65 protein-coding genes (2 of these 65 running past the window's edge) are annotated in these 55,850 nt (G+C 52.3%); 7 read left to right on the top strand and 58 right to left on the bottom strand.

Going from position 1 to position 55,850, the window contains the following annotated elements; translation table 11 throughout:
• From ABLV30_RS13685 to traM, 40 genes are all read right to left on the bottom strand, one after another.
• Positions 1-167 carry the 5' portion of a DsbA family protein gene (locus ABLV30_RS13685; RefSeq protein WP_279843389.1) on the bottom strand. It extends 625 nt beyond the left edge of the window, so only the first 167 of its 792 coding nucleotides appear in the window; it begins with the start codon at positions 165-167; its stop codon lies beyond the left edge, outside the window.
• Between the two features lie 112 nt (positions 168-279).
• Positions 280-873: a fertility inhibition protein FinO gene (locus tag ABLV30_RS13680; RefSeq protein ID WP_126065539.1), complete on the bottom strand. Its 594-nt coding sequence runs from the start codon at positions 871-873 to the stop codon at positions 280-282.
• 154 nt (positions 874-1,027) lie between these two features.
• The gene (gene traX, locus ABLV30_RS13675) at positions 1,028-1,753 is read right to left on the bottom strand and encodes a type-F conjugative transfer system pilin acetylase TraX (protein ID WP_115655629.1); all 726 of its coding nucleotides are present in this window, start codon (positions 1,751-1,753) and stop codon (positions 1,028-1,030) included.
• 89 nt (positions 1,754-1,842) lie between these two features.
• Positions 1,843-7,101 carry a conjugative transfer relaxase/helicase TraI gene (gene traI, locus ABLV30_RS13670; protein ID WP_285925558.1) on the bottom strand — a complete coding sequence of 1,753 codons (5,259 nt, stop codon included), beginning with the start codon at positions 7,099-7,101 and terminating at the stop codon, positions 1,843-1,845.
• Entirely contained in the window at positions 7,101-9,413 is a 2,313-nt protein-coding gene (gene traD / locus ABLV30_RS13665) for a type IV conjugative transfer system coupling protein TraD (RefSeq protein WP_264868813.1), read from the bottom strand. The genes traI and traD overlap by 1 nt, the downstream gene beginning before the upstream one ends.
• Positions 9,414-9,541: 128 nt before the next feature.
• A complete protein-coding gene (locus tag ABLV30_RS13660; RefSeq protein WP_196565414.1) occupies positions 9,542-10,231 on the bottom strand; it encodes a hypothetical protein in 690 nt (229 codons plus the stop codon).
• A 191-nt stretch (positions 10,232-10,422) separates the two neighbouring features.
• Complete coding sequence (gene traT, locus ABLV30_RS13655) at positions 10,423-11,154, bottom strand: conjugal transfer complement resistance protein TraT (protein WP_032329926.1); 732 nt, start codon at positions 11,152-11,154, stop codon at positions 10,423-10,425.
• 221 nt (positions 11,155-11,375) lie between these two features.
• Positions 11,376-11,900, bottom strand: a complete 525-nt coding sequence (locus ABLV30_RS13650) for a hypothetical protein (RefSeq protein WP_117146741.1) — start codon at positions 11,898-11,900, stop codon at positions 11,376-11,378.
• Between the two features lie 10 nt (positions 11,901-11,910).
• Positions 11,911-14,754, bottom strand: coding sequence for a conjugal transfer mating-pair stabilization protein TraG (traG, locus tag ABLV30_RS13645; protein WP_196565415.1), 2,844 nt, complete (start codon positions 14,752-14,754; stop codon positions 11,911-11,913).
• Positions 14,754-16,133 carry a conjugal transfer pilus assembly protein TraH gene (gene traH / locus ABLV30_RS13640; protein WP_285925630.1) on the bottom strand — a complete coding sequence of 460 codons (1,380 nt, stop codon included), beginning with the start codon at positions 16,131-16,133 and terminating at the stop codon, positions 14,754-14,756. The genes traG and traH overlap by 1 nt, the downstream gene beginning before the upstream one ends.
• Positions 16,111-16,554, bottom strand: a complete 444-nt coding sequence (gene trbF, locus ABLV30_RS13635; RefSeq protein ID WP_032441890.1) for an F-type conjugal transfer protein TrbF — start codon at positions 16,552-16,554, stop codon at positions 16,111-16,113. The genes traH and trbF overlap by 23 nt, the downstream gene beginning before the upstream one ends.
• A gap of 45 nt (positions 16,555-16,599) precedes the next feature.
• The gene (trbB, locus tag ABLV30_RS13630; protein WP_196565416.1) at positions 16,600-17,157 is read right to left on the bottom strand and encodes a type-F conjugative transfer system pilin assembly thiol-disulfide isomerase TrbB; all 558 of its coding nucleotides are present in this window, start codon (positions 17,155-17,157) and stop codon (positions 16,600-16,602) included.
• On the bottom strand, positions 17,129-17,368 hold the full coding sequence (traQ, locus tag ABLV30_RS13625) for a type-F conjugative transfer system pilin chaperone TraQ (RefSeq protein ID WP_023316407.1): 240 nt from the start codon (positions 17,366-17,368) through the stop codon (positions 17,129-17,131). The genes trbB and traQ overlap by 29 nt, the downstream gene beginning before the upstream one ends.
• A gap of 10 nt (positions 17,369-17,378) precedes the next feature.
• Positions 17,379-18,131 (bottom strand): type-F conjugative transfer system pilin assembly protein TraF, encoded by a 753-nt coding sequence (gene traF / locus ABLV30_RS13620; protein ID WP_049119076.1) that lies wholly within the window; start codon positions 18,129-18,131, stop codon positions 17,379-17,381.
• Positions 18,132-18,151: 20 nt separating this feature from the next.
• On the bottom strand, positions 18,152-18,478 hold the full coding sequence (locus ABLV30_RS13615; RefSeq protein WP_064144773.1) for a hypothetical protein: 327 nt from the start codon (positions 18,476-18,478) through the stop codon (positions 18,152-18,154).
• Between the two features lie 10 nt (positions 18,479-18,488).
• Complete coding sequence (locus ABLV30_RS13610) at positions 18,489-18,716, bottom strand: conjugal transfer protein TrbE (protein WP_110236620.1); 228 nt, start codon at positions 18,714-18,716, stop codon at positions 18,489-18,491.
• Entirely contained in the window at positions 18,706-18,987 is a 282-nt protein-coding gene (locus tag ABLV30_RS13605) for a hypothetical protein (protein ID WP_117146729.1), read from the bottom strand. The genes ABLV30_RS13610 and ABLV30_RS13605 overlap by 11 nt, the downstream gene beginning before the upstream one ends.
• 32 nt (positions 18,988-19,019) lie before the next feature.
• Complete coding sequence (gene traN / locus ABLV30_RS13600; protein ID WP_196565417.1) at positions 19,020-20,972, bottom strand: type-F conjugative transfer system mating-pair stabilization protein TraN; 1,953 nt, start codon at positions 20,970-20,972, stop codon at positions 19,020-19,022.
• Positions 20,969-21,352, bottom strand: a complete 384-nt coding sequence (locus ABLV30_RS13595; RefSeq protein WP_196565418.1) for a hypothetical protein — start codon at positions 21,350-21,352, stop codon at positions 20,969-20,971. Before ABLV30_RS13595 ends, traN begins: the two co-directional genes overlap by 4 nt.
• Entirely contained in the window at positions 21,349-21,987 is a 639-nt protein-coding gene (gene trbC / locus ABLV30_RS13590; RefSeq protein WP_064169679.1) for a type-F conjugative transfer system pilin assembly protein TrbC, read from the bottom strand. The genes ABLV30_RS13595 and trbC overlap by 4 nt, the downstream gene beginning before the upstream one ends.
• Positions 21,988-21,999: 12 nt before the next feature.
• A complete protein-coding gene (gene traU, locus ABLV30_RS13585) occupies positions 22,000-22,959 on the bottom strand; it encodes a conjugal transfer pilus assembly protein TraU (RefSeq protein WP_168712236.1) in 960 nt (319 codons plus the stop codon).
• Between the two features lie 43 nt (positions 22,960-23,002).
• Positions 23,003-23,629 (bottom strand): type-F conjugative transfer system protein TraW, encoded by a 627-nt coding sequence (gene traW / locus ABLV30_RS13580; protein WP_064169680.1) that lies wholly within the window; start codon positions 23,627-23,629, stop codon positions 23,003-23,005.
• Positions 23,629-24,018 carry a type-F conjugative transfer system protein TrbI gene (gene trbI / locus ABLV30_RS13575; RefSeq protein WP_020326931.1) on the bottom strand — a complete coding sequence of 130 codons (390 nt, stop codon included), beginning with the start codon at positions 24,016-24,018 and terminating at the stop codon, positions 23,629-23,631. The genes traW and trbI overlap by 1 nt, the downstream gene beginning before the upstream one ends.
• Positions 24,018-26,657 carry a type IV secretion system protein TraC gene (gene traC / locus ABLV30_RS13570; protein WP_049155532.1) on the bottom strand — a complete coding sequence of 880 codons (2,640 nt, stop codon included), beginning with the start codon at positions 26,655-26,657 and terminating at the stop codon, positions 24,018-24,020. The genes trbI and traC overlap by 1 nt, the downstream gene beginning before the upstream one ends.
• 71 nt (positions 26,658-26,728) lie before the next feature.
• Positions 26,729-27,127, bottom strand: coding sequence for a hypothetical protein (locus tag ABLV30_RS13565; RefSeq protein ID WP_072158599.1), 399 nt, complete (start codon positions 27,125-27,127; stop codon positions 26,729-26,731).
• A gap of 7 nt (positions 27,128-27,134) precedes the next feature.
• Positions 27,135-27,425 (bottom strand): hypothetical protein, encoded by a 291-nt coding sequence (locus tag ABLV30_RS13560; RefSeq protein WP_285925584.1) that lies wholly within the window; start codon positions 27,423-27,425, stop codon positions 27,135-27,137.
• Positions 27,422-27,826, bottom strand: coding sequence for a hypothetical protein (locus ABLV30_RS13555; RefSeq protein WP_023292152.1), 405 nt, complete (start codon positions 27,824-27,826; stop codon positions 27,422-27,424). The genes ABLV30_RS13560 and ABLV30_RS13555 overlap by 4 nt, the downstream gene beginning before the upstream one ends.
• A 44-nt stretch (positions 27,827-27,870) precedes the next feature.
• Positions 27,871-28,209, bottom strand: coding sequence for a hypothetical protein (locus ABLV30_RS13550; RefSeq protein WP_268100514.1), 339 nt, complete (start codon positions 28,207-28,209; stop codon positions 27,871-27,873).
• A complete protein-coding gene (locus ABLV30_RS13545) occupies positions 28,210-28,428 on the bottom strand; it encodes a hypothetical protein (protein ID WP_004171484.1) in 219 nt (72 codons plus the stop codon).
• A 23-nt stretch (positions 28,429-28,451) separates the two neighbouring features.
• Positions 28,452-28,742, bottom strand: coding sequence for a hypothetical protein (locus tag ABLV30_RS13540; protein ID WP_064144762.1), 291 nt, complete (start codon positions 28,740-28,742; stop codon positions 28,452-28,454).
• 4 nt (positions 28,743-28,746) lie between these two features.
• Positions 28,747-29,157, bottom strand: coding sequence for a hypothetical protein (locus ABLV30_RS13535; RefSeq protein WP_064144761.1), 411 nt, complete (start codon positions 29,155-29,157; stop codon positions 28,747-28,749).
• A gap of 131 nt (positions 29,158-29,288) precedes the next feature.
• Positions 29,289-29,858, bottom strand: coding sequence for a type IV conjugative transfer system lipoprotein TraV (gene traV, locus ABLV30_RS13530; protein WP_114501461.1), 570 nt, complete (start codon positions 29,856-29,858; stop codon positions 29,289-29,291).
• Between the two features lie 200 nt (positions 29,859-30,058).
• Positions 30,059-31,483, bottom strand: a complete 1,425-nt coding sequence (gene traB / locus ABLV30_RS13525; protein WP_196565421.1) for an F-type conjugal transfer pilus assembly protein TraB — start codon at positions 31,481-31,483, stop codon at positions 30,059-30,061.
• Positions 31,483-32,223, bottom strand: a complete 741-nt coding sequence (traK, locus tag ABLV30_RS13520) for a type-F conjugative transfer system secretin TraK (protein WP_155005787.1) — start codon at positions 32,221-32,223, stop codon at positions 31,483-31,485. Before traK ends, traB begins: the two co-directional genes overlap by 1 nt.
• Positions 32,210-32,776 (bottom strand): type IV conjugative transfer system protein TraE, encoded by a 567-nt coding sequence (traE, locus tag ABLV30_RS13515; protein ID WP_020316627.1) that lies wholly within the window; start codon positions 32,774-32,776, stop codon positions 32,210-32,212. The genes traK and traE overlap by 14 nt, the downstream gene beginning before the upstream one ends.
• Before the next feature lie 19 nt (positions 32,777-32,795).
• The gene (gene traL, locus ABLV30_RS13510; RefSeq protein ID WP_004178059.1) at positions 32,796-33,101 is read right to left on the bottom strand and encodes a type IV conjugative transfer system protein TraL; all 306 of its coding nucleotides are present in this window, start codon (positions 33,099-33,101) and stop codon (positions 32,796-32,798) included.
• Between the two features lie 13 nt (positions 33,102-33,114).
• Entirely contained in the window at positions 33,115-33,483 is a 369-nt protein-coding gene (traA, locus tag ABLV30_RS13505; RefSeq protein WP_020316649.1) for a type IV conjugative transfer system pilin TraA, read from the bottom strand.
• 67 nt (positions 33,484-33,550) lie between these two features.
• On the bottom strand, positions 33,551-33,751 hold the full coding sequence (locus tag ABLV30_RS13500; RefSeq protein WP_048289787.1) for a TraY domain-containing protein: 201 nt from the start codon (positions 33,749-33,751) through the stop codon (positions 33,551-33,553).
• Between the two features lie 85 nt (positions 33,752-33,836).
• Complete coding sequence (locus tag ABLV30_RS13495) at positions 33,837-34,538, bottom strand: hypothetical protein (protein ID WP_224396655.1); 702 nt, start codon at positions 34,536-34,538, stop codon at positions 33,837-33,839.
• Positions 34,539-34,776: 238 nt separating this feature from the next.
• Positions 34,777-35,169: a conjugal transfer relaxosome DNA-binding protein TraM gene (gene traM, locus ABLV30_RS13490; protein WP_020805752.1), complete on the bottom strand. Its 393-nt coding sequence runs from the start codon at positions 35,167-35,169 to the stop codon at positions 34,777-34,779.
• A gap of 502 nt (positions 35,170-35,671) precedes the next feature.
• Here traM and ABLV30_RS13485 point away from each other — a divergent pair.
• On the top strand, positions 35,672-36,079 hold the full coding sequence (locus ABLV30_RS13485; protein WP_224396658.1) for a transglycosylase SLT domain-containing protein: 408 nt from the start codon (positions 35,672-35,674) through the stop codon (positions 36,077-36,079).
• A gap of 37 nt (positions 36,080-36,116) precedes the next feature.
• Here ABLV30_RS13485 and ABLV30_RS13480 read toward each other — a convergent pair whose 3' ends face one another.
• The 14 genes from ABLV30_RS13480 to ABLV30_RS13415 all read right to left on the bottom strand — a co-directional run bounded on the left by ABLV30_RS13480 (position 36,117) and on the right by ABLV30_RS13415 (position 44,433).
• A complete protein-coding gene (locus tag ABLV30_RS13480) occupies positions 36,117-36,647 on the bottom strand; it encodes an antirestriction protein (protein ID WP_082226180.1) in 531 nt (176 codons plus the stop codon).
• Between the two features lie 624 nt (positions 36,648-37,271).
• Complete coding sequence (locus ABLV30_RS13475) at positions 37,272-38,105, bottom strand: N-6 DNA methylase (protein WP_135708110.1); 834 nt, start codon at positions 38,103-38,105, stop codon at positions 37,272-37,274.
• 46 nt (positions 38,106-38,151) lie between these two features.
• Complete coding sequence (locus tag ABLV30_RS13470) at positions 38,152-38,382, bottom strand: hypothetical protein (protein ID WP_065905248.1); 231 nt, start codon at positions 38,380-38,382, stop codon at positions 38,152-38,154.
• Between the two features lie 88 nt (positions 38,383-38,470).
• The gene (locus ABLV30_RS13465) at positions 38,471-38,818 is read right to left on the bottom strand and encodes a hypothetical protein (protein WP_023292162.1); all 348 of its coding nucleotides are present in this window, start codon (positions 38,816-38,818) and stop codon (positions 38,471-38,473) included.
• Between the two features lie 65 nt (positions 38,819-38,883).
• Positions 38,884-39,264, bottom strand: a complete 381-nt coding sequence (locus tag ABLV30_RS13460) for a hypothetical protein (protein ID WP_065905249.1) — start codon at positions 39,262-39,264, stop codon at positions 38,884-38,886.
• 814 nt (positions 39,265-40,078) lie between these two features.
• On the bottom strand, positions 40,079-40,495 hold the full coding sequence (locus ABLV30_RS13455; protein WP_049010942.1) for a helix-turn-helix domain-containing protein: 417 nt from the start codon (positions 40,493-40,495) through the stop codon (positions 40,079-40,081).
• Positions 40,492-40,803, bottom strand: a complete 312-nt coding sequence (locus ABLV30_RS13450; RefSeq protein ID WP_065905253.1) for a type II toxin-antitoxin system HigB family toxin — start codon at positions 40,801-40,803, stop codon at positions 40,492-40,494. Before ABLV30_RS13450 ends, ABLV30_RS13455 begins: the two co-directional genes overlap by 4 nt.
• A gap of 106 nt (positions 40,804-40,909) precedes the next feature.
• Positions 40,910-41,134, bottom strand: coding sequence for a hypothetical protein (locus ABLV30_RS13445; protein ID WP_049157091.1), 225 nt, complete (start codon positions 41,132-41,134; stop codon positions 40,910-40,912).
• Positions 41,135-41,144: 10 nt separating this feature from the next.
• Positions 41,145-41,357: a hypothetical protein gene (locus ABLV30_RS13440; RefSeq protein ID WP_065905255.1), complete on the bottom strand. Its 213-nt coding sequence runs from the start codon at positions 41,355-41,357 to the stop codon at positions 41,145-41,147.
• A gap of 60 nt (positions 41,358-41,417) precedes the next feature.
• On the bottom strand, positions 41,418-41,747 hold the full coding sequence (locus ABLV30_RS13435) for a hypothetical protein (protein ID WP_074439645.1): 330 nt from the start codon (positions 41,745-41,747) through the stop codon (positions 41,418-41,420).
• 663 nt (positions 41,748-42,410) lie between these two features.
• Positions 42,411-42,731, bottom strand: coding sequence for a hypothetical protein (locus ABLV30_RS13430; protein ID WP_032426243.1), 321 nt, complete (start codon positions 42,729-42,731; stop codon positions 42,411-42,413).
• Positions 42,732-42,765: 34 nt separating this feature from the next.
• On the bottom strand, positions 42,766-43,020 hold the full coding sequence (locus tag ABLV30_RS13425) for a DNA polymerase III subunit theta (protein ID WP_004206775.1): 255 nt from the start codon (positions 43,018-43,020) through the stop codon (positions 42,766-42,768).
• Positions 43,021-43,256: 236 nt separating this feature from the next.
• Entirely contained in the window at positions 43,257-43,682 is a 426-nt protein-coding gene (locus tag ABLV30_RS13420; RefSeq protein ID WP_004206777.1) for an antirestriction protein, read from the bottom strand.
• A 520-nt stretch (positions 43,683-44,202) separates the two neighbouring features.
• Positions 44,203-44,433, bottom strand: a complete 231-nt coding sequence (locus ABLV30_RS13415; protein ID WP_004206779.1) for a hypothetical protein — start codon at positions 44,431-44,433, stop codon at positions 44,203-44,205.
• 214 nt (positions 44,434-44,647) lie between these two features.
• Between ABLV30_RS13415 and umuD the strand changes: the two genes are divergently transcribed.
• From umuD to ABLV30_RS13395, 4 genes are all read left to right on the top strand, one after another.
• Positions 44,648-45,073, top strand: coding sequence for a translesion error-prone DNA polymerase V autoproteolytic subunit (gene umuD / locus ABLV30_RS13410; protein WP_009309980.1), 426 nt, complete (start codon positions 44,648-44,650; stop codon positions 45,071-45,073).
• Complete coding sequence (locus tag ABLV30_RS13405) at positions 45,073-46,344, top strand: Y-family DNA polymerase (protein WP_004206782.1); 1,272 nt, start codon at positions 45,073-45,075, stop codon at positions 46,342-46,344. Before umuD ends, ABLV30_RS13405 begins: the two co-directional genes overlap by 1 nt.
• Before the next feature lie 78 nt (positions 46,345-46,422).
• A complete protein-coding gene (locus ABLV30_RS13400; protein ID WP_004206783.1) occupies positions 46,423-46,674 on the top strand; it encodes a plasmid stabilization protein in 252 nt (83 codons plus the stop codon).
• A 53-nt stretch (positions 46,675-46,727) separates the two neighbouring features.
• Positions 46,728-47,033 carry a hypothetical protein gene (locus ABLV30_RS13395; protein ID WP_016156495.1) on the top strand — a complete coding sequence of 102 codons (306 nt, stop codon included), beginning with the start codon at positions 46,728-46,730 and terminating at the stop codon, positions 47,031-47,033.
• A 1,153-nt stretch (positions 47,034-48,186) separates the two neighbouring features.
• On the opposite strand, the gene ABLV30_RS13390 is transcribed toward ABLV30_RS13395, so the two are convergent.
• The gene (locus tag ABLV30_RS13390) at positions 48,187-49,158 is read right to left on the bottom strand and encodes a ParB/RepB/Spo0J family plasmid partition protein (RefSeq protein WP_004206785.1); all 972 of its coding nucleotides are present in this window, start codon (positions 49,156-49,158) and stop codon (positions 48,187-48,189) included.
• A complete protein-coding gene (gene sopA / locus ABLV30_RS13385) occupies positions 49,158-50,324 on the bottom strand; it encodes a plasmid-partitioning protein SopA (protein ID WP_000523812.1) in 1,167 nt (388 codons plus the stop codon). The genes ABLV30_RS13390 and sopA overlap by 1 nt, the downstream gene beginning before the upstream one ends.
• 750 nt (positions 50,325-51,074) lie before the next feature.
• Here sopA and ABLV30_RS13380 point away from each other — a divergent pair.
• Entirely contained in the window at positions 51,075-52,085 is a 1,011-nt protein-coding gene (locus ABLV30_RS13380; protein ID WP_000200070.1) for a RepB family plasmid replication initiator protein, read from the top strand.
• A gap of 697 nt (positions 52,086-52,782) precedes the next feature.
• Here the strand turns inward: ABLV30_RS13380 and ABLV30_RS13375 are convergent.
• A complete protein-coding gene (locus ABLV30_RS13375) occupies positions 52,783-53,523 on the bottom strand; it encodes a tyrosine-type recombinase/integrase (protein WP_022064517.1) in 741 nt (246 codons plus the stop codon).
• Positions 53,524-54,666: 1,143 nt separating this feature from the next.
• On the opposite strand from ABLV30_RS13375, the gene ABLV30_RS13370 reads away from it, so the two are divergent.
• Entirely contained in the window at positions 54,667-55,614 is a 948-nt protein-coding gene (locus tag ABLV30_RS13370) for a sensor domain-containing diguanylate cyclase (RefSeq protein ID WP_196565403.1), read from the top strand.
• Between the two features lie 26 nt (positions 55,615-55,640).
• Here the strand turns inward: ABLV30_RS13370 and ABLV30_RS13365 are convergent, their stop codons facing one another.
• Positions 55,641-55,850, bottom strand: the end of a protein-coding gene (locus tag ABLV30_RS13365; RefSeq protein WP_196565404.1) for an EAL domain-containing protein. The gene runs 1,674 nt beyond the window's last position; 210 of the gene's 1,884 nt are visible here — the last part of the coding sequence; the start codon falls outside the window, past its right edge; its stop codon occupies positions 55,641-55,643.

Below are 55,850 nucleotides of genomic sequence, written 5' to 3'. Positions count from 1 at the left end.
AGTATTTCAGGATGAGCACGCAGATAATTCGCCGCGATTTCTCCAATTCTTTTTTCCTGGGTGACGGAAAACGTTTTTTCCGGCGCATTATGCTGAGCAAAACAGGTATTAAAAGCGACAACCGAAATAAACTGGAGCAGAAAATACAATCCGAATTTGAATTTCATTTTTATTCCTTTAACAAGTTAAGTATGGATAAAATAAGATCGACCGCTAAAGCCGTTAAGTCTTTAGCGGAGAGGTTGTAGAACGATGAATATTATTGTGGCAGGAAATGAATTAAACGGTCTGACTCATCTTCCGTTCAGCGCGTAACAGCTCTCTCATCATGCGCTCACTCGCGTAGTGCGCTTCATCAGCAGTGACCGTAGCCACCACATTCCCCTGCAGATCATAGCGGGAGGCACCTTCCCGCATCCGGGACAGATACCCCGCCGACCGCGTCAGACTCTTCAGGCACTTAATCACCTGTTTATGCGACAGCGGCAGGTCGCGGTTCACAATGTCGGCAAACAACTGTTCGCGCATGCCCGTTGCCAGCAGACGGGGTGAGTTTCCGTCGAACAGCTGTGGCCAGAATGCCTTGAGGGTCATAATGGCCTGTTCCGGCGGCAGCAGGCGAAGATAACGCACCGGAGGGGGCGTCTTTACCGCTTTAACCGGCACCGGCGCAGCGTTGCGCGTGGCGGCTTCGGCCGCTTGTTTAACCTTCTCAAGTTTCGCTTTCTTTGCCTTCCAGGCCGGCGGGGACGAGACCACCACGACCTTCTTTCGGCGCACCACACCAGGAGCAGGGGTCGCCTCTGCGGAGGTCGTACTGTTCTCCGCCGGTTTTCTTTTCAGGCTCAGTACAGGGCGTTTTTCTTCACTCATAAGGGGCCATATCAATAAAAGCTACAGGTCTGAGGTATACGATACGCTAACGGTATCATCGTTTCACCTCACAATGCAGTGGACACAACGATGATGTCCCCTTTGTCACGCTTACGGGCAATGTGCCCTCCCCCGGACCTGTGTCCGGTTTTTTTTACATCGAGATGACAATACCCAGTACCGCCAGGTGCACCGCATAGAACATCACGAAGAACTGCCGTGGCCAGAAGCGTTTTACACGTTCTCCGGCAGATGAGCACACCATCAGCGTCAGCAGCGCAATCGCCAGCCCGGCCACTGATTCACTCACGTCATTCATATTCATCAGCAACACCATGAGGGCCCACAGCACCCCGTATCCCAGCCGTTCCGGTGTATGCTGTGCGCGACAAAGCAGCCAGCTGGCGGTGAGCATGCCCACTCCGGCCATGCCATAGCTGCCGGTTGACAGGGGTATCCAGGCGACCAGCAGTCCAGCCGCCGGGAGGGTGTAATACCAGGACGGCTGGCTGACCCACCGCAGGACCTGGCCCGTGACGGCAAAGGCAAACAGAATATTCCCGGTATACCACGGGTACCCGATGAGCATAAACGACACCTGGGCGACCAGCGCCCAGACCCACAGGCTGTTCAGCTGCGACTGGCGTATTTCCGCGTGCCGGGCCAGATTCATTCCCCATGCCAGACCGAACAGCGGAAAACAACCGCGTCCCAGAAGCCGCATTATCTCGTTATTGTGTGCCAGCAGTAACCCGGCATGGTCGGTGACCATCAGGACCAGGGCCACCGTTTTAATCATATCCGTCTGACCCGGTGTCCAGGTCAGTAATGCCTGCAGCCAGCGGTCAGCGGCTCTGAAACCCATTGTGTGTGCTGTCATCTCTGTATCCTTCTCTCTTTTTACCGCGCCCCGGCAGGGTTCCCGGTGTTAACCGGAGGCCCTGCCGGGGCAGACAAGCCGCAGGCGCGTCAGTCGCCCCCGAGGGTTTTCTCGCGGTTCAGGTCACGAACCATGTCCCGCTCCACAGCCTGCAGACGCTCACGCTGCAGACTTTCTGAAGCTACCTGCTGAATCGCCGCCTCCTGGCGCCGGAACTGAGGATCATCCGGTAGCGTCGCTTTCTCCGTGCCCGGCCGGTCACGCTCCAGTCCGCGGATGACGTCCCCGATAACCTCTTTCACCCGGTCCACCGGCTCGCCGGCTTTACGCGCCTCACCGGCCACTTCCCGGGCAGTCTGTTCCGCCTGTTTTTCCATTTCCCGGCGCTGCTGCTCTTCTGCCGCCCGCTGCGCCAGAACCTCTGGCGGGAGGATAATGTCAGCCCCGGCCTGCGGTACCGGAGCCACCGGCGCCGGATCAGCCCATATCCGCCCGCCGGTCATGGCCCCGGGATTCCAGGGGCGGTCATCACCGGCCAGCCGCACCACCACCCCGGTATCGGGATTATCGCGGGCCATTCTGACCCCCTCTCCCATATTCCCGGCCAGCAGGCTTTCACCATTGCGGCTGTTCTGCAGCGCCACGAACCGGGCGGCGTCATTGCCCATAATCCGTCCCTCTCCGCCGATGGCCTCCAGCCGTCCGTCCCGATCGGTCAGCGGGCTGAGCCAGATACCGGCGGCTTTCCCGTTTTTATCAAATGCCGGCAGCGCCACATGCGGCTGAGGGTACTTTTTCCCCGGAGAAATGAATTTTCCCGGAGAACTTCCATGTGCCAGACCGGACTGCTGCAGGGCTGCCCGGCCCGCGGCGGTTTCATCCAGTGGCCTTGCCCGCCCGAACAGCAGATCGGCGGTTTTCACCGCCCGGTCGTTACGGGGTTCAAGAATATCGTGCGCCGTCGCTTTCTCAGGTGAATGCTGGATGGCCTTTATCCAGCCCTCACGGTTGTCGGTGTAGACCTGAACATGCTGTTTCATGCGGGATAACGCCACATAGGCAGACTCAAAGCTGGCCATCTGTTCCCGGCCACCGGCCACCCCTTCCAGCGCGATGGCATACGGTTCGCTGGCCCCCTGGGCGCCGTGGGCGGTGATAGCGTAGGCGAGGTCGATATGCTGCTGTGCCTGCTCCGCCTTCGGAGTCAGCGTGCGGGTGAGTTTGCCATCAGACAGCGTGACACTGTCACCCGAAACAGACTGCACCTCCCAGATACTGTTGGCCACATAGCCGCGCTCCGGGTCACTTTTGCTGAAGCGCATTCGGTCCCCCTGAGACACGGTGATCTTTTCCTGACGATAGAGCGTGACGCCTTCTGCCGATGCCTCCCGGGGTGAGATATATCGCTCCTTTCCTTCACTGTCTGTCAGGGTGATCAGCTGATTATCCTTATCCACTTTGCTGATACGGTGGTATACGTTATCAACCAGCGCCACCGCCTCCTTGTGAGCCGTCCAGGTCGACAGTTTGCGCAGTTCACCGTCACGGATGTTACTCGTGACCAGCACCGGCAGGGTGATTTCCTCTTTGCCGGTTTCCCCGTTCTCCCGCCGTGCGTCATGGATCAGACTGTTCAGCGCCCGCCGGTCCTTATTCAGATGGGTGATCACCAGCGTCTGCGACTGTGCCTCCGGGGTCCGTCCGGTATAGTCCTTCACCAGCGCCTCGTAGAGCGTCGCGGGCTGACCTTCCGGCAGGTTTTTCCCCTCGCTCAGCGCCTTTTCTATCGCCTTTTCCTGCTTTGGCGTGAATTCCACCACAGAACTGCCCGGCGCCCAGGCGCCTTCTTTTCTCGGCACCTGCTCCGGCGTGACCTGCTCGATGGTGGTCAGGGCGCGGTGCACATCCCGCTCAATCAGGCTGTAGACCGCCGGTCGCAGCTCAGGCACCTGGCGCACAATCTCTTTCATGATGGCAACGTCGGCGGCGCTGCGCTGCTGCGTCAGCCTGAACGGCTGGCCCGACGCGATGGGCGGCAGCTGGTCGGTATCCCCGCTGGGCACCGCCCGTCCACCGCCGGCGGCGATGAGGGAGTGGGCTTTTGCCATATCGGCCAGCCCCACCATCGAGCTCTCGTCGAGCAGGAACAGGGTGTTGCTGAAATCGGGTGTCTGCCCATTGCGCTGCAGCAGCTGCGTGTCGTGGAGGAACGACGCCGTCGTGCGCGCATCCACGCCGGCACTCTGCATTTCCCCGACCGCGCGATGCGTCGGTGCCAGACCGATGACGCGCGGGCGGGTCTCTTCCGGCAGCAGACTGATGACACTCATGACTGCCCGGAACTGGGTGGTTTTCCCCACCCCGGCATACCCCTGAACCACCGTGAACCGGTCCGTGCTCTCCAGAATCATCCGGGTCGCCGCCCGCTGTCCGGCGGTCAGGTCCGTCATCAGACTGTCCGGCACGCGGTCCATCAGGGGGGCCACCGCGTCTTTACCTTCCAGCACCCGGGTCAGGATGCTTTTTTCGGCGTCCCAGGCCTGACGGGATATCAGCAGGTCATTGCCACGCCCGGGCGCCACCGGTACATTCAGCAACTGCCCCGACCTGATTTGTGCCTGGATGGTCGTTTCGATGTCCGCCATCGAAACCTTCCCGCCCCCGGTTTCCATTGCCGTCGCCAGCAGCTGGGGCCGGGAGAAGGTCAGGTCCTGGCTCTCAAGCAGCGGGATGGCCAGGTGAATGGCCTGTTCTGCCGGGGTATGCAGCCCGGCCTTCTGCTGCGCAATGGCCGCATCCAGGTCCGTCTCGCCGGATCGGGCCTTCAGCTGCTCTGAGACCACGCTGAACGCGGTATGCCGCGACAGCTTCTCCGTCGTGCGCGCCGCATCCTGCGCCGAGTACAGCCGGAGGTGACTTCCGCTCTGCGCCAGCTGGTTGAGGGTGGCGTTATCCAGCTCACGCTGCGTCACCGACGCAAAGACCGTTGCCGTCTCGCTAACCGACCTGCCGGGACTTTCCACCCAGCCGTGGCCGACTTTAATACCGTCAAACACGCCCGCCCCCACGGCCAGGGTCTGCGTGGTTTTCTGCCCCGGCCGCTGTACCGTCAGCTGCCCGTCCTCCACTTTCATCACTGTGACGCTCTCCCCGCCCTTAAGGCGTGTGTCCGGTATATTGCCGAGCACCGCCAGACGTTCCCCCTCTGCCACCGGCAGTGTCTCTGCCCGGAACAGCGTCCACTGGCTGTCGACCGCGGAAACCTTCAGATCCAGACGGACCCCGTCCCGGTCTTTCAGGGTCAGCATATTGCTGCTCGCGGTCACCCGGTCAATGACAAAGCGATCGTGCGTCCGGGTCTCCGGATCCCAGCGTTCCATCACCATCCCCTCCCGGTAATAATCCCGCACGCCCCGGCTTTTGCTGTCCAGCCACACCGGCGTCAGGGCTGTAATGGTCGTGTCTTTCTCACCCAGCCCCCCCTCCTGTCTGAGGGAGTCTCGGATGAGGCCGTTGAGTACGCTCTGTTCACGCGTCCCGCTGATTTGGGCCACGCTTTCCTGCCCTTCACGCACGCTGAAGGCAAACTCCTGTGCCAGCCGGCTGTAGCGTGCTCCTTTATCCGGTTCACTGATGATGTCGGCTGTGGTCTGATGGCCCCCCTGCCAGCGATACGTATTCACGCCGCTGTCCTTCAGCACCGTCAGCGCACTGCCGGTCCCGCTGCGCTTCCCGCTGTCGGAGAGCAGGACCTGCACGTTATGGCGCATCGCGCCATCGAGCAGGGAAATCGTTTCCTTCAGGCTCAGCTTCTCCGCCTGATCCACGATGAGTGTTCCGCCCGGAATAAACGCCGTCCCGTCCTGCAGGGCGGATTTACCGGTCACCGTTTCCCCGGCCAGACGCACATCACCGGCGAGAAAATCACGTGAGCGGTTATCGGCCGCCAGGATATGGACGTCACGCCCCTGCTCCCGGGCCATCAGGGTTAACTCGGCCACCCGCTCCCGCTGGCCGGTTGCACCGCCCTGACCGGAAACGATACCCATGACCGGGCGATCCTGCGCCAGCACGCTGACGGCATCGCTGAAAGGGACCTGGCGCACCACAGACGCATCGGGCGTGACGGAGACATGATTCTGGCGCTGCACCTCCTGACTCAGGGCTTTGACGGCGAGTTCATCGAGAACGTGGATGTTTGAGGTGAACAGCCCTTTCTCGCGATCGAGAGGGATAAGCTGCTCCCGTTCAATGGCGGCATCGATGCCCTTTCTCGCCAGCTCAAATACACCGTCCTTCGCCTCCAGCTGGCCGACCGTGCGTGCCAGCAGGTCGGCATACGTGAACTGCACCTTGCGGTCGCTGAGACCGGCAATCGCTTTCGTCACCACATCCGTGATATCCGGACCGTCAGTGTTCACCGGCGCGGCAGGTGCACGGGCCAGCTCTGCGGCTCGCGCATCGGCGGCCTCACGGTACCCCCGGATGTCAAACCCGGTCTCCTTCAGCGTGTTCATCCACTCCACCATCTTCTCTGCCGGATCGATGGCTTCTTTCGACTTGCGGGTATCGAGCGCGGCCACATCCCGGGACTTCAGGGAGGCATCGGGTCCTGCAGCCTCCCGGAGCTCCTGACTGCGCGTGGAAAACCACTCAACCGGCACGCCCTCCATCTCCCACATGCCATTCTTACCCGCATCCACTGTCTTGTAACCCATAGACTCAACATCGGCCCTGAGAGAGTTCTGGTATATCTTTCCCAAAGCGATGCGGTTAGCCAGTATGTTTTCGGAAAACCCGGTTTTACCGACGGTATCGCTGGCCAGCGTCTGCCATTTATCGCCGTTCTGTGTCGCATTGATAACCACGCTGTGCGTGTGTATCTGTGGGTCCTGAGCGCGCGATGTATCGTGGTTAAAGCGGGCAATAATCAGATTCCCGGTCAGGACCGTTTCAGAAACGCCATCTCTCTTTACCCGTGTGGAGGCAAGGGACTCCACCTGGTTAAGAGCCACTGTCACCGCGCGATTATGAGCATCGATAAGACGCTTATCGCCGCCCAACATAGCCAGCATCGATACACTTTTGGGGGCCGAGAAGGTCAGATCGTAACCGGGCCGGTGTTTATTCACGCCATCCTGTATCCAGGTCAGGTCGCTGCCATCAGGTAGTTTTCCCTGCAGAAGCTCCGTGAAGACCTGCTTGTCCACCTTTCCTTCAAGACCAAGCGCTTCCGCGCCTTTACCCTGCCAGCGCTCGTCCATACTCCCGATAACGTAGTAATTATCCTTGTCCGTATAGTAATTACCGGCACTGCCAGCTGATTTAACCTGGCTGAAACTAAGCATCAGAAGTTCCCCCCAATCTCGACATCATCCTGCTCATCGTGGCGGTGGCTGTGGTTGATATTGACTTCCTCACGCCGCTGCATATCCCGCTGTGTCTGCTCATCTGCCAGCCAGGCGTCATACGCCTGCATATCCTCGATGACACCGTCCTCGTTCATGCCGGCCGGCAGCATGTCCGGCCCCTGCTCTGCGGACTGCTGCGCCAGCTCCTGTTCTGTCCCGCCTGCAGCTGCAGCAGGGGTAACGGCAGAGGATGCTGTTGAGGCAGCAGCGGCCGCTGCGGCTGCTTTTGGTTTGATCAACGGTACGGTCGTGACCCGCAGGACGGGAGGCTCCGTTGCTCTGACGGAAGGTTTCGCTGCCGGACTCTTTGTTGTCGGCGGCGCTTTTACCGGTGCCGGAGATACTGTCATGTCTGCTGGCGCAGGCTGACTGATCGGCTCAGGTTGTTCACCGGCGTGACTGTCTGTATCAGCGGGCCCGGATGCCGGCGCATCCGGCATAAAAAGCGTCCTGGCAAGACTGCCTTCAGCTTCACGCGCTTCAAGCAGCGCACTGAGGCGGGCGTCAACACGCGTATCGAGTCGGCGCTGAATAAATCCCTCTGCAATTTTCGGACGCGGCTTGTATTTGAGGGCCAGCTTCACGGCCGGATACGGTCCGGGCAGCGTGACGTAACAGGACAGGTCCGGCAGCGTCTGAATATCGGAGTAACTGACCAGGGTTTCCCGCTCTTTTTCTTTCCCGGTCGATACACCATCACGCACCGGGTCAGCACCGTAAGAGTACTGCTCGCTGGCTTTGAGGATTTCCTTCTCGCCAATTTCACCGGCAGCAAACTCCGCGATCTCCCTGCTGGGTGAACGGAAGAAGGCCCGGGTATTCATTACGTCAAAGAGCGTGGCGGCAGGCTTAACGCCATAGATATCTTCCAGCTGGGCATAGGACTGAATACCGAAAACATAACAACCACCAAATTTACGCGCCTCAGGGAGGATTTCGACCAGGTCAGGCAGCTTGTGCAGCGTGGGGAGCTCGTCGGCGAATATCCACACGCGCCGGTTACGGTTCTCCCCCATCGCCAGCAGGCCGCGGATGGCAATTGACAGCCACATCGAGATAACCGGCTTCAGGGAAGCATGGGTGTCAGCGTTGGAGGAGATAAACAGCCAGCCATTGGGTCTGTCCTCACGGACACCGCGCATCCAGTCCCGAATAGTGAACGGCTCCCCGTTCTTCTCGATGCCCTGCAGGTAGCGAATAGCCTTGACGTAGTTGGTCAGCACGGCACGAATGGAGATGGCCGTTTTCTCAATTTTCTCTTCAACCAGGTTCGCTGCCGGCGTGTTCTGCAGATAAGCGCGCAGCTTGTCGATTTTAATGGACAGCATGGTATCGACCAGCTTCTCGTAGCTGCGATCGTCGTCTTCGCGCATCAGATACGCGCCTTCGGCAAAGATAGTGCGACCGGAGCCCTGCCAGAACGGGTCTTCTTTGGTGCCCATCGGGATAAGGGTGTTGGAGATGTTGTCGAAGTCCGGCAGCGTCAGGCACTCTTTCCACAAATCCCAGGCAGCGCAGCGCGAATCCAGCGGGTTGAGGATTTTATCCAGTGACGGGTCGTAATAGCTTTTGACGAACTCACAGGAGCGATCGTAAATGATGGCCATATCGCCACGTGCACGCACGTAGTTCAGTAGCCGGCGGATCACTTCTGATTTACCGGAACCTACGGTACCGTGGAGGCAAAAGTTCTGGATTTCGGAGTTTTTAAGAATAGGCAGATCGCCAATTTTAATATCGGAGGCCATACCATCACGCTTCATCTGACGGGCCACTTCTTTGGGCTTATCGGAAAGCTGGCGCCCGCCGGTATTCTCATCCTCACTCTGCTGTTTCCCCTGGCGGCCCAGCACCCAGCTGGCGATGAAGAACGTCACGATACAGATAACAAGAGAAACCACGGCAGCAAAGACGAAACTGGTCCACAGCTGCTCTCCGCACCAGATAGTATATTTATCGGCCAGTATTTGTTCTGAGGTATATTCCAGCGACTGGCCGTAATACTGAATGGTGTATACCGGCTGGGAACGAATAATATCGCGCATCGGACCCAGCGTCGTACACCACCAGTATACGCAGCCGTTCACAAAGGTTTGCCAGCTGAGCCGGTACATCAGCATCAGCCCGCACAGCACCCAGAATAAAATAAACAGCACGTAGAAAATAATATTGGCAATCTGACCAAACATGCGAAAGCGCATATTGGCGATCTGACCGCCCTGCGTCATATCTTTGGCATTGAAACTCATGGCACTAATCCGTCAGTAAAGTATTAGGGTCGGAAGGACAAATTAATCAGCGGAAATACACCGGCACAGAAAACAGGATTACAGTCATGCCCGGATCCATAGATGACCAGGCCGGATACTTATTGCTATTAAGAGGTTATGCAGAAGGAATAGCCCTCTGAGCCAGGGCAGTGCCCGCCTTTAATATACGACTTCGCCACTTGCCGTCCGGCCTCATCGACCAGGGCATGCAGTGTGGATGGCAATGTTTCAGCCGTGTACTGCAGGCAGACGCAGTAGCATTTCACCGGAGGTTTAATCATATCCGGACGTTCAAACCAGCCGGTCGACGGGAAAATCCGTGTGCCGAAGAGCCTGTCAGAAGGAAACTGAGTCTGCACGGACCAGGCAAACACGTCGTCAGCGCTGTCGCGGCGATTGACGCCGGGGATATACAGATTTTCAGCTTCGCGGACAACACGGGAGGCAAGAGAGGACAAGGCGGAGTCATCCGTGCTGGCCGGGCCTTCCACACATATGGAAAGATGGAAGTATTCCGGTTTGCTCTGTGCTTCTGGCTTTGTATCGGGAATAACTGACGCCGTGTCTCGCTTACGTCCCGTGGAAGACGTCATTAATTTTCGGAAAAAGACACCTGCGATGAAAACAAGTAGAAGAATAACTAACGGGCTGCAGATATACATGATGTGGTCACTGAAGAGAGAACAGACCTCGCAATGTGACAGGGAATAACTTTCCCCCACTGCAGGATGTGGGTAAATATCGCCAGGCATCAGTTCATGTGTATTAAGAGACCTGACAGGCTCAGATATTGTCATAAATAACCTCTGTTCAAATAAAGACGAAAGACTCCGCCGAAGGCGGCAACGCCTCACAGATGCACAAATAAATTGCGCAACTGTTCACCGTTTAGATGTGGAATTAACTGATTATTTGACGAATGAATTCTGACACGCCAGAAAGGTGATGCCAGTCTGGCCCGGAGTACCCGGGCCGTGGAATAGAACGCTTACAGAATATTAGCGATCGATTTTGCCAGCTGGTCTTCAAGAACAGGCTGGGCTTCAGGGAACTTGAGGTTAACTTTATTAGCGTTAGAGACGATGCGAGTCTGGTATTTATGTTGATTACCCGTTTCAGTACTTGTCTGCACTTTTGCGCCGGATGTTCCCTGACGTAATACGGCCACGTTATCAGTCTGAACCTGTGTTTTGGTTCTTTCCGCGATCTGAACATCGGTGATCATGGTGTAGTTCACATCTTCCACCATCGCGTCAGCCGCCATTCCGACCAGACCGGCTGCAAGCCCTACTCCCAGGGTTGCTCCCGCGGAACTGGAGTTGTAAGCGGTGATCCCCGCCCCAAGAGCGGCGCCAGTCACAGCGCCCTCATAACCCCGGCTTAACCAGCCCTGAGACTCACGAAGGTCCATTTTATCGGCCTTGAGCACATTAGCCTGGATCCAGTAGCCCGCCGTATCCGGGTTACTGACGACCTGATATCCCTTTGAAGTGACGGCGCTGGCAATTTTTGCCTGCAGGCCACTCATATCCTTATCGGAGGTATTTTTGATTTGCAGATAAACCGTCTTATTATTTGAAGGTTCCAGCCAGATTGTTTCGCTCATCTGGGTTTTTACTTCCAGATTTCTCTTTTTAATAGCGGTTCCCATTGCACTACATCCAGATAACACCAGCGCAGAGCTGACGACCATCACAGCCATGACTTTATTAAGCTTCATCCTGAATCCTTGTGACATAATCAATACGAGTGAATACACATTCTCTTATAATGTCGGAATGCGCATTCACTATATACGAATTTTAAGCGAGATGTAAAAACCAATTAAAACCTAGACAGCCAATAATAACAAAAAGAAACTTTTAGCCTGTTAATAAACCACCATGATTGATAGGTTGCATCTGCGTGATTACCCCCCTAACTTTTCTGCGCGGAAAGAGTTCACCGTTCATGATTTCTAACCGATTCAATAACAGACGTCAGGGTCGCCAACTGATAACGACTAAGGTCAATATTCATAACCATAAGTGTTAATAAAAGACTGAAGCCGGTAATAACAATAAAAACAACCGCATTAATTCCGTTATATGCAGAAAAAAACGCCAGACATGGGAATATAGTAAAAATAACTGCTCCATAAACTCTGCATTTCTTTGCTAAAAAACCAAAGAACAACGACTTTTTCCTGAAAGACTCAGGCAAAGAAAGGAAGAGTGAGCGGGTATTCGCGGTTGCAATGATAGAAAAAATGCCCACAACTGCCGCAAAAACCATTGATGAAATTCTATCAAGACCCGTAGAAAAATCACTTATCCCATATGAAAAATATGATGAAAGTAAAAACCCAAACATAAAAGTCAAGCCAGGCCAGATACAACTCCAGAATGAGGGGATCGTTAAATCCTTCTCAGTCAGAACTAGTTTTAACTCGTCAATTTCACCTTGTATTATTTGATGGGTTAACATTCTTTCCTCCCTATCCCTTTGGTTTCTCGTTTTCTAATTTTGTTGCCTTATCCAGTAGTTCTTTGGTGGAATCCGCGCCAGGCAGTCTGGTTTGATGCTCTTTCTTATCATTATAAGAATTTTTGAAATCATTTCCTTTTGTTTTGTGGTCATTTTCCAGTTCAGCATTCTCTTTTTTCACTTCAACGCCTTGCTGTTGTATGTTTTCACGGGTTTCCTGATGCTGTTGTTTATTCTCTGCAATCATCCCATCCACTTTCTGACCCACATTATCCTTAATACCCGCATCTTGCGTCATGGCATCGATACGACCAGAATTTTGTCCGTAGTCAGCCATTACCGAACCATTGTCACCACCACCTGACACCCCAGCCATATTCTGTCCGATGCTTTCACGCCCCTGTTGATACGCGGCATCAACCCTGGGTTCAACCTGCTCTTTGACGAATTCACGCGCCAGTGCTTCACGCTGCGCCGCAATTTCAGGAGAACTGGTATTGGTCAGAATGGCCTCGGCATCCTGTGGAGCACGATGCTGAACAAAGTTCGCAAACTGTTGAGTCAGGTTTTCGTTCATCTGGCCAGTCATGCTCTCTGTGCGTGACGCCATCTCACTGTATTCATGGCTGCGTGTCCGGCTGGTTGTATACTGGTCATAGCTGTTTTTGGCACTGGAGAGTGACGCGGCAAACTGGTCAACACGCGAGCTGGCATTATTATCGGTAATATTGCCCGAAGCGGTGGTTTTGCGGCTGGTAAAGTAATCCGAAGCTTCTTTAAAGTCTTTCGCCGCCTGGCTGCTGGTATCGTGCCTACTGTCATGAGACTCCCTTCCTGATTCGTTTGTCGAGTCAGTAGAGCCACTTGATGCATTCACTCCAGCACTAATTTTTGCCCCCCCTTCAGCAGTGAGTCCTGTAGCCCATTTACCCAGTTTCCCGACCAATTGGTCACCACTACTCCATTTAGCATTACCATACATCTCACCTGATACCGTTCCCTTCCTAGACTCATCCATCAATTGCTGGAAAGACTCCTCATTACTGATGTTGTTGGCTTTCGCATTAGCAACAACCGCATTCCACATCTTGCTTCTGGCCATTGAATCCTGCGAAGACTCGGTAGTATCGGCCCCGGTCGTTGTTGATGCACTGTTCCCTTTATTGGTGCCAAATTGCTGCAGACTATTCCAGGCACTTGTCACGCTGCTGTTATAGCCATGCAGCGCGCTTTCGGCCTGGACATCAGCCTCACGGGCCATCTGTTGCTGCGCACTGGCTATCTGACGACCGACGTTGATATCCACCGGCAGTTTTGACATTGCACCACCACTGTCCCAGACCATCGAGCCATCCCGCGTCTGCGTGCTCATGCCTCCATTCGCCAGCTGCCGCGACATCTGTCCGAAACTGGTTGTGCTGTTGGTACCCCAGCTGTAGCCGCTGACGTTCTCCATCTGCATGTTGGCGAAAGAGTAATTGCCATCCACCACACCGGAAGCCGCCTGCGATGTTGCCCCAAGCCCGGAAGAAGAAAAATGGCTGTAGGCACTGGAGAAGGCGGCTCCCATGCTCTTCACGATCCCCCACGACAAAGGCGGTATCATCACGGCAATATAGCCCGCGGTGGTCGCAATATCCGAGTTTTTGAGCTGAACCTGCGACAACTCAGAGAGAACGACCGGGACGCCATTTTGCTTCGCATAGTAGGCCATTGCGCTGTTCAGGATGGCGAACAGTAATGGCCACGTCTGCAGCCAGATAAGCGCAAACACATACCCCTTTAGCACCTGCAGCGTCATCATATTAAACATGGCGGCCATCACCATGATCGGGAACATCCCAATCATTATCCCCATGATAACGGTCTGCATCAGCGGAAGTGTGCGAAGCGCCTGGTGCCCCATTGTGGCCTGTGCCAGCCGCTGCTTTTCAAGGGATGATGTGTTAGCGATATTGACCAGACTGGCGGTATCGCCGCTGCGGGCCGCATAACTCTGGATCCCGCTGCGCAGGGCGTTCATCGTGACGTTCTGGCGGATAATCTGCCCGGCGCTCTGTCCCGAGCTGTAGAAGTAACTGTAGCTGTCGCCAATCATCTGGCTGAACAGCAGATCGGGATTAGGTTTGCCGCCAAACAGCTGACGAACATAGTAGTTCCAGGTTTTACCGCCTGTCTGGGTATCCAGCGCGAGAGCCGATTTCAGATCCCGTGAGGCCTCCTCGCATGTCTGGAACTGGTTGTTTTTATCAAACACGCCACGCAGTGGACTCGGGTTTGCAAAAATCAGGGTATACGGATCAGGTGAATTCAGTAATTCCTCAAAAGTGTACTTATGATTGAGAAAAATATCGCCCATCACACAGTTTTGTACGTAATCGGAAAACAGCGTCGTAATCTGAGGATTTTGTGACAAAAAATCCGTACTTTTCGCGACCAGATTACTGCCAAATAACATCCCCGTTTTACTGTACGTGACGCTGTCCGGCAGCGCGAAAACCATCTCATAACTCTGGATAAGCGCGTTGCCTACCCGTGTTGTCAGCGACGCCGGAATGGCCAGACCAATAGGTACATTATCGACTTCATAGACCTGCGCAACGTTACTGTAATCGATGATCTGCACAGGGGTGCGAATGACAACCAGCATAGAGACCAGGGTGAGGGAAAAGACCCAGCCCAAAAGGTCCATCACGTTGTGTTTTTTTACCCAGTTCCCCGCCACAATGAGTACCGAGATAGCGATACACATCTTTTCTATGGTCGACCATGTACCGGTCCCCATAAACGCCGCAATCGCGTTCAGGTTGCCCCGTAACCAGTCACCGCCTGCAATGGCATATATCTCAAGCATTACTGATTCCCCCCAAAATGATAGTTATTCTGGTAGCGGGTCATCATGCGGGCAGAGACCTGCTGGCGCATGTAACTCATTTGTCTGTCCACCACGAGCAAGGCGTCCTGCTGGACCTGAACACGGGACTGGAAAGCGGCAATCTGGACACTCGCCTGATTGAGGTTTTCCATGATCATATCCATTGTCGACTGGGGATAATTACCGGTTGAGATCATCGCCCGGGCCTGCTGGATAAGTTCCTGAATGTACTGCAGCAGGATGTCGTAGCCGATATAGTCCGTCAGCTGGTAAATAAGTGAGTTAGACACCCCGAGCATCTGCGGATCGACCAGGTATTTGAATACCGGAATGGTGGTGCTGGAGATAAACCCTTTTTCCTGATCCGTCAGCTTTTCATCAGCCACCGCTTTATTCTGGATACTGCTTAACAAAGCGGAAATCTGGCTTTTCAGCGCCTTACTGGAGGTGATGGTCACGGTGGCATCAGCAACGACCTTAAGACACTTATCCGAATCATTGCAGTGATAGATTTTAGCCGTGCCGCCCTCCATCATGGCTTTAATCAGATCCTGGTCAGTGGTGCGTGCCGGCAGCGGGGTGATCTCACTGTTCTCACCAAAAATCAGCGTCCCGGTCAGGGTCATCACAAACTCTTTCAGCTCCTTATTGCCGTCAAAGAGCCGGTTTTTGGACAGGGCATCCCACATAATGTTGATATTCTTCATTACACGCTCCTTGTCCTTATCGCTGGCTTTATCCTGCACTTTGTCCATCTGCCCCCCCACCGAACAGCCCTGACGGGAAGCCGCCCAGTCCGCAAAAATGTTGCTCTCACCGGCGATGTCCTGGCAGACCTTTTGCTGCGCCACCTGGTTGCGGGGGAACAGACCGCCCACAATGCCCTGAGCGGCCTGGCAGGAGCTGAGGTTCATGCTGTTGATGTCGCTGGCCATCTTCTGCAGGAAGTCTTTGGCAGTTTTGATCTCCGGAACCGTGGTCTGCAGGGCAAGGTCAAAGAAGTAGCCCGCGGCGTTGGACATAATTTGTTTGCCGAAGCGCTGCAGCTGCTCGCTGTTGATAAATGAGAACGACCCCAGGTACGCATCGATGCCGCCGCAGCCGGCGTTAATATCCGGCAGGGTCATGCTGACCAGCTGGATCGTTTTCACCTGCGTTCTGGCATACAGCGAACCGCCGGAGGCGTAACCCGCCGCCTGTCCCTGCCAGACCTGCGGCTGGCTGGTATTGGACGCAAAGCCAAGCTTATTGAAGAATTGGTTCATGTCGCCATTCACGTCGGCGGCGGCACTAAATGACAGGCCAAGCACGGCACCGCAGAAGAGTGACAGAAGTTTAATTCGCATCCTGTCCTCCATTACGCACAGCATTATTTTTAACTCTGTTATTTCTCAGAATAAAAAGGATTTTCAGGTGATGACTGAAAAAATTGAGGATTGCTAATGTCACTCCGGCAACAAAGAACCCCATCCCGACAGCCATCAGCGCATAAGGGATGGCGTACATCATAATATTCCACAGGTCTTTTACTCGCAGGTCACCGCTGGCTATCCAGTCAGCCACGCAGAGATTAAATAAAAATCTCATTATCCATAACAGCAGGGCACCTGCAGTCAGAAACACAATGAATAATTCCAGATAGATTTCCAGACGCCTTTCCCGGTGGACAAATTCCGGCTTCAGTTGTTCTATTTTTTCTGCTGCTGTCTGCCCGGGTGCTTTTAAACTGGCTGGAAATAAAAACGCATACAGTCCCGTCGAACGTATATATTTGTTCATGGCTATTTTCCTTAATCACTTGCTAAGACCGGATATAACAGAGACTCAGTGCATCATCTGAAATACCGTATCCACTCTGGCCATAAAGCCCTGTGCATCCGTGGCGCCCTGCAGGATCGGGTACGCTGCCAGCGTGTTCACGTTGACCAGAAACGTGGTCGGGGTGGCCACCGGGATATTGGGGAAAAAGGTCTGCATCACGTCAGGAGGTGCCGGCAGCGCTTCAGGAAACGCGTCATCACCCTGTCCGTCAATGGTGTAAGAGAACACGGAGAAGCCATACTGTCCGGCCAGCTGCTTCAGCACCGGGTCAAATTTATGACAGTAGGGACAGTGTCCCTGCATGAACAGCACCACTTTCCAGTCGCGCAGATCCACCTGCTTTCCGTTGCTGAGCCGTAACCAGCGTGGCTGAGATGCCCCGCTCACCGCCTGGGGAGTGTCGCTCTGCGGGGAAGCCGTTTCAGTACCGGAGATTCCCCGCGGATCCCAGAGCGACTTCACCTCATCGAGCGTTCCCGCCTGTCCCAGTCCGGCCAGTGCAAGGGAAAGAGACAGCACCGCCAGCGGCGTCTTAGCGATGTTCTTCAGGCTGCTTTTCACAGGCTTTCTCCTCTTTTTCGGCTTCAGCAATGAGGGCGTTAAGAATGCGGTATCCCCCGAACACCACCATTCCCAGCCCGAAGATTTCCCCGGCCTGGACGGCCAGCTCAGGCTGCTTTCTGACAAGCCGGGCTATCAGGTGGAAAAACACGCCCACGGCCAGCACCCACATCCCGGTGATATCTAAATCCGGAAAACGAATCTTTCGCATGACACACTCCTTAGAAATTCGGTTTAAAGTCGCTGGAGACATAGAGGAACTGTTTCGCCAGGTCGTCCTGACTGATAAAGCCGTAACTGAGAGGCTTCACCTGGCCACTTTTCGGGTTAACCAGCATCATCGCGGGGAAGAACTTCACGCCAAGCTGCTCTGCCTGGCCCTGGTCCGTCCGGCTGTCGGGCAGCATGGGGTTAATCACGCCGTCAACCGACACCGGTATCACGCTCAGGCCATAGGTTTCGCGAAAATTTTTAATCACCTGGACCAGCTGGCCATCGATCGCTTCCCGGCCCCGGTAGAAGAACATCACGCCGTAGTGCTGTGCGAGGGTGGAGATAGCCTGACGTTGTTCGGCATAATCGGCGGCGAGCTGGTTTTTTACCGTGCCGTTGTAGTGGCTGTACTGCAGGTTGTAATCGAGTTCCGGGTTTTCCAGCATCGCTTTCTTCGCACTCATCGAGAACAAACCTGCCTGCTGCGTCCAGTAGTTCTGCAGCCGGAAGTACTTCACGAAGTTTTCCGACGATGGATACAGAATGGCTTCGTACAGCGACCGTTTGGTGGCCGCCTGGAGTGTGGCGAGTTTCTCCAGAATATCCATTTGCGGCGGTGGTGCCGCTGGTGCGGCTGGCCTTTCCTCATCACGGGGCTTCAGTTTCTCGTTGTACCACTGCCAGCCCGCATCTTTGGCGAAAGCCGGCATCAGGGCGCAGCAAAGGCACCCAGCCAGCATGGCGGCATGTATTGTTCGCATGGCAAATACCCTTTTATGAATTATTGCGACTGGCGTGACAGATGCTGATAGACACTGTATTTATCGAGCTGGCGCTGTACCTTTCCTGCATCATCACGGGCTTCAAAGCGGTAACCGCTGCAGTACAGAGGCAGATGATTTATCTGAAGGTCCACCCGCTCCCCGTCCCTGACCACCCACGCGGTCTGAGAAACAGTGTCGCACTGGATCCCCCAGGCCCGGTTAGTGGTCATAAATGCGTTAACCTGCCTGTCCCGCCACAGGCTGTACGACATAATGCTCACCAGAAAAACAACAAACACGCTGACAAACAGCACCACCATTCCATACGATTTTCTCTCTTCCATCCCTGCTCCTTTATTTTCCCTTCTGTAAAAGTCTGGTCAGCGCCGAAAAAAACAGATAATTCATAAGCCCGACACCGCCCGTGCAGAGAATAAAGACCACACTCTCGACATAATCACTCCCCGATGTCCCTTTGACGGCATCCCAGGAGAAATAAATCACCGGAAAAATAATGATTATTGTCAGCGTTAATCTCAGGACAAAATCAATGGCAGGCTGTTTGTGAAAATTAACTTTCATTCTTTTCACTCCCGTTATGAGTATTCTGTTTTACACCGTCAGCCTTGTGCAGCCCGATAACGTAGAAAATGAGTGATGCCGCCCCCATCCCCATCGACTCAGACCAGCCCCGGGCAGACAGTCCTGCAAACGCAACGGCAACAGCCGCCTGGCACGCCACGGCCCCCAGGAATATCAGGAGCAGTCTGCGGCCTGACATGAACAGGGCGATACTGGCCGGAATGAAAAGAAAGAGCACAAGCAAAACAACGACCATCAAGGACGTAGCCATTTAGTCACCTTTGATATGTTTTTAATGGAGAGTTACTTTGCTGAAGACTGCGTGAGAAGTTCTTTAATACGCGCTTTTGTTTTTTCGGTCAGTTCGCTTTTATCCGGGATTTTCTGGTTATTTATTAAATCCTCCATGAAGTTTGTGAAATCCAGCTCGTTAAAATCAATCCCCTGGAGTTCCGCAACGGTAATGCCCCGGCAATCCGGGCTGCTGGCGCCGCCAAATCCGATATGCAGCTGACCGTTTCTTCCCTGCTGCTGAACGATCTGCGCCAGTTTTGAGTCGAACTGGCAATAGCTCCTTTTTTTCTCCAGGCAAATACCCAGAACCTTTTTAGAGCAGAATTCCCCGATACTGACCGTCAGCTTGTCTTTTTTCGCTTTGGCCAGCGCCTTTTCCTCGCTGCTGCAGCGTGCCAGCCCCACATCCTGACCCCAGCCGCCGTCTTTGCAGCAGTTACTGAAGCCGGCCGCAAATTTCTTACAGAACTTCGCTTTTCCGGTGAAGGCCCGGACATCCACCCCGTTCAGTGCCGCGACGTCCTTCCCCGCAGCAGCCAGTGCCGCCAGCTCAGACACCGCCTGCCCAAAGTCGTTGCTCTTCCCGGACGTGGCTTTGTCACATTCACCATCGAGGCAGAAGACATCACCGCCGCATATCATTTGCTTGCCACTCGTCCTGGTTTCGCAGGAATACGTTGCATATTCATGCAGGCACGTGCCTTCCTCGCTGGAGAAGGCGCACTGGCGGGATGACAGGGTACAGGCCGTATTTTTCATCAGGCTTTCACAGGAGCCGTTGTCCGCCGGCTGCGTGAGCCAGGTATCCTTATATTTCCAGCAGGCTTCCGTAAACGAGTAATTCCTGCCTCCGAGGGTGATGGTTCGCGTTCCTCCCGGGCTGATACATTCCTCGCCCGTTTTTTTTCCTTCATCCTTACTGAACGGACAGCTTTCCACCCAGACGACTTCAGGTGCGTAGACGGTTTCGGTTTCTTCCATCACCAGGGTGACCGTGACCTGTACGGGTTTCTGGCTGGCCGATGATACGGTTCGTGATATTTTGCTTACAGCAAAGTTCTGCCCTGCAGTGACCGCTTTGTCCACACCAAACGACTGATGAATCTTCCCCTGCCCGTCATAGGTATATTTCGTACAATGAGTGTTCTGGCCGCCTGAACATATCGATTCTGATCGTGGCCAGCTGATCACATCAATGGGTAACGTTCGTTCAAAGAGGGTCAGGCTTTCACTGACTGCACTCTTGCAGCTATCCCGCACCTTCCCTTCGGCGTCGCATTCTTCAATCCAGGGGATGACCAGAGGCTCACCATCCACCGAGGCATTCAGCAGACGACCGTTGGTCGGGATCGTCAGGTTGCCACTCCATTGCCGGGTACTCCGGGCATAATTCAGCGTCACCACCTGCTGATAGGTTCGGTTAACTTTCTGCGTGGTGGCGTTATCCTTCAGGGTCGCTTCCCGTGTGCAAAAATTTTCCACCTGCAGATCACGTTCGCAGGTATGGTTTGTGAACTCGCTGCGGTTCACAACCTGGGCGGTACAGGACTGTCCGGTATCGCCGACAATGCTGTCGGCACGGGATTCTGTATCCCTGGCGGCCTGAATAAACGGCGCATCCTGAGATATCTGATCCGGTGGCCGGTTCGTGAACGACTCCGTAATCGTTTTGCCGGTATCCCCCTGGCTGAACTCCAGGGCTGAATCGCTTTTCAGGGAGCTGTCTCCGCTGGCTGTGACGCCGCCGTAGTATTTTGTCTGATCCGGGTTGTCGGTATACCCCGGCAGGTTTTGCTCACCACTGAAATTTTTTAGTGAGTTCAGACCATTGCCCTGCACCTGTTTCGCAAAATCCGAACCGGCTGTATAGTCACTTCCACTGTCAGCGCAGGCGGGGGATGCCAGCCAGATGAAGGCGCTCAGGACAAAAAGCGCGGTCAGCACGAAAATAACCGTCTTCATTTCCACCCTCCCGCATCCTTCACCATTCCCGGTAACGCCATCAGGTCCCGCCGGAGAGTGTTCCGGCGCCAGCGGCTCATGTTGTTATGTGGCTTCGTCGGATTTAGCCGGAAGCAGAGGGAATACACTGAATCAAAACTGCCGGTGATTTCCCATCCCCAGTTCAGCTCAGGCTCTCCTGATTCAGCATCTGCGCGCAGACGCCGGCAAAGCCGTGAGGCCTGGGTAACAGACGAGGTGAAAGCAACATAGGGCATCACGATATCGACGGGGTAGCCGTGCCCATGACAGGATGCATACGTCCTGTACGCGTAAGCATTCATACAAGCCACCAGGTACCGGATATCGTTGTCGATATAATGGTACGGCTTCTCTTTCATGGCTGGCTCCCGGCGGCATTCGAGGGCGCATCAAGCATCTGCCGGGCCACCAGTGCGCAGTCACCGGTTTGTGCCACTTTCTCCAGCGCCTGTTTGACGTGAATGTTACCGCGTACCACGTCATACCCGGCCTGACACCGTACCACCAGAGACGGCACACTCCGGATGCCGTACTGCGTGTACAGTGTCGGGTCGATCTGCACTCCGTCGGTCACGCCATCCTTCACCAGCTGCAGTACCGCGTCAGTGGTGGTCCTCATGTCGTTATTGACGAGCCCACGCAGTGTCGCCGGAATACCGTACTGCCGGGTTTCGTGCAGCATCCGCTTCAGCCCCTCTTCAGGTATCGAGAAGGAGACAAAGTACAGCGCTCCTTCTGCCGGCTTTTCCTGATTCGCCGCTTTCTGCTGGCTGACCAGATTATCGATAAACTGGCGGTCAGATTTGGGCAGAGGATTGCGGCTGATTTGCGCCTCAAGCTCCTGCTGCAACTGTTTATCCGGATGCTGGCGCAGCTGTTCGCTGAGGTTCTCCTGCTGCTTCAGCCATTCCCTGTCTGTAACCGAGGAAGTTTCAGCCAACACTGATCGTCCGTTCAGCAAAAGCATGACCATAAACAGATTCATTAATTTCATGAGAGACTCCTGTCAGAGAAAGACACAATTGCGTTTACGCCACATCAGATAGCCGTAGTTCTTGCGGGTGTTGGGTGGATTTTTGCCGGCCTCCCAGCGCATCACGCTGCGTCCAAGCGGATGGCACTGACCACTGTCCGGGTACATGTTCACCATCTGATAGCGCCAGCGTTCTTTCGGGATGATCGGGGAGGGATATTCGTAACAAACCGCCTTGTCCTTCCCGATGCTCTCCATAATTTGTCCCTGCCGGTGGAGCTTGAAGGCCATACGCTCACTGACCAGTACCGACGACTGCAGCGGGCTGGACTCATTACTGACCTGGCCGTTAAACGGGTAAAGTGAGCCGTGACTTCCACCACACCAGAAGAGCACATCCAGCGGCATATGGAATGCACTGGCCAGCGCATCCGCTGCGCAGGCGCCCTGCGCGATGGGGTTGGCAAACAGGATGGCTTCCGGATTCAGGATGGTGGTGAGGCTGCTGTCCACCCAGGTCGGGTCAATCTCGGACAGATAGGCAATATCCATGTCGCCGCCTTCCAGACAGCCTGCGGAGGTGATGATGTTCAGCCAATAGGTTAGCGGGTACTTGTACCAGTGAACGTGATAGAAGGCGCCGTTCACCTGCTTGTCATCCTTTCTCGCGGTCCCCATGCCGGTCTTGCCGAGATTGATACTGAAGCCCCCCAGATTGACCATACAGCCTGGCGAACGGCTGACGTCCGTCATGGCCATCGGCTCCCAGTACCCGATGGCCAGGCCGGGGCGAACAAAAAGCGGTGGCGGCGCCGGACACAGCTGCAGGGGACTGCCGGGATTGCTGGTATCAGGCAGGTCGCCTTTACCAACCTGCACGCTGCCGAGCGACAGAGGGAAGATGCAGCGCCAGCACACATCGGTGATCGGGTTAACAAACCGGCCCTCACAGGAGGGGTCAGCAGCCGCACTGAGGCTGTACCCCCACAACATCAGGGCACTCAGGAAAAGCGTCAGGGTTTTCACAGAAACATCCTTATTTTACAGGGAAGGTCTCAATATTCAGCCGTTCACCGGAGGGCGCCGGCGTGATCCGCGCCGGGACCGCCGTCAGGCCAAATCGCTTGCTCAGTACGCCGTTCTGGTCGAAATAGATCCGGCTGTCCAGCGCTGCGGAGGTGTCCGGGATACTGCCACGCACCAGGATAATTTTGCTCATCAGGGTTTCCGACACCTGACGCTTCATCCAGGCCAGCTGGTCGGCATCGTCACCATTGATGAAGTACAGGGTCTGGACAAACGGTACGGTTTTAAGCGGGTTCACCACATCGCCCTTGCGGGCAAACACCCGCCCCTCATTGTCCTTCAGGTCTTCGGTCAGGCGGATGCTGGGATCAAACCAGCGCTGCTCGTATTTCTCCGCACGCTTAATGCCTTCCACCGGCGCCGGACGCTGACTGTTCTCGATAACCCGCTGCTTAAACGCATCCATCGTCTGGTCCCACTGGCCAGAGGATTGCAGCGACTGCAGACGCTGCGTGATGAGCTGCAGCATGTCCTGCTCCCGGACGGGCCATAAATCCCCCCAGGTACCGAGATCAGCCGCCTGAGTCAGCGGCGATAGCAGACAGGCGGCGAGCAGACAGCCTTTCAGTCGTAACATTACTGTTCTCCTTTCATCCGGCGGGCAATGTCGTGCTGGATGTTGCGGGTCACATCGGGCGCGCCCTGAACCACGGCAGGTGAAACCAGAATGACCACATGATGCTGCTGCTGATACTCCGCCAGACTCTTCTCCAGCGCGTCGTTAAACCGATCAGAGAGCGCTTTTGACTGCGCCTCTGTCAGCTGCTTCTGACTGACACTGTCCATAAAGCTGTCGAGCGTCTTCTTCATATCAAAAGCCACCACCCGCGGCGTGGAGTACTCCAGAACCACGCGCGAGAGAAACGCGCTGGTTGCCAGGGCGAAAAGCACGAGAGCAACGATGACCGATATACGGCGAAAGGGATGAGAGGTCGTACTGACTGGCTGTTCGGTGTTGTTTTTCATCACTGTTTATCCTCCATGTCATTCACCGGTATTCGGGATTCAAGCTCAGCCATTTCTTCTTTAAAGTTGTGGCACGCCAGTCCGTACACCGCATCGTGGATATCGACCCCCTCCTGCCGGCGCGCTTTCATGTACTCAAAATCCGGGCCTTTTGAGGAGTACATCGCCCGGCTGAGCGGGTCGACGAACAGGCGGTGCCAGGAGCAGTTCGCTTCCACCTGCAGCATAAAAGAGGAGAACCACTGCTCTTTGGCCGAGCCGAAGCCGTTAATCATGTCTTTCTCCAGCTTGCTGAACTGATCCGGGTACAGCTGGTTATACTTGGCAAACTCTTTGGCTGACTGCTTCAGAATGGCCTTGTACGATGAGTTCCCCCATGCAGCGCGTGCAGCGCTCGATGCGGTCGGGGAGTCGAAGTCCACGATATTTTGCGTGATGGTGATATAGGCCCCTGTGTGCCGGCGCGCCGTCCGGTAGCCCTTCTCGATAAAGGTCCCGACCTTCTCGTTTTTGAAGTCCAGCAGTCGCCAGCCTTCATCGATAACGTTAAGTTTTTTCAGACTGCGGGGAGACTGGTACATCCGGTTCTCGATATAGATGATGAGCGAGAACATCACCGCGACCAGCAGGGACTGGCGCGACTCCAGCCCGCCCAGTTCAAGAACCACCATCCGGGCATCGTCGTGCAGGGACGGCTCATCGGAGTTGAAGTATTCCCCGTACAGCCCGTTCACGGTGTACTGGTCGAGCAGGATGATCATGTCATCAAGACGGCTGCGCACTCCCGGGGAGTCGGCGTATTCCTCACTGTCTTTCTCGCTCTGGAGGAAGGCCACCACATCATCAATACGCGCCTTGTTGCGCTTACTCAGCCAGGCCGCCCGGACCGCCTGCAGAAGCAGACCTTCATGGACTTCATCCAGGTTGCCGTTCGGACTGGCCATCACCGACATCTGGTCGCGGATACGCTCGGCGGACAGGTCAAAGTTAGCGTCGTCGAGAATATTGGCGAACGGATTAAACTTCAGCGAGTCGCCGTCGAGATACACGCCACCCATGTTTTCACACAGGGACTTGTAGCCGTCGCCCATGTCGAACACCCAGGCAAACCCGCCGGAGTCGAGCACGCTGCGAATGAGGGGCTGAATCAGACCGGTTTTGCCCGCCCCGGAGGTGCCGCAGACCGCCATGTTGAAATTGGTATTGTTCATTCCCTCGTAGAACAGGTCGATGAACGCCAGCTGGTTACGGTAGGTGGGGGCCAGGAGTCCCGCCGGCGCCAGCGGACTGTCAGCGACGATCGGCAGTAGGTTAGCCACCTGGAACGTCTCCGCCCGCTTCACCACGCCTGCTGCCTGCAGCTCTTTGAACAGGCCTTCGCCGCATTTGAACGGCATCATGGCCAGAAAATTACGCAGGTGATGGTAGCGGGCCGGGATAAGCTGGAAGCCACCCTTACGGTAACTGTTGAGCACCTGCTGCTCGGTAGCGAGAGAGGCCTCTGCGTTATCGGCGGTATACGTGGTGATGTTAAAGAAGTAGGACACCAGAGAGGTCTGGTTGGTCGCCAGTCGCTGGCGGATATCGCCCCACTCCTGCATTTCCTTTATCACGTTCGGAAAGTACTTCGCGTAGGAGGTTTTGCTTTTCTTCTCCACGTCCATGAATTTCAGGTTGGCTTCGTTCTGGGTCTTCACCTGGTCCTCCACCATCAGCGTCAGCGTGATGACAAAGGGGCAGGAGATGGAGAGCTCCGGGTTCAGCAGGTTGGCGTAGTTGTCCGCAGCGGTCCAGAGGAAGGCGATTTCCGGGTCACACTCCAGGTGGTAGTTCGTCACCCGGGTCACGCACTCTTTCCCGTCCCGCCCCAGGCGGCCAATTTTCAGATGACCGGCAGTGACCTGCATATCAAAGCTGTCATCCACGCACTGGTAGTTCAGATCCTGATACGGGTCCAGCTTGTACGGCACCCGGTACATCTCATGCGGATCCGGGTTAATCAGCTCCCGCATCAGTTCGACCATCCCGGCCGCATCGAGGATACGCGTCGGGATGTAAGCCCCGCCGAGCGATGCCCGTAACACTTTAATCTGATTCTCCAGCTCCACAATTTGCGTGGTGGAGTTCTTCTTCCGGGGCACGCAGCAGGAGATGTACACGCGGTAGTTACGCAGCGTCAGGGGCAAATCCAGATTGTCCGGCAGGGGAAATTGTGTTTCCGCCGCCCGGAGATAGTAGGCGCGGGTGATGGCGTTAAACTTTTTAGCCTGTTTACCGCTCCAGCGGAATTCACGCAGACCGTAGTCGATGTCATTGCCGACCAGTTTGCTGGAGACCAGATGAAAACTGACCGGGACGCCCCGGGGAAGTTTGCTGCGCAGTAAATGCTCCAGTGTGGCGACGATACTTTTATCCGCACCGGGTAAAGGACGCGCCTCAAACATAAAACCGACGGTTTTGTTATTAATAAACAGACCGGTCGCGGAATCATAATCCTTATAGGGCAGAATACGGCTGAACTGGGGGAAATTCATGCTGCCCAGCGTGTCATTGGCTTTCGCGGATTCGTCGGGCAGCTTCAGTGCTGATACCAGTGAATTCACAGCCTGGGTGACAGTATCGATGATGTTATTACTCATGCGGGCGTTCCTTTAAGAGCATTTCAAAATAACAAGGGTAATAAATGGCAAGAAGAATATTCACAGCCGCACTAGAAACTCCTTCTTATAATGGAAAGCACTGGAATAAAAAACAATAAACACATGGAGGCAATAATCTGACCCATAAAGATCGCATCCAACAACATCGCCCCTTGCCACAAACAAATAAGCAGAGTGATAAATAACAAAACCACATGAAAGAAAACAATCAGGAACAGAAGGTTCGCTGAGAACTCCCCATCACTAATTTCCACCTCCAGGCAGAAAAAATAAAAGACACACAGACTACAGATAATATAGAGGCCTTCATGTCGAATACCCTGAAGGAAATCAGGAGAAAACTCTCCTGCCAGTCCATTGTAAGTCAGCCTGGCTCCCAGATAGATGAGCCAGTAGACTGGAGGGATAAACAAAAACCCATACTTTCTAAAAAACAGCATCATATCCATCCCCTGATTATTTGCTCATAGCGTTCAGTGCGTTAAGTTGTTTATGTTTCTCGTTACATTTAGCGGCAATTTTCTTCGCATCGCGAAGGGTTAATGGTCCCGGGCTATTACGGAGTGCCGTTCGAAAATCCTCACCGACACAGGGTATTTCATGAGAAATCATTAATAACTGTTCTTCAGTCGCTGTACCGTTATCTCTGTAATCATCGTAAACAAGATACAGCAGACCACCCAAAAAAAAGAGTGGAAAGGCCCAGTTAACAATGTTTTTAACCGCGCTCGCGACGTTTACTTTCATTTTTTATTCGCCTGGTATAATTCCCACTGATGGATATACGCATAATACCGCTCACCTGGCACATTAATGATGATGCCATCACAGTCCAGTTTATTAACAGGGCTGGTAAAAGCGCCTGTCGGTATGTTTACTTCAAGTGTCTTGCAGTCGTTTTTCCAGTGTCTACCTGCTTCAAGTTCATCCATCGAAAATGAGTGAATGGAGATAACGAACATCCCGCAAAACCCAACCACCGCTATAAGCGCACAGTATATGAATGTATCGCCTCTGTTAACTCGAAGATTGAATTTTTCAGGGATGGCAACCATTGCCAGCGCACCGACCACACCAATAACAAAAAGAATCAGGCATATACCGTTAAGCCATGCAACGTTATGTCCAAGTATATAGTACGCTTTCACTTTCTTATTCCTTATGCTGCATACTTTCAAATAACGTGAGATTGTTAATACTGACCATCGGTCTTACTATTCACCTGCCCCATCCGATCAAAGGAATAAATCAAGACATAAAACATATAAAAGATCACTGTGGCTGTAAAAAATCCCGTTATTACTGACAGCGTCAAATCAGGAGAACCGACCCACATGTTTTTATCCATGAATACCATGAAAGAAAATAAAGCACTGAGACCTGTAAGCCCAAACAACATTAAAATATAGGCAAGCGCATCTTTTATAAAAACACCCATAATTACATAGCCGTAACCACAGATAATGATTGCCATTGCAAAAAACAGTCGTACATAACCATCACTATCAAAACTTAACAGAGACTCAGCCATTTACCCACCCTCACTCAATGTTTCCATCACGCTGTTCAAAGGCTCGCGTGTTTTAATTTCAATGCACTCTCCTGTATTACTTCCGTAACCTCTGCCTCCACGTGCTTCGAGTACCCGTAGCATTTTTATGCAGACATCTGTATTAGGCATGGGAGTAATATCCCAGATTCCACCACCACTACTCGGCGTCATCAGCACCAGAAAAATAAAGGCATGCATACTTTATTGCCTCTGTTTATATATTAACGAATGAATATTTCTTTCATTGCCTCTGCGAGAGTTGTTTGCTTATCGCCACTTATCGCTCTGTCATAATCAGCCTTGCTGACATTTTCAATAACATCACCACACTGAAGTCGATTTTGCGCAGGAGAGAAAAACCCTTTATCAATATTGGTCTCAAGCAACCGGCAGTCATTTTTCCAGTGATGAGAAAGAGCTTCGGGCACTGTATTACTGTCAGTAGAAAACAGCAGGACATAACCTGCCAATAAAAATACCAGCATCATCGTCCATTTGAATAATTCATCCATAACGTTACTTACCTTCCGTACTGAGTTTATTAATCTCTGCCTTATCCCTGTATCTCACATCCATATACCGTGTTACGCCATCCGGGCAAGACCAGGCATCTTTTGCTTTAGCCAGAAACCCTGCCTGCTGCGCTTCAAATGCGGAGATTCTGCAGTTTTTCAGCGTATAGATGACATCCTGTTTTCTGGTTTGAATCTGTTTGTATGTTGACTCAGGCTCAAGAAAGCCAAAAACTGCTGTAATCGCGACGACAATACACATTTTCAGAATGATTGACTTACCCCACCAGGACACAAACAACCTCTGCAAAAAGAAAGACATTACTACGGCAGAACCAACAATCAGCATCAACATAAAAATATATGACGAATCTTCGCGTAAAAGCAGCCATAGATATTTCATTGAGTCAGTCATTTTTCAAATCCTTTCATTCTTCGTTATCGACGTTCATTTCACACGCTACCGCCCATCCCTTTCAACGCAGAGGGCACTCGTTTTAATTCAGAAATGAGAACTTCCTGCAGCGCCAGTAATGGCGCTGTGAATCAATTAAGGCGAGGTTGTCCCCACGCCGATGGTGTCACGACAAAAAGAACCGTTGCTGGCTGGTGATATACATCATCTGAGTCCACATACGGCGCTATCCACAATGACGTTGTCTCCTCCCCTTTTCTTAATGGCCGGGGATAGTTACCAGGAGCCGTCCCCGGTGATGTAAAAGTTGATACACTCACCGGCCGAACAGCTGGCGCTACAGCCACGGGCCGATATACCGGCGTACTGACTATTCTGTTATTCGTCAGCAATCCTGACGTTACTGTATTAGTCGGTGCCGTTGTCGTTGCTCCGGGATGCATTAAATTTGGCTGTGGCGGCAACGGGTACGAGTTAACTGACGTTGTTCTGAAATTACCCTCAGCCAGTTGTGGCAACCCGGCCGCAGCCGGCTTTGCATCACTGCGTTCCTCTTTCAGCTTCGCTTTTTCATTTGCCTGCTCCATCGTCATACAGGTATCCGACGTCGTGGCATTACATTGGAATTCGGTCTCTGTGCCCGCACACCCGGTTAAGAGCAAAGCGCTGCCCAGAGGAATTAACAGCATTAACTCCTTCATATATTCACCCGTACTTAGTTAATTTCTGAAAATTAATTTCCAGCCACTGTTCCTGAATACAGCCTCAGCAACACTACTTTTCCTTAATACAGCCTCAGTAACACTATTAGCAGCCCCTACAAGCTCCTCATAAAGTTTGGGGTCTTAATAATTTGCAGATTGAGGTACAGGCTTAGGCTCCTTTTTCTCCGGCTTCCTGTTCATTCCGCATTTCCCCCCTGCTGCGCTGCGCCCGGAGAGAACTCACGCGGATCAAGTTTGCCCAGCTTCTTCAGCATCTCGTCAGTATTGAATCCGTTCATACCGCCGCCTGACTGATGATGTGCATCAGCCTGCGGTGCCGGCTCCGCCTCCTGATTCTGAGCCTGCTGTTGCCCGTTCTTTTCCGCTTCCAGCTCTTCAATCGTTTTCAGCTGGAATCCATCCTGGAACACGACGGTCACTTCGTTGCCCGCACCGATCGGGATAACTGGGTGATACTGCTCAGAACGTTTAATGTAGTATTCACTCAGCGATGAACCACCTTTGGACGCTCCGCCGCCAATCCCCATTTTGAGTACATCAGCTGCGCCGACAGTTGCCGTGGCGCCCAGCCCCACAGCCGGCTGAGAAGCACGTTCTATTCCCTGACCAATCCCGTCAACAAAACCGGCCCCCCATGCCCAGCCAAGGATTTTTCCGTTACGCATCACCACCTCTCCTTTCACGCCGTTCTTGCCCATGAATGAGACGTGGCCGTTAATGGGCTGATCGATGGTTTTATCACCTTTGATACAGCTGATATTGCGGGTCCGGACAATGGCGCGCTCACTCGATACGTCGCCCCAGGCTTCAAGCCCCACAAAACACCCTGTCAGGTCGTAGGTTTTGCTGTTTGGCATTTCCACGCGACCGGTGATACGCAGCTGCATCGGTACAGTGGATTCATTCCCGGTAACAGACGCGTTGGCATCTGCCCCCTCGATAAGCATGCTTTTTGCAAAGCTCCCCGACGGAATGTACGGCAATGACTTCGCTTTCTTTCCTTTGTCATAACTGAACGTCTTACGCTGTATCTGGTTTGGTACCGGCACAGACTGGTAGCTGACCTGCGGCGGCGGTGTCATACCATTCCCCGGATAGAATGCCGTCGGAGGCGGTACCGCGGCGCCGGTCTGCGGCGGATAACTGGCTGGCTGCGGCTCACCTTCCGGACCGGGCGGCGGTGACGGAGGGGTCGGCGCGGGCTCGCCACCAGAGACAGCCGGTTTCACGCCCAGCGCCTTCAGCTGATTCTGCATGGCTTCATTGTCACTGCTGAGCTTGTCGATACGTATCTGGTCAGCGGTTCGCGCCTTACTCAGCAGGTCCACTTCCCCCTGCAGGGAGTCAAAACGCTTGTTGAGATCAGCGGCAGTCGCCTGCATTTCAGTGGTCGCGTGCTGCTCCACCTTACTGTTGAAGCTGCTGTCGACCACCCCGGTCATATCCGGTGCGGGTTCGCCCTGAGCCGGGGCTTCCTCATCAGAGCTCATGTTCAGATCTGAAAGATACAGCCCGCCTCCGACGGCTGCCGCGCCGCCCGCCAGAATGAGTCCCAGCCAGATATATTGCTTACGTTTGATCAGCGTGTTGAAGTTGGCCATCAGCGCTTCACTCCTTCATCTGACGTCGTGACCCAGATCTGCATGCGACCACCGGCAGTCAGCAGGCCCGCCGGGGTACTGAACATGACGGCACGTGTTCCGGGCTGCCAGAAATCGCTTTCACGCACCATACGGGGCGACAGGGAGACGTTATTCAGACTGTAACGGACGACTTTCAGGTGGTGGCCGACCCAGACCCTGTCGGCAGTGGCGCGCAGACCAGACGTTACCTGCAGCACTTCAGAGGTGACGGGGACAGACTGATACTCATCGGGTACGCTGCCCTGTCGCACGGCGCGATTCAGCGAAACCAGTAACGATTCATAGGGGTTCGACTCTTCCCAGGCTTTTGCCGGACCGGGTGTCCCCGCCAGCTCGCTGACCAGCTGAATTGTCCGGCCTGAGCCCGCACGGGGCACGGCACGAATGGAGAAGTTCAGCCCGCGTTCGGTTTCCACAATGAAGGTGAATGGTTTTTTACTGACGGTCGCCAGAATGGCACCGCCGCTGTCGGTCTGCTCCTGGTTTGTCAGGCCACCGTCCAGGCTGTTTATCGCCGTGATGCGATCGCCAGGTACTGTGAACAGATTCGGGTCGGTGTTACTCACGGCAATATTGGCCTGACCGCCATTGGTCAGGGGGACCACTGTCGGCGCCAGCGTACCGCTGAGGGTCGCGGACATCGCGGGGGCGGCCAACAGCAGACAGCCTGAAATAAATAACGGGTTAATTTTTTTCATTATTTATTTCTCCAAAACGCGCCAGCCAGCTGACACCATCGACACGACTGAACTGAATGACATAGCTTTTAATTTCACTGTAGGGTTTGGAATCCCCAATCCACGTTTTCAGCTCCCCCCGGATATCCACGCGGTTCTCTGCCGGCCAGGCACGGATCGACGTCATATAAAAGGTGGCATTAACGTTATTGTCTTTAATGCGTTTCGCATCTTCAGCCAGCTGGACCTTGAGGCTGTTCTGCGAGGCGGGTAATACATACCGGAGAAGCTGCTGATGCTGGGCATCAACCGTTTCCGGGGTGACATTCAGACGCAGGGCAATAAAGGACAGGCCCAGCTGCTCAATATAAGAGGCATCGGCCTGGTTCTGAGACACCGCAAAGGGGGCACTGAATAACATCGGTGTCACCGCCACTTTCTGTTCTGTCTGAAGACGGTAATTATTTATGCCCTGGATAATATTGGTCGCAAGACTGAGGGTCAGGAGTGTCCCCAGACTGATAAATCCCACTGCGATAACGCGGGTGGTATTTTGTCTGGCACCATGTTCCATATGTTATTTCCCCGTTGATTTATTTAATCCACTGCCGGAAACAGGAGTCCGGAACATCATGAAAGAAACCTTTAAGAAGGGAGGTTGGCAGATACCAGTAAATCAGGTCGCGTAGCCAGGAGCTGCCCCGCCCTTTTTTCAGTTTCTTGATACCCCAGAAAACCAGTGCCGCTGCAGCCATACCAAAAATGAACTTGCTGGTCCAGAAACCCCAGCCGAGACAAATCACGGCCGGGATAAGTTCATCGAGATATAAGCCAAACCAGCGGGACTGGTTAGTCAGTGTTTCCGGGAAACGGTATCGCTTTAATTCGTCTCCCGTCATCACGTGTTTCCTGTCAGTAACCGGCGACCGACATACCGATGGTGATAAAGGTGGAAATAATCGCGAAGCCGAACAGGAACTTCACGTTTTTGGTCATCATGTACATGATGCCGCCGGCGACGACTTCTGCCAGAACCACCCATTTGACGACGCTGGAAGACTTACCAAACGTGCCTTTAACGGTCGCATCCCCGGACTTCATCAGGTCGGTTGCCGTGGTGGTGGCCATCGCAGCATCCGGGAAGAACGCCGCCACAGCAGCAACCGGCAGCGCAACTTTAGCGACTTTCAGGGCTTTCTTTTTATTGAAAACGCGAGACAGAAAAGACGGTTTGGTTTCTTCAGAGACAGCAGTACCCTGAACACTTAATACAGCATTCATATTTATTTCCTTTAAAGAGAATGTATACGTTAGTAGAAAATCACATCTAAACCTGATTTTTATATCTTTACCTTCCTTCCTCCTCGCTCTGTTCAGAAAAAATATAATTGGGGAAGCGTCTTAGATGATCTTTAAGTCGCATCGCCACTTCCGTTGACTTCGTTCTGCCACTACGGTTCTTTGCGCTAACTAAAAGTGCATGAGTGTCGTCATCAAGGTAAACGGAAACAATATTCTTATTTCCAGTGTTGGTATAACGCTTTGACACACAACTTCTCCGATTCGAGACCTTATAGACAAATCATTACACAGAAAGGCACAGGAAATAAAGGGGCTAAATATCCCCAATTTATTTAACACTTCATTAACATTATATATTCGTAAACATTCTCAATGAAAAAATATATTTTCCTGGTCTTGTAACAATCCGATATAAATGAGCTAAAAGAAGGATAGATCTCCAGTACTTTCTCTTTCGAACGATCGATTCTTTTTTTCACAATTTTTTCAGACACACAGATATAACTTGATATATCCAAATAGCTAAAGCCAAGAACATAAAATGAAAGAGGAATTATATTCAAATCACTTATCTTTGAAATAGCCTCATCAAAATATGAATTACCTTTTGATTTGATAACCTCCATTTTCCGGCTGGGTAATGGAACCGTTATCAGAAGATTTATTTGCCAAAAAAAATAAAAATCATCATCCAAAAGACTGATACACTCAATCCGAATTTGAAAATTCGATTTTCCACACGAAAAAATTTTACTTAAAACACAGCCTTTACCTAGCACCATGCAATCAAGTTCTAATTGGGAAAACATCAACTCCAATTCATAAAACGTTCCAGAAAAACTACCTGCTACACATTCTGTTTTAAAAAAGTCATACATTTGTTCAAATGATGTGTTGGAATATAGTACATCACGTTGTTGATTTCTTACGCAAACAGAGACAGGTGAGATGTTATACAACCCCTTTATGTGAAGAAGAGCATCCCTAACCGATTGACTTAAGCTGTCATCACTACTACGATCCATCGCACACATAGGTTCCTCCTTAGAAGGTTTCTATGGATAGTTGGTGTAGAGAGGGTTCGACTCTCTACACCAATGATTCTCAAATTTTCAATTACACCTAAATTATAAATCCCATTGAAAATGGATGTCATCTGATTAGCTTAGATCATTCTTCCAAATATTCACCAATAAGAAGAACAATAATTCATTCTACAATAAATAAGCCAGCCCAACCAATGATTACATTTATATTACGTAAAATCTTACGCTATTCATCCTCAATCTCACTTTCATTCGGAAAGAACTTCTCCATCACCGCACTAACATCGTCCCGTATGTTCTCTATTAACCCTGACCATTCCCACTTTGGATTGCCATTAACATGAGGACTTAGACACTCGATCCCCAGCACCTTATTTACAGTAAACTGAGTTTTAACCATGCTTTCTAGCAGTGCTCTATTGAATGCCATCTGATTAAATCCGGATTCTTTACGTTCCATCTGGGCTTCATAGACACGCAAACCAAGCTCAAGCAACATAGATGCAATACTTGAATAGCTTATATCTTTCTCTTTCGCACCTTCAGCACGACGCTGAACTGCTATCGCATTAATTTTTTCAGCAACATTGTCATTTACATAAACCTGGATCTTAGCCATAGTCCCTCACAATTATAATCTCGTATAATCCATAAAACCCTAAGAGCTAAAACTACGCATGTTGCGCGATTCACAATTAGAGTCACTATGATAGAAATGAAGATTCACTTCACGAATCACTATCCTTTTAGCCACGAATCTAATATAGATTCATGGCACTTGTAAATAAATGTTTTACAAAAAATAGTCTCTACTGAATCTCATGCAATTCGTTAGTGAATCTATATAGATTCATAGCCGATTCGCATTAACACATTAAATAAATGTACTGCACATTATTTATTTCATAACTCACTGTTTCCAAATAGCAATCTGCAAAATTTTAATTTTGCGTAGTGTGTGGTGATTTTGTGGTGAGGAGTGCATATCTGTTGAGTCTGGTTCTGGTCTGGGTTAACGTATTTGCGGGAACCGACCCGGAGGGAGTCTTTTGAGAAAACAACTGGTATTAGCTACCCTGCTTTTAATTTCCACGCCTGCCTGGTCTGCGGATTGTTTTGATATGGCAGGACGGGACTATCGAATAGATCCCGATCTACTGCGGGCTATTTCATGGCAGGAGTCTAAATGGAAGGTGAATGCCATTGGGAAAAACCCGGGATCTGGCTACGGTGCCGGACTGATGCAGATCGACTCGCAACACCAGGGTGAACTGTCGCAGTACGGTATTAAACCGGGACACCTTCTGACTGATGCCTGTCTGAATATTTACACCGGTGCTTATTATCTGGCACTGGCTTTTAAAAAATGGGGAGTCAGCTGGGAGGCAGTCGGCGCCTACAACGCCGGGTTCCGGAGATCGGACAGGCAGGCCATACGACGACTGGAGTACGCCAGGAAGATTGAGGCCATCTACCTGGCTATCAAGAGAAATAAAAATGCCGGCCAGTCATCTTTAACAAAAAACTGAAGACCTCATTCATGAGGTCTTCAGAACAGGGAAGTGATTAATCAATTGCCCGCCATATTAAATGCCGTTCGGGATGCTGAATAATGCTGATATAATCCTTCAGTGCATCCTGCCGTGAAACCAGACGCCTGCAGATCTGGTCATATTGCGGCCCCATTTCAGCCACGTGCCAGGACAGCCTGTTCATAATCATCAGCGTGGCAATAATGCCTGCTGCATCGGCGCTGACCTCACCTTCGAAATAATTTCCCGGGATGCACATCCTGTAACGCTGATCACCTTCTGGTGCGATATATCCGGTCTGCGTGGTAATGAACTGGATGCTGTTGGGTGCAATATTCCCGCCAACACCCTGTGGAATAACCCAGTAAGACCAGGAACCACCGTCGTATTCAGAATGCTGGCGTAACCAGCTCGCGGCCATATTATCGGCTAACGGCGTAAAAAAGAGGTCCGGGATAAAATCCAGGCGAGCTTTACCATTGGTTACGGCACAGCGCAGATATTTGTCTGTTTTAAACTGTTCGTCTGATTCACGAGTGGCGGTGTTGACTTTCATTGTGCGCATACTGATTTTCTCCTTCGCGGTTTATTAAAACGTTCGACTTCATCACTGAGCGGCGAAGGGCAATTTGCAGCCGACGGGGAGAAAATAAAGGGGCGCCTGGCGTTCATATACCCCTTTATTTTCGCCACGGCTGATGCTAAAAGCAGCCCTCCGCGAAAGATGAAGTCGGGCGATATCGAGCAGGAGTGAGAATGCGCACAACCCTGAACGTCAATCCGGTGTTTATCGGATTCACGTTCAGGCCCTGGAGTGGCGGGTATTTATCGCCACGGTGAGAGCGGCGCATCCTGATAAGGATGCAGCAAGCGAGATTTTGAATTTGCGTCAGGATGGAAGCCCGACAGGGCAGAGACAGCTTGCTGGCTCTGTTCACGACAGCCGTGTCCCGACAGGGACGACGCCCGGGTCAGAATTTATTTAATCTTTCATCAGAGATAAATAGCGGAAGAGATACACAGCAGAATATCGGAAGCGATGTAACAGGGATGAATAAAGAATATTGATGAGATAATACCGCGCCGGAGTAATACGGGCGGCGCGTAGCGCAGCCGGTATTATTCAGCGCCACAGGCGCTGCGGCCTTTTAGCGCAGTCGGGCAGGTTATCCCCTGCCCTTCCGGTTATTTACGCGGCCTCCTGTATTCCGCGCATGAAGTCCCGCATAGCCCTGAACCGGCGCAGATCTGCCAGTCGTTTTTCAAAATCATTGAGGTAGTAAACCGGGGTATACCTCACCCGCCGGAACTGCATCGTGAGCGTGTTGCCCGTCACCACTTCCGCCGCTATCCCCAGCAGTGACAGCTGGATGAATGCCATATCTGCCGCCACCGGATCGATGTCAATGCAGCTGCCGAACATGTGCATGGAGGGGTTAATATCCGCTTCAAGCAGGCACTCTGCACAGGCGATCAGCATCCCTGCGGCCCCACACGCCGGATCGCTGACGGTGGCAATGCCTTCCCGGCGGATAGTGTCTCTGACGCCTGGCATCAGCATTCGCGCCATCAGACACTGCACCGAATACGGCGTAAAATACTGCCCGCGAAAGTTATCGCCCAGCTCAAGCCCCATAAAAATCGCGCCGAGGAAATCATGAAATTTCGCCTCCAGCGCACACACCATCAGGCAGAACATTTCCTGCATGTTCGCGATGTCGGTGGCCTCGTACCGGGCGCAGATTTTCCGGCAGTGCTCCATGCTCTCCGGTGTTCGTATCCGGGCCATATCCAGCTCACTGGCGGCGAGTGACAGAAAATCACTGAACACTTCCCAGCGCCCCATATGGCGCCCCGTGTCTTTAAATACGCTGATAAACCGGCTTCGGCTGTACTGCGCGCTCATCATACGATGAACCGCAGGCACCTGTTCCGCGATCTGCTGCTCTGCCTGAATAACAGGGCTGTTATCCGCGGTTTCTCTGGCCAGATTGAACACATCGGCAAAATTCATCTGTGACATAGCATTATCTCCGCTGTTGCCGCTCCCGAAGGAGCGGCTCACCTTGTCAGTTACATGCGCGTTTGAGTTCAAGCGTGCGGAGCACCTGTCCGAAGGCGGTGTTGTTCATCGCGGGGATATGGACACCACGCCCCTTGCGAACGCTCCGGGCAATATGCCGTCCGAAAGCCTTCAGCGCCGGGTCAATCTCCTGTGCGGCGATATCATCACGCAGGTTGCGCTGATGACGGCGGGGCTTTACAGCCTCAGTGGAAGGTGAAACAATGGATACGTTCATTTTGAACTCCTGGGTTTATTTGAACAGCCGTAAAAATCGTTCCAGCGACTTTTACGGCGTGGATAAAGCAGGGTTTTCCCTGCTTTTTTCATTTCCGGAACAGGTTAAATTCCTCCTTAATGCGCGTTGTAATCTGCGCATGGCTCAGGTTGCACACATCCCGCAGCCGGAAATATCTGGCTCCGTAGCGGGCATATATCTCTGTCACGTCACCGCAGACCATCTCCTGCAGCATGAACGTTTCCCACTCGCCGTTCTCACTTGTTGACCAGTTGAGCGGATACATCAGGCCCAGCGCGTCATGGAACGTGTGAACGTCGATTTCTGAGGGGGCTTTAACCGCTGCTTTCTGCCGGCTCAGCCAGTATTCGCGCTCTGATTCTGCTGTAGCCAGCATTCCTGGATGGGCTGAGGATTCGGTCAGGTGTAAGTTCATACGTCTCTCCTTATGTGGATCACCGGCGGCCCCCGGACCGCCAGATGTTGGGAAAAAAAGCAGACTCATGGCATATGGCGTTCAGCGCGCATTGAGTCAGCAATGTATTTGCGTGCGTCATTCCACACTTCCTTACCGGTATCACCAAAAAGAAGCTCAACGATTTTCCGGGACTGAAGCCACGGTTGAGCAACGCCGAAATGCACCTGCAGAACGTCCGCGTGCCAGTCAACCACTCCCGCCCCCAGGACGTTATCAGCCATACGCATCAACGTTCCCCACACCAGTTCACTTCTTTCGCTTTCTCTCAGACGCTTGTTTTTAAGCTCTACCAGATGCAGCAGAAGACTTTTTTGCTCGCTAATCGCGTTGGCCAGAAGGTTTTCAACCCATCTTTCGGTAGATTCTTTGGTGGCGGTTTTGACGTTGACGTTCTGTGTGTTCATTCTGCTTTTCCTCTGGTCTGGTGGTTAATCCATCTCTCGGTGAGTTCCCTGGCGGCAAAGGGCAAAGGAGCAACGGCGGGGCGGAAGGAGAAGGGCGCCGCCAAAAGTTTTTGCGGTCCCTGGCAAAAAGTTTTGGCGGCGTTCATTTTACCCTTCGGATGACGACACGACGGTGCTACGACCAGCCCTCCGCCGGGGAACGGACGAGGGATGACTCACCAGTGGAAGGGATGAGAATGAACACACCCGACACGACGGAACGGCGTGGCGCCATCAGAGTGCCGGCAGGTGTATCGCCGGCACGGTGAAAGCGGCGCGGCCGGAACGGTCGCAGCAAGCGCTGCCGTTGACCTCAGACATCAGACACTAGCCGACAGGCCCGAAACCGCCTGGCGGGTTCGGCGGAGCTTACCGCGTCTTTTCGCGGTTAGCGGAGTGTGGCTCGACGACTGGACAGCGCAGCTGGCCAGGAGCCGAAGGTGTCCAGTATAGGTGTGCTTTTAAAGCCTTTAAGAGTTAAAAAGAGGAATCACAGCAGGGAGAAGAAGAGGAAGCAGACAGACAGCAGGCAGCAAACAGGGAAGACGCGGAAAGGAAATGCGGGCGGCGCGTCAGCGCGGCCCGGTTTTCCCGGCGCCGCAGGCGCGCGGCCTTTATGCCCGTCTCGCAGGCAGGATGAGAGGTTTAAGACAGCTACTGTGCGATCGCAGCGTTTCATTCCCTGCATTAAACTCTCGCCATGCAGTCATGCCTTCCAGCAGTTCACTAAATACGTCTCGCTCTTTCATCTGTGCCCTCTTCGCCTGCTCCGGTATCAGTCAACAAACATCGAGACCGGGATTTGAAATCGATTTGCCAGCGCCCGCATGTGATCGAGGGTCAGACTACGTTCACCACTGAGGATCCGGCTGACGAGCGATTTTTTGCCTATCTCGTTTTCAAAATCGGACTGTGAAAGCCCGTGTTGCTGCATGAGAACCCGCAGCAACGAAACACCGTTCTTGCCTGCTTCGATGCGCGTATTAAATTCTTCAAATTCCACCGCGTTATCTTCCCAGGCATCAATGCGGGCAGTCAGCATATCAACCAGCGGGCTGTCCGGGTCATGTTCCAGAAGATATTCAACGAGTTTAAGTGCCTCTTCGTAATCTTTGCGGGACGAGCTGCCACCCAGCAGAGGGACAATACTGGCCAGGTCATTCGCCGCTTTAATGGCATCGCTAAAAATCATTCTTTGTGCTCCCGATAATATTTCGTTAAGCGATCATATTCAGCATGGGTGGTGATGTGTTTGACGAATATCTTTCCGCGCTCAAAATCAGCAAAAAACATCATTCTAAGGTTATTACCACCGATATCGATAACCCACCATTTTTCCCGGTATTTCATGCGATCCAGACTGGTAAAGTATCGCTTTAGCTCATCCGGTTTTTTTGCGACAACCCGCTTTAGTACACGATAGGTGTCATCGATGGCCACTGCATCATTCGGATAGTGTCTTGCCGCCTCATCAAAAGGGGCTCGTGATATAACATGCACGCCATGCCTCCGGTTTCCATTATGGAAACATTGTACTTCACTCCACGGGAGTTGACAATATGAAAACAGGCTGACAGGCCAATTTCTTCCCCGCCAGCCATTCCGATTACCCGACGTTTACGACTTCAATGCCCAGGATCAGAGCGATGAATTCTGCTTTGTTCTGAAGCAACCAGGTGCGTGCTTCGGGTGCCTGAGCTTTGCTGATATCGATATCAAACTGATTAAGCGCTGCAGCATCGGCGTGTCCAAGTGTAATACCGCGCCACTGCATCCCTGCAAAATAGGCGTTCCCTGCCCCCTGCTGGATTTTTCCTTTCACGTGTGCCATTGCCCAGACCTCATTTCACACCCAGACGGCGGAACATATCGGCGATGATATTCCGGCGGGTATATGAGGCACCTGCGGCTTTCAGATCGGCCAGCACGTTATAGGCGAAACTGGCTTCCTTTCCGTGAAAAGCGATCACCTTTTCCGCCTTTGGTTCAAAACAGGATGGGGAAGTTTCCCGGGAGAAAGCCTCTGATGAGTGTTGATGGCCGTATACTTTCATTTTGCGTTACCTCTGGTCTTTAAGGGATGGCAGCGATACGCCGCCATCCGTGTTTATTTCTCAGCAGTCGTTTGCCGCCAGTTCACTCATCAGTACATCCCGTGTTTCCAGCGCGCGTTCCTCTTCGGCTAGCGTCAGCAGATAGCCGCGCTTTGCCGCAGCGCCCATTAACACCGGACGGTCTTTCAACGGCAGCGCATCCAGATAATCCAGCGCACCACCCAGCAGACGGGCCTGATACAGCTCGTAATGCATCCCGCAGCTCCGACCAGCCTTTTTCTCGATACGTTCCAGCACTACATCGGCGCGGATAACATCGAACGGGTTTCGGGAATGAATGTTGCGTATAAAGCCATCGGTACGCAGGACCATATTTCTACGCTCCATCATCGTTTCTCCTCTGTCTGGTTTTTTTGTCTGTTAAAACCATCACCCGTTGAGTTGCCGGGGCCGCGGTTTTGACTTTGTGCGGGGACCTGCTGAACCTGCCCCCTGGTTGTTACCTTCACCCGTTTGAGAGCCGTTCGCCGCAAGGGCAAAGACGCCACGGCCTGACGCATCTGTCCGGGGCAGGACACAAAAGTTTTTGCGGTTCCATGCAAAAAGTTTTGTGGACTGTTCATTACACCCTGGACAGCTAATGCGACAGGTTGTGGCTATGTCAGCCCGGGCGAATGGACTCAAACGGGTGATTCGGGTACCAGGGGAAAGGAGCAGGCACCCGCCGCAACGACGGAACGCGCGGGCGCGAAACGGCGTTGCCCTGCAGAGTGCCGGCAGTCCTTCGCCGGCACGGTGAAAGCGGCGCGGCCGGAACGGTCGCAGCAAGCGCTGCCGTTGACCTCAGACATCAGACACTAGCCGGCAGGCCCGAAACCGCCTGGCGGGTTCGGCGGAGCTTACCGCGTCTTTTCGCGGTTAGCGGAGTGTGGCTCGACGACTGAACCGCGCCAGCGGGTCAGGAGCCGAAGGTGGCCCCGGTGCAGATTGTGTGAAAAGAAAGTTAAACAGAGGAAGAGCTGCAGCAAGATGGAGAGTACCGGTCTGGTCAGGTCAGGACTGAGATTCGCCCTTCTCTTTTCTGTACTGAACAACGCAGTACCAGGCAGAAGCCAGGAAAGCGAAAACGGTGATCAGGGCACGAAATTCGTCACCCGGCTCTTTCCCCTTCAGCATCAGCGTTATGATGATGCCGGCAACGATAATCCACGCAATGCCACTCCAGAGGCGCAGCTTATCCGCCACGACATTAATCAGAACAAAAGCAACGGCCAGGATAGCCCCCCACAGAGCCGGAACAGGCTGAAACGGAATAAAAAACAGGTTAATGCCGGTTAAAAGCGTCACGGCAGCAAACATCAGAGACATACGCACAGATTACCCTCCCTGGACACACTGAGTAAGAAAATCAATTCTGCTGATCATCGCCCGGTTTATTATATTCGGGCGCATTTGCGCGCGGCAGCTGCTGACTGTTCAGTCGATGTACGCAGAGCCGTTCACGGAAATATTCGCGCAGGTGTTCAGGCTGTTCCCGTTCAACAAGTTCCGGCATGACGGGCTTGTTCATGCGTTCCTGCCAGGCAACAGCAGCGGCCACCTTATCGACGGCAACTTTGTCCTGCTCCTCTTTTGAAAAAGAGGCAATATTCCACTGCGACATACCCAAATTCCGCAAAAGAAGAAAGGGTACGCAGATATTACGCTCTTAATTCTTAACTGGCGACCTGTTGAGGTGAGGCCTGTACGCAGCGCCGCAGGCGTGGCGAACCGCCTCACCGGCAGGCGAAGCCTGCCAGGATTTTCGCGCGGCCGCACCGATCTGCGAAGCCGGGTAAGCTCCCCACAGATCGTGCCGTCTCAGACCTTAAACGGGACGTCGGGCGCCCCGATGTAGTATCAGTCAAGAGCCGCGTAAATAGCTGCGCATTCGTCATGAGAGTCAATGAAATCCCACAGCTGCGATTCCCGCAGCATCAGGTGGCGTGTCAGGGCAGCATCACCGCGTTCATGGTGCAGCCAGATACGGCGGTTGATCGCCAGCGCCGTAATGATAACTCCGGCCGCATCCGCGCTGACGGACCGATCAAACCAGTTATCCGGGTTAGTCAGATGGAAACGGTCACCGTCAGGCATCATGTAGCCGCCGCCCTCCGGAATTCGGATGAAATGCCAGAAGCCTCCGCAGTAATCGGTGATGTGTTTCACAGCGAGCGCATAGACCTGCATCTCTCCGGCCAGAAAATCGTTACCAAACAGATCCGGCAGGAACGAGAGACGGTCGGACTCCTCAACATTCAGCATGGTTTGACGGGCATGATACATAGCAACCTCCACAGGTTCATAAGATTGCGGCACCGGGTTGTGCCGTGCCGACACGACAGCCCGGCGGAAAGCGGAAGACGCAGGGGCGACACCGGAGGCCGCAGCGCAGATAAAGCACGAAGCTAGTCTGGACGGTTTTCGAGCGAAACCTGAGCGAGAAAACGACGGGAAGAACAGCGAGCATCATCAGTAACCTGCGACCGGGCGAGGATGGCGGCGTCAGCGAACCCTTGCATCTGCAGCGGCCGGGTAAAGTGAAGGCACAGCACTACCCGTCGCGATGCAGAGGTTGAATAAAAGGTTTGTCTAACCCGTATTTCGACCACAGGGAGAAAAGCGGAAGCAAATGTCGCAACGCGACAGACGCAGGAATCAGGCCACAGACCGGAGGGATGGGGCCGGGTGAAGCGGAGTCGGCGGCAACGACAAGCCGGTGACGTCCTTATCCGGTGTTGATGGCACGGCGCCGGTTTATCAGTTGCCCGTCACCAGGCGATCCGGGAGACCTCTCGTTCTGAGCTTACCGGCGATCTGGTTTATCACTGGCCACGGAGATACCAATATACATACCGCTTCCCCAGATAATCTGGGAGAGCACAAATATCCACTGAGGGACGTCAACAATCAACAGCGGAAGAAGAGCAACCGTCACGATTAAAATCAGGCGGCTACCGAATTGCCGGCGCACCGGTTCAGCGGCGTCAACCGGGACGCCTGCATATCGCAGAACCTGCCTTAAACCCGTATTCATAATCACTCCACTCAGAATAAATACACTGTACTTCAGTATATTACATTTTATTAGATAACGATTCTCCGGGCTGGCAGTGATCCTTCTGAAATTTCCCTGTTTTTGCAGGAACAGCAAATGGTTACAGACAACGGCAACAAGATGACTTGAAAAAAAACGGCCTCCGCAAAATAATACTGTATATATATACAGTTTCAAGCGAGGGGAAAATACGATGAAGTTCATTCCTGCAGTATCAGAAGCCAGCATAGTAAAAATTCCTTTGTTCACAGAGCGATGCCCTGCGGGTTTTCCGTCACCGGCTGCGGACTACACTGAGTCTGAACTGGATCTGAATGAGTACTGCATTCACCGGCGCCACTCCACCTATTTTGTCAGGGCGATTGGCAACTCAATGACTGATATTGGCCTCTATTCCGGCGATCTGATGGTCGTGGATAAAGCAGAACAGCCGCGGCACGGGGATATTGTTATCGCGGAAATTGAGGGTGAATTTACGGTAAAACGCCTGCTTCTGACGCCACGGCCGGCCTTGCAGGCGATGAACCCGGACTTCCCTTCCCTGTACCCGGATCCGGAAACGCTGCAAATTTTCGGTGTGGTGACGGCCTTCATTCATAAAACCCGGGGGACAGACTGATGTTCGCCCTGGCCGACGTCAACTCCTTCTACGCCAGTTGCGAGAGGGTTTTCAGGCCGGATTTGCGCGGAAAACCGGTCGTCGTTCTCAGTAACAACGATGGCTGCGTTATTGCCCGGAGTGCTGAAGCCAAACGGCTGGGTATAAAGATGGGAACCCCCTGGTTCCAGCTCAAAGAGGCGCAGTTTCCTGAAAAACTGTACGTTTTTTCCAGCAATTACGAGCTCTACGCTAGCCTGAGTAACCGCGTGGTCGCCCTGCTGGAGGAGCTGTCTCCCCGCGTCGAACAATACTCGATAGACGAATGTTTCCTGGATGCCCGGGGAATTGGCCAATGTATGGATCTGGAGGATTTTGGCAGGCAGCTGCGTGGGCACGTTCTCAGTGGAACCGGACTGACGATCGGTGTCGGCTGCGGCGCCACAAAAACACTGGCCAAATCGGCGCAGTGGGCGTCAAAGGAATGGCCACAATTCAGGGGGGTGCTGGCGCTGTCGCCCGATAATCCACGCAGGACGGCAAAATTACTCAGCCTGCAGCCGGTGGAAGAAATCTGGGGCGTGGGGAACCGGATAGCGAAAAAGCTGCACGTTATGGGGATCACCACCGCCCTGCAGCTGTCGCTGACGAACCCCGCGTTTATCCGCAAAAACTTCAACGTAGTGCTGGAGCGCACGGTACGTGAGCTGAACGGCGAGAGTTGCATTTCACTGGAGGAAGCGCCGCCGCCGAAACAGCAGATTGTCTGCAGTCGCAGCTTCGGGCAGCGGATCACCACCTATGAAGAAATGCGCCAGGCCGTCTGCCAGTACGCCGAGCGCGCAGCAGAAAAGTTGCGAGGTGAGCGGCAGTACTGCCGGCATATCAGCATCTTCATCAAAACCTCCCCTTTTGCGGTTAATGAACCGTACTACGGTAACGTGGCCACTGAGAAACTGAACACCCCTACCCGTGACACCCGGGACATTATAGCGGCAGCGGTCAGGTCTCTGGACAGGATCTGGCTCGATGGCCACCGCTACGCAAAAGCGGGGATAATGCTCAATGATTTCAGCCCGAACGGCGTTGCACAGCTGAATCTGTTCGATGACGTGCAGCCACGGCCGCACAGCGATGCGCTGATGAAGGTGCTCGACGGTATTAATCATTCCGGACTCGGGAAAGTCTGGTTTGCCGGACGGGGTATTGCGCCGGACTGGCAGATGAAACGGGAGATGCTGTCACCGGCATATACCACCCGCTGGAAGGAGCTGCCGGTTGCCCGTTTCTGACCGTTGAAATGACAGAAGGGACTTGCCGCCAGAGCTTACTTTACCGATCATACAGATGACTTGTCTCAGGGGGGAACCATGACAAACATCATTCTGTGTGATGTGACTGCCAGCGTCAGCGAACTTAAAAACGATCCGGTGGCCACCGCCAGTGCCGGCGGCGGCTACCCGGTCGCGATTATTGACCGCAACCGCCCTGTTTTTTATTGTGTGCCCGCGGCTCTGTATGAACAAATGCTCGATGCGCTGGACGAAAAAGACCTGGTGCAATTGATCACAGAACGTCAAAACCAGCCGCTGCGTGAAGTGGATCTCAATCAGTATCTGTGATGTGCTCCGGTGCGAGGAGCAAGGAATGTATTAAATCAATGTTAAGGAACAATATGGGTAGCAAAATCGCAGGTGTGGTTTTCTTATTCTTCACTGTCTGGGGAATGGCTTCAGTGATTGAATTGCAGTACTGGCGTAACGCTGATACCTATCCTGTCTGGCTGACAAAACATCTCCGGATCTCTCCCGAAAATAACGAAAAGAGCCTGATAAGGATAGGAATGGAAACCTTTGACAAGGTATGTGGTGATAACAGGGGCCTACTTGCCGTCACCCAAAAACAAAACGGTATGTTTATGCGCTGTGATGATTCCCCCGGATTTTTTTCATGGTTCAGCGGCGTTTACAAAGTCAGTTAATCAGATAACGTGTTGGACTTTCAATATGTTACCCACACGGTTATCCCCCGTTACTGTGGATAATCAATATATTGTGTCTCAGACAGCTGCTTTTTCTACCATATGTTGTGTCCCTGATATCCCCTCGGACGGCGTGACAAACGACATCACACTGGAGACGCTGATGACGGGACCATGTTCATCCAGGGTCGTAAGAACGGCCGGGACTGGTTACCGGCCGGACGAAGGACCGGCCAACGCGCAGCGGCGGCAGCTGGTTTTAAAAATGCTGGCGGAAATTTAAAATTAAGCCGCACACCCCGCGAAATTTTGGAAATTTCACTCAACATGCTTCGTTCAGATCCCAACAGAGCTTTCACCATCACCTGTAATAGCCGCCCTGCTGCGTGATTACTCCGCTCAACAGGTTGCTGGCGACAAGCCAATACCTGTTCGTGACAGGCATTGCTTAACCGTTGTCCCAAACTAATAATGTGCCGACGATGCAGGTGGGACCGTGCTCCCAGGCAGATTACCTGACCGACGATGCAGGTGGGACCGTGGTCCCAGGCAGATTACCTGACCGACGACGCAGGTGGGACCGTGGTCCCAGGCCGATAAACTGACCGGCGATGCAGGTGGGACCGTGGTCCCAGGCAGATAAGCTGACCGATGACGCAGATGGGACCGTGGTCCCAGGCAGATTACCTGACCGATGACGCAGGTGGGACCGTGGTCCCAGACAGATAAGCTGACCGATGACGCAGGTGGGACCGTGGTCCCAGGCAGATAACCTGACCGACGACGCAGGTGGGACCGTGGTCCCAGTCAGATAACCTGACCGATGACGCAGGTGGGACCGTGGTCCCAGACAGATTACCTGACCGGCGATGCAGGTGGGACCGTGGTCCCAGGCAGATAAGCTGACAGATGACGCAGGTGGGACCGTGGTCCCAGGCAGATAAGCTGACCGATGATGCAGGTGGGACCGTGGTCCCAGGGAGATAACCTGACCGGCGATGCAGGTGGGACCGTGGTCCAAGGCAGATAAGCTGACAGATGACGCAGGTGGGACCGTGGTCCCAGAGAGAATATTCAGGCCAGTTATGTTTTCTGGCCTGTGAGAAAGGAAATGAAGTAAAGGGAGATCACCGTAGAATAATGCGTGTCCGCATCAGACTCCTGGTTTCTCAAGCTCCTTAAGAATGGCTTCTATTTTCTCTATACACTCCGCAGGAATGCGGGACTTATCCAGGTTAAGCACCATTTTATCGCCCTTATACAATGCTGTTGCCCCTGGAGCAAACTGATGACGTGAGCTCAGATTAACTCTTGATGCGGGAGATTGTTTCAGTACGGATGTTAAAAGACTAATGACCTCTTCAGCTTCAAAGATTAGTCCCGCTTTCTTCTGATCGTGGAGAGTCTCAGCCTGCTGCTTCAGTAATTCTTCTTTATCTGCAAAAGCCTTCTGAAGGGCTTCACCTGACCGGGCAGACAGTTCTCCAGGATGTGCAAACAGGGCAACAACGGATTTAGGCAGTTTGGCCGTATTAATACAGCGGGTAATGATCTTACGAGAAATGTTTTCCGCATCGGCAAGCGCAGAAATATTTCCTGCAAACTCATTCTGCAGCCGGCTTGTATAACGCAGGCCACGTTCATAAGCACTCGTCGGCCGATAATCGTTACCCAGTCGGGACAATGCAGCCATCTGCTCATCGTCCAGTTCACCAACCAGAACGCGATAATCACTTTCCGTCAGGATTGCGGCTTTACGGCGACGGCTGCCGTCTGCAATTTCTATGACATCAGAAACCCGGCGGCCGAAAGCTGGAGTCTGCTGACCGGTCAGTAAAAATGAAGGAATGAGATCATCCAGAGCATCTTCGGTAAGTAGTTCCTGATCGCGCTCATTGCCTGACCATACGCGTGAAGCGCTCTCAACAGAGTCTCCCCGGAGCACCTCAAGGGTAAATTTTACTTCCCGTCCACTTACCGGAAGAGAGATTGCATTACCGCGGGCCATAGCACCCACGCGCGCAATTAATGAATCCACCATCGGCGCGGCCGGCGCCGGTGATGAAGTATCTTCAGTCGATTGAGTATGTGTGGTATGTCTTGGAATGACAGGAGCACGCTTCATTATCTAATCTCCCAGCGTGGTTTAATCAGACGATCAAAAATCTCATTGCAAACAGGCTCCCAGATAGAGAGGGCATTACGCCAGGCACCGGTTGAAGAACGTTGATCAATAGCCTGTTCAAAAACGGTTCTCATACGGATCTGACCTTTGCCGACTTCATCCGTTTCGCGCACAACATTTTTAAGGACCATGCTTCCCCAGGCATCCCGAATTTGTTCTTCCATCCACGGGGACTGCGAGCCATTATTATTACTGTATTTGGTAAGCAGAATACGGACATCTGGCTCGAAGCCTTTAAGATCCACGTTCTTAAGCAGGTCACGAAGCATATCGAAAAACTGCAGTGCGGAGGTGTAGTCGAACAGCTCTGCCGGAGTAGGGACAATCAGAACATCAGCAGCGCATACAACATTTATCGTACCGATACCAAGGTTGGGTGCGCTGTCGATAACTATCACGTCATAATCATGAGCGACAGTTTCAATGGCCAGACGGAGCATCAGGTGCGGGTCAGCAGGTAATTTGCCTTCGTCAAATTTCCCCATCAGCTCGGTTTCAATGCGGTGCAGTGCCAGACAGGACGGGATGATATCAAGGCCAGGCCAGCAGGTGGGCTTTATAGCGTAGCTGGCGTCATCCTTTTCCCCAAGATAAAAGGGCAGGAGAGTGTCCTCAGCATGAATATGAAGATCGGGCACCCATCCGTGATACATAGAAGCAGTTCCCTGTGGGTCATTGCCTTCAACAAGCAGAACACGGAGTCCTTTCAGTGCAAGATCCTGAGCCAGGTGAACGGATACTGAGGTTTTGTAAACACCACCTTTGTGAGCTGCAACGCCAATCACCGGCGGAAACGCATCTTCAGCACGGCGCAGTCGTGTACCAAATACATCCCGCATGTGATTGATTTGTTCGATGGTATAACCAACGCGTTGCTCAACTCTCCCACGGGTTTCCATATCAGGGTGCGGCAGCCGGCCAGCTTTCTCGGCATCCCTGATAGCCTGAGATGACACGCCAACTAAATCTGCCGCTTCACCAATCCTCCAGCGCCGGGTTATTTTCCGGGCTTCCGGACTGTCATCATTAAACTGTGCAATGGCGATTGCTTTCGTCATTTCATGACCAGCACTTATGCACTGGTTGAGTGTATCCATGAGTCCCATACTGAACATCCTTTAATCATCACTTTGCATTATTTTATTAAATCTTGGAATTTATTGCAAAGCAACAATAAAATCGCAAAGTGCACGAAAAAGTGCAAAGTGAACCACATTGGGTAATGAAAGAACGCAGGGGATTACAAAAGAGTACATACCGCAGTCAATATTAATCACTGCCGCTCGCCGCAGTAAGCGATCTCACACAGTGAGAAAGCGGCGAGGAAGCGGAAAATCACAGAATTCACAGATTGCACGTACGTCGGGTTGCTAAAGATGGCTCGGGATCAGCCAGTTATAATGAAATTGACTGCGGTATGTAATATATTGACTATGGTATGATGCTTACCGCATCTGTGTCGAGGAAGAGGAAAGACGACTCAGCATACCGCAGTCAATGTTTCATTGTTGTACCTGTAGATCTCAATCTTCCAGAGCGTATTCAGGAAAATAAGGCCAGGGTTCTGGATATCTGGCGTGGCGCTTCCGGGCTTGTATCTGGGTTATTCATGGTCTCGATCCAATAATTGATCCCAAGGAGATCATAATGAGATCCAAAAGAGATCCCCGGATCGCTCCAGCATGCGCTGTAACTGGCTTTAACGTCTGTCTGGATCGACTGTGGAATGTAAAATGTTGACTGTTATATGCATAATCTAATACTGTGATATGCAACGGTATTTACTGAGGTATGTATATCCGTTGACTGCGATACGTATTACTACATCCTTTTGTGGATAACCGTTGAGGATCAAGATGACGAGCGAAAATAACAGCTTACTTCTGAACCTTCAGGAGGTTGATAAGACAACCGGTGAAGTTGTTAAGCTGGATGTCAACAGCACCAGTACCGTGCAGCCAGTAGCGCTCATGAGACTCGGTCTCTTCGTCCCAACTCTGAAATCAACAGGGAAGAGCAAGGCGAACCGGAAAAACGTTACAGACGCGACTGAGGAGCTTGTACAGCTGTCCATTGCCAAAAGCGAAGGATACACTGACGTTAAGATCACCGGTTCGCGTCTTGATATGGACACGGATTTTAAAGTCTGGCTGGGGATAATTCGCTCCATGTCGGAGTATGGGGTAAAAAGTGACACCCTGGAACTGTCGTTCGTCGAATTCGTTAAGATGTGCGGATTTGACTCCCGTCGTTCAAACAAAAAAATGCGCGATCGCATCAGTAATTCCCTGTTTAAACTCGCCTCGGTTACGCTGAAGTTCCAGAGCGAGACCAAAGGATGGACCACACATCTGGTGCAGTCAGCCTATTATGACATCAACGAGGATATCGTTGAGATCAAGGCTGAACCTAAGCTGTTTGAGCTTTACCACATGGACAGAAGGGTACTGCTGCGGCTGAAAGCCATTGACGCCCTGCAGCGCAAGGAATCAGCCCAGGCGCTTTATACCTACATCGAAAGTCTTCCCCAGAATCCTGCACCTATTTCCATGAAACGGATGCGTGACCGGCTGAATCTCACCTCAAATGTCTATACGCAGAACCACACGGTACGTAAGGCGATGGAGCAGCTGCGGGATATTGGTTATCTGGATTACACTGAGTTTAAACGTGGCCGAGCCACCTATTTCAGCGTGCATTATCGCAACCCCAAACTCATCAGTGGTCCTGTGAAGGTTCCGCGCAAAGAGGAAGAAGAGAAGGCGCCAGAGCAAAATTATGACGAAGTCATTAAGGCGCTGAAGGCTGCTGGCATCGATCCCCTTAAACTGGCCGAAGCTCTCTCAGCGATGAAGCCAGAAAATTGACTGCGATATGCATAACATGACTGCCGGATGCCGCTAAGGACATTCCATTGACTGTGATATGCATCACGCATACCGCAGTCAATATGTGTTCTCCATCATGTCTGCCATGATCGAACAATATTGACTGTCATATGTGATTTCAGGCCGTGATACGCAGATATTGACTACGGTATGCGGGTTTAACGGCGATATTCCCAGGTCTGTGCACTGCTCCACACGTGTTAACATGCCACAGTCAATTTTTCAGTAAAGCTCTATACCCCTTACGAAAATCTCAATCGGATGCTGAGACGGTCATGTTACCTGACGGTATCCGTTCCCCTGTGTATTGCAGGTTTAGCCCGGCAGGATGAGACTGCAGCTGTCTGTATAACCCGGCGCCAGCTTCACACTGCTAAATGCGAACAGGAGACCGATGGCAGAAGGGAGTGAGCCACAGGGGTGAATGACTTTCGCAATTAACGGGATGATTCACTGAGCTTTCAGGAAACAATACACTGTGGGATGTACGGCCTGTGTCCTGTCTTGTCTGCGGTATGTCGATGCCTGCAGGCTTGCAGGTCACCGTGCAAGACCACGGCTGTTCAGTCATCCGAATGATGTCCTGGTGTGCTGGAGCAGGGAGGGGCACTGAATGCGCTCTGCTCCTGTATTTCGTATTAGCTGAATACAGGACGTCATGCCAGGGCCGTCAATCTCAGCCGGCCGGGGGCAGGGAGCGAAGGATCTCCGCGGCATCTCGCCCATCACCGGTAAAGGGAACGGCCAGGGTGGCAGCCATGTCCAGCGCAAATACCCGGGTATAGACTTCCATCGAGCGCGGATCCTTATGCCCGGCCAGTGCCTGGATGACCTTCCTGGGCTGCCGGTGATAAAGCATGTGCATAATATAGCTGTGACGGAAAGTATGCGGCGTCACGGGGATCGAAAAATGCACGCCGTCAGCTTCAGCCCGCTTCACCGCCTGTTTCAGCCAGTTGCGCATTGTCTCATCCGTGACCGGCCATAACGGCTCACGCCGGCGGGGGCGGGTGGTGACCATCCAGCTTTCCATCTGACGCACAAAACTGGCATCCGTCAGCGGCACCAGTCGCACTTCATCTTTTGGTGGCCGCCCGCGCCGCGCGCGCACTTTCTCCGACAGCACCCTAACAAACGGGCGCAGACCATCCAGGTCGAACGATTCCGGGGTGAGCGTCCGGGCTTCACCGATACGGATCCCGGTATTCCACATGGTGGCGAACAACATGTGGTGACGCTGGTCAGGCATATACCAGAGGAGGGCGCTCACTTCCGGCGCCAGGAGGTAAGCCGGCGTGGCACCTGTTGAGGTGGCCATCCGCCGGAGTGCCACCGCGGTCGCAAAATCAACGCCCGGGGCGATCGGCAGCAGGGAGACGCGTTCTGGTGAATTCTGCAGGGAAATGATGCTGTTCATGAGTTATTTTTCACGTAGCGCACGCACTGTTTATGGATACAGGTATTTTGCACCTGACGGGCCGATCCTGCCATGACAATAAATCGCAGCGCGCGGATCCTTTTGTTGTCTTATCCCGCATTATTGCGGGAAAAACCAAATGCGTAAAGGATCCTTTTTCTGCTCAGATCCTCCATGAAGCCAGTCATGACGCGGGCTGAGGGCTGTTTTACGGTTTTTGGGAGAATTGGAGTAATGCCAGGATGTACATGTTAGGCAGGAAAAAGAAGAGAAGAGAGCGCTACGCGATTTCCGGCCTGGTACACCCCTGTAACCTTGCGGGATTTCGCGTAACGCTTTCATAAGTTTACAACAGAAGAGAAAAGATATTTGCTGAAAAATGAAGTCCGTAAGTTAAATAAAAAATCATGATCCGTCCGGCACTATGTACTTAGCTGTCGTTTAGGTCTTAGGTGTTTTTGCTAAATTACGATGGTATCCCTTGTCAGAGTAATCTGGCTTGTCCTGCACATCTTCAGGTGACAAGTCAGTGCAATTTCAGGGGGTAATCCTTTTGTCGTCTGCAGAATCTATCTATAAACGGGCTGTTTGTTGGTTCGCCAGAAGGAAAAAATTTAGCGTCGCGCAGATTCAGGCTGTGTTGAACTTTTCTGTTCTGTATCAACAGTTCCTGTCTTAAGCTGATACAATATACCCTCAGTAGAAAATATTGGATAAGGAAACTATGCACCTTCCTGGACAATTTTCTTGAGCCTTTCATGCCGTTTCGTCTTGTTCAGATTCAGAACTGCCATACGTTTCTTCAGCCACTGGTTTTCATAAGAAACCATGAAGATCAAGCATTAATGTCTTTACATTTATTTGAACAGATGCGCTTTAAATGTGCCACAAAAAATAAGTCATTGTAAGTTATGGCGATTTTTAATATACAAATCATTATGCATTCTGAATACATGGAAGTGTATAATGAGCGCTTCAGGTCACAGATGATTAGATGTAACAGTTCACTATTCATCATGATGTATTGGAAACTTGTTAAGTTTTATATGATTATGAGATATTGGGATTATTGAGTTCCAGGACAATTCTGATAAGATAGCGATAACCAACACTACCCTGCAATAACCACTCAAGATGAAAATTATGACAAACCATAAAGAAGAGAACAGGTTATTATCATTGTATTCTATGGGGATCCTTGATACAAAATCTGAAGAACGATTTGACAGATTGACGAGGATTGCCACCAAACTCTTTGATGTACCAATAGCACTTGTTTCATTAATTGATAGAGACAGGCAATGGTTTAAGTCATGTTATGGGCTGAAGATAAAAGAGACAGATAGAAGTGATTCATTTTGTACAATAGCAGTAGATCTTAGTGAACCATTAATAGTGCCCGATGCAATCCTTGATCCAAGATTCAAAGAAAATAAATTAGTTAAAAATGATCCTTATATCCGGTTTTATGCAGGGCATCCCGTAAGACTGCCAGATGGTGAGATAGCTGGAACAATATGTATTATTGATACAGAACCAAGAGTATTAACCAGAGATGACTTCTTATTGCTTAAAGATTTAGCAGAAATCGTAGAGGATGAGTTTAGAATAATAAACGAAGCAACTACTGATCCTTTGACAGGTATATGTAACCGGCGTTCTTTCGCCCTAATGACGGATGAATCGTTAAGAAAAGCCAAAAAAAAGAAAAAAACATTCTGTGTTCTGATCATAGATCTCGATAATTTTAAACCAATCAATGATAACTTCGGTCATTCAGAAGGTAATGAAGTACTTTGCAATTTTGCAGATATGCTGGAAGATCTTAGTAGTTCAAAAAGCGTTGTTGCAAGATTAGGAGGTGATGAATTTGGTGTTCTATTACCCGAGTCAACCTATAAAGAAGCAGAAGAATTCCTTCATAAATTGAGGGCCGGGATTACCAGCTACAATCTTAATTCTCAAAAAAAATACAACATAGATTTTTCTGCAGGGATTATTGAATATGATGAGAAAATTCATACTGAACGCTCTGCTATCATGCAGGATGCAGACGAAAGAATGTATGAAATTAAAAAGGGAAAACGATAGTATATGAAAAAATAGGGCATACAGCCCTATTTTTTTTGGCCCCTCAAAAAATCAATCAGTTGATCACCTGACAAAGGCTCCGAATAATAATAACCTTGAAATTCATCGCAATTCATATTTTTAAGCAATTCAAACTGTTCATTATTTTCCACACCTTCTGCTACTATACCTAAACTGAAAGCTTTTCCAAGAGACACTATGCTTCTTACAATAGATAAGTCCCGTGCATCGTAAGC

This window comes from Klebsiella sp. CN_Kp113 (genome assembly GCF_040064585.1).
Lineage (GTDB): Bacteria > Pseudomonadota > Gammaproteobacteria > Enterobacterales > Enterobacteriaceae > Klebsiella > Klebsiella michiganensis.
This window is presented reverse-complemented; position numbering and strand designations above follow the sequence as displayed.

Bases quoted from the DNA above. Each gene is read 5' to 3' on its own strand.
- traB (WP_196565421.1), bottom strand. From the start codon at position 31,483: ATGGCCAACTTCAACACGCTGATCAAACGTAAGCAATATATCTGGCTG.
- ABLV30_RS13480 (WP_082226180.1), bottom strand. From the start codon at position 36,647: ATGCGCACAATGAAAGTCAACACCGCCACTCGTGAATCAGACGAACAG.
- traE (WP_020316627.1), bottom strand. From the start codon at position 32,776: ATGGAACATGGTGCCAGACAAAATACCACCCGCGTTATCGCAGTGGGA.
- ABLV30_RS13440 (WP_065905255.1), bottom strand. From the start codon at position 41,357: ATGAAAGTATACGGCCATCAACACTCATCAGAGGCTTTCTCCCGGGAA.
- ABLV30_RS13405 (WP_004206782.1), top strand. From the start codon at position 45,073: ATGTTCGCCCTGGCCGACGTCAACTCCTTCTACGCCAGTTGCGAGAGG.
- ABLV30_RS13445 (WP_049157091.1), bottom strand. From the start codon at position 41,134: ATGGCACACGTGAAAGGAAAAATCCAGCAGGGGGCAGGGAACGCCTAT.
- ABLV30_RS13660 (WP_196565414.1), bottom strand. From the start codon at position 10,231: ATGACAATATCTGAGCCTGTCAGGTCTCTTAATACACATGAACTGATG.
- ABLV30_RS13565 (WP_072158599.1), bottom strand. From the start codon at position 27,127: ATGGATATGATGCTGTTTTTTAGAAAGTATGGGTTTTTGTTTATCCCT.
- ABLV30_RS13400 (WP_004206783.1), top strand. From the start codon at position 46,423: ATGACAAACATCATTCTGTGTGATGTGACTGCCAGCGTCAGCGAACTT.
- traL (WP_004178059.1), bottom strand. From the start codon at position 33,101: ATGACGGGAGACGAATTAAAGCGATACCGTTTCCCGGAAACACTGACT.
- traI (WP_285925558.1), bottom strand. From the start codon at position 7,101: ATGCTTAGTTTCAGCCAGGTTAAATCAGCTGGCAGTGCCGGTAATTAC.
- ABLV30_RS13455 (WP_049010942.1), bottom strand. From the start codon at position 40,495: ATGATTTTTAGCGATGCCATTAAAGCGGCGAATGACCTGGCCAGTATT.
- trbC (WP_064169679.1), bottom strand. From the start codon at position 21,987: ATGAAATTAATGAATCTGTTTATGGTCATGCTTTTGCTGAACGGACGA.
- ABLV30_RS13615 (WP_064144773.1), bottom strand. From the start codon at position 18,478: ATGGAAGAGAGAAAATCGTATGGAATGGTGGTGCTGTTTGTCAGCGTG.
- ABLV30_RS13595 (WP_196565418.1), bottom strand. From the start codon at position 21,352: ATGAAAGAGAAGCCGTACCATTATATCGACAACGATATCCGGTACCTG.
- ABLV30_RS13380 (WP_000200070.1), top strand. From the start codon at position 51,075: ATGACGAGCGAAAATAACAGCTTACTTCTGAACCTTCAGGAGGTTGAT.
- ABLV30_RS13395 (WP_016156495.1), top strand. From the start codon at position 46,728: ATGGGTAGCAAAATCGCAGGTGTGGTTTTCTTATTCTTCACTGTCTGG.
- ABLV30_RS13375 (WP_022064517.1), bottom strand. From the start codon at position 53,523: ATGAACAGCATCATTTCCCTGCAGAATTCACCAGAACGCGTCTCCCTG.
- ABLV30_RS13475 (WP_135708110.1), bottom strand. From the start codon at position 38,105: ATGTCACAGATGAATTTTGCCGATGTGTTCAATCTGGCCAGAGAAACC.
- ABLV30_RS13650 (WP_117146741.1), bottom strand. From the start codon at position 11,900: ATGTTAACCCATCAAATAATACAAGGTGAAATTGACGAGTTAAAACTA.
- ABLV30_RS13610 (WP_110236620.1), bottom strand. From the start codon at position 18,716: ATGAAAGTTAATTTTCACAAACAGCCTGCCATTGATTTTGTCCTGAGA.
- ABLV30_RS13460 (WP_065905249.1), bottom strand. From the start codon at position 39,264: ATGAACACACAGAACGTCAACGTCAAAACCGCCACCAAAGAATCTACC.
- traH (WP_285925630.1), bottom strand. From the start codon at position 16,133: ATGGAGGACAGGATGCGAATTAAACTTCTGTCACTCTTCTGCGGTGCC.
- ABLV30_RS13560 (WP_285925584.1), bottom strand. From the start codon at position 27,425: ATGAAAGTAAACGTCGCGAGCGCGGTTAAAAACATTGTTAACTGGGCC.
- ABLV30_RS13370 (WP_196565403.1), top strand. From the start codon at position 54,667: ATGACAAACCATAAAGAAGAGAACAGGTTATTATCATTGTATTCTATG.
- traM (WP_020805752.1), bottom strand. From the start codon at position 35,169: ATGGCTAAGATCCAGGTTTATGTAAATGACAATGTTGCTGAAAAAATT.
- ABLV30_RS13680 (WP_126065539.1), bottom strand. From the start codon at position 873: ATGAGTGAAGAAAAACGCCCTGTACTGAGCCTGAAAAGAAAACCGGCG.
- ABLV30_RS13495 (WP_224396655.1), bottom strand. From the start codon at position 34,538: ATGTGTGCGATGGATCGTAGTAGTGATGACAGCTTAAGTCAATCGGTT.
- ABLV30_RS13470 (WP_065905248.1), bottom strand. From the start codon at position 38,382: ATGAACGTATCCATTGTTTCACCTTCCACTGAGGCTGTAAAGCCCCGC.
- trbI (WP_020326931.1), bottom strand. From the start codon at position 24,018: ATGAAAAACAACACCGAACAGCCAGTCAGTACGACCTCTCATCCCTTT.
- ABLV30_RS13550 (WP_268100514.1), bottom strand. From the start codon at position 28,209: ATGGCTGAGTCTCTGTTAAGTTTTGATAGTGATGGTTATGTACGACTG.
- traU (WP_168712236.1), bottom strand. From the start codon at position 22,959: ATGTTGTGGGGGTACAGCCTCAGTGCGGCTGCTGACCCCTCCTGTGAG.
- ABLV30_RS13485 (WP_224396658.1), top strand. From the start codon at position 35,672: ATGGCAGGACGGGACTATCGAATAGATCCCGATCTACTGCGGGCTATT.
- ABLV30_RS13535 (WP_064144761.1), bottom strand. From the start codon at position 29,157: ATGACTGACTCAATGAAATATCTATGGCTGCTTTTACGCGAAGATTCG.
- ABLV30_RS13545 (WP_004171484.1), bottom strand. From the start codon at position 28,428: ATGCATGCCTTTATTTTTCTGGTGCTGATGACGCCGAGTAGTGGTGGT.
- traD (WP_264868813.1), bottom strand. From the start codon at position 9,413: ATGAGTTTCAATGCCAAAGATATGACGCAGGGCGGTCAGATCGCCAAT.
- trbF (WP_032441890.1), bottom strand. From the start codon at position 16,554: ATGAACAAATATATACGTTCGACGGGACTGTATGCGTTTTTATTTCCA.
- traG (WP_196565415.1), bottom strand. From the start codon at position 14,754: ATGCTTGAGATATATGCCATTGCAGGCGGTGACTGGTTACGGGGCAAC.
- ABLV30_RS13605 (WP_117146729.1), bottom strand. From the start codon at position 18,987: ATGGCTACGTCCTTGATGGTCGTTGTTTTGCTTGTGCTCTTTCTTTTC.
- ABLV30_RS13390 (WP_004206785.1), bottom strand. From the start codon at position 49,158: ATGAAGCGTGCTCCTGTCATTCCAAGACATACCACACATACTCAATCG.
- ABLV30_RS13425 (WP_004206775.1), bottom strand. From the start codon at position 43,020: ATGTCGCAGTGGAATATTGCCTCTTTTTCAAAAGAGGAGCAGGACAAA.
- umuD (WP_009309980.1), top strand. From the start codon at position 44,648: ATGAAGTTCATTCCTGCAGTATCAGAAGCCAGCATAGTAAAAATTCCT.
- traF (WP_049119076.1), bottom strand. From the start codon at position 18,131: ATGCGAACAATACATGCCGCCATGCTGGCTGGGTGCCTTTGCTGCGCC.
- ABLV30_RS13435 (WP_074439645.1), bottom strand. From the start codon at position 41,747: ATGATGGAGCGTAGAAATATGGTCCTGCGTACCGATGGCTTTATACGC.
- traA (WP_020316649.1), bottom strand. From the start codon at position 33,483: ATGAATGCTGTATTAAGTGTTCAGGGTACTGCTGTCTCTGAAGAAACC.
- traT (WP_032329926.1), bottom strand. From the start codon at position 11,154: ATGAAGCTTAATAAAGTCATGGCTGTGATGGTCGTCAGCTCTGCGCTG.
- ABLV30_RS13465 (WP_023292162.1), bottom strand. From the start codon at position 38,818: ATGAACTTACACCTGACCGAATCCTCAGCCCATCCAGGAATGCTGGCT.
- ABLV30_RS13540 (WP_064144762.1), bottom strand. From the start codon at position 28,742: ATGGATGAATTATTCAAATGGACGATGATGCTGGTATTTTTATTGGCA.
- ABLV30_RS13420 (WP_004206777.1), bottom strand. From the start codon at position 43,682: ATGTATCATGCCCGTCAAACCATGCTGAATGTTGAGGAGTCCGACCGT.
- sopA (WP_000523812.1), bottom strand. From the start codon at position 50,324: ATGGGACTCATGGATACACTCAACCAGTGCATAAGTGCTGGTCATGAA.
- traC (WP_049155532.1), bottom strand. From the start codon at position 26,657: ATGAGTAATAACATCATCGATACTGTCACCCAGGCTGTGAATTCACTG.
- traN (WP_196565417.1), bottom strand. From the start codon at position 20,972: ATGAAGACGGTTATTTTCGTGCTGACCGCGCTTTTTGTCCTGAGCGCC.
- traV (WP_114501461.1), bottom strand. From the start codon at position 29,858: ATGAAGGAGTTAATGCTGTTAATTCCTCTGGGCAGCGCTTTGCTCTTA.
- traQ (WP_023316407.1), bottom strand. From the start codon at position 17,368: ATGCGAAAGATTCGTTTTCCGGATTTAGATATCACCGGGATGTGGGTG.
- traX (WP_115655629.1), bottom strand. From the start codon at position 1,753: ATGACAGCACACACAATGGGTTTCAGAGCCGCTGACCGCTGGCTGCAG.
- traK (WP_155005787.1), bottom strand. From the start codon at position 32,223: ATGAAAAAAATTAACCCGTTATTTATTTCAGGCTGTCTGCTGTTGGCC.
- ABLV30_RS13415 (WP_004206779.1), bottom strand. From the start codon at position 44,433: ATGAATACGGGTTTAAGGCAGGTTCTGCGATATGCAGGCGTCCCGGTT.
- traW (WP_064169680.1), bottom strand. From the start codon at position 23,629: ATGTTACGACTGAAAGGCTGTCTGCTCGCCGCCTGTCTGCTATCGCCG.